Source organism: Nonomuraea sp. JJY05, assembly GCF_043496855.1.
In the GTDB taxonomy this organism is placed as follows: domain Bacteria; phylum Actinomycetota; class Actinomycetes; order Streptosporangiales; family Streptosporangiaceae; genus Nonomuraea.
In genome coordinates, this window is the sequence record NZ_JBIEIS010000016.1 from 55,619 (window position 1) to 109,762 (window position 54,144).

The 54,144-nt window shown below is 70.3% G+C and carries 52 protein-coding genes, 3 tRNA genes and 1 riboswitch (1 of these 56 running past the window's edge); of the genes, 23 read left to right on the forward strand and 32 right to left on the reverse strand.

The window, feature by feature from the left end; all coding sequences use genetic code 11:
• Window positions 1–835: the final stretch of a hypothetical protein gene (locus ACFKCF_RS25730; protein ID WP_394497389.1), read on the forward strand. It extends 878 nt beyond the left edge of the window; only the last 835 of its 1,713 coding nucleotides appear in the window; its start codon lies off the left edge, out of view; it ends in the stop codon at window positions 833–835.
• A gap of 709 nt (window positions 836–1,544) precedes the next feature.
• On the opposite strand, the gene ACFKCF_RS25735 is transcribed toward ACFKCF_RS25730, so the two are convergent.
• The 5 genes from ACFKCF_RS25735 to ACFKCF_RS25755 all read right to left on the reverse strand — a co-directional run bounded on the left by ACFKCF_RS25735 (window position 1,545) and on the right by ACFKCF_RS25755 (window position 4,724).
• Window positions 1,545–1,617, reverse strand: a tRNA-Glu gene (locus ACFKCF_RS25735).
• A gap of 18 nt (window positions 1,618–1,635) precedes the next feature.
• Window positions 1,636–1,711, reverse strand: a tRNA-Glu gene (locus ACFKCF_RS25740).
• An 80-nt stretch (window positions 1,712–1,791) separates the two neighbouring features.
• A complete protein-coding gene (locus tag ACFKCF_RS25745) occupies window positions 1,792–2,373 on the reverse strand; it encodes a hypothetical protein (RefSeq protein WP_394497390.1) in 582 nt (193 codons plus the stop codon).
• A 209-nt stretch (window positions 2,374–2,582) separates the two neighbouring features.
• The gene (locus tag ACFKCF_RS25750) at window positions 2,583–3,197 is read right to left on the reverse strand and encodes a response regulator (RefSeq protein WP_394497391.1); all 615 of its coding nucleotides are present in this window, start codon (window positions 3,195–3,197) and stop codon (window positions 2,583–2,585) included.
• Between the two features lie 258 nt (window positions 3,198–3,455).
• On the reverse strand, window positions 3,456–4,724 hold the full coding sequence (locus tag ACFKCF_RS25755) for a sensor histidine kinase (protein ID WP_394497392.1): 1,269 nt from the start codon (window positions 4,722–4,724) through the stop codon (window positions 3,456–3,458).
• 220 nt (window positions 4,725–4,944) lie between these two features.
• Here ACFKCF_RS25755 and ACFKCF_RS25760 point away from each other — a divergent pair, with 220 nt between their 5' ends.
• Window positions 4,945–5,760, forward strand: a complete 816-nt coding sequence (locus ACFKCF_RS25760) for an alpha/beta hydrolase (RefSeq protein WP_394497393.1) — start codon at window positions 4,945–4,947, stop codon at window positions 5,758–5,760.
• A gap of 5 nt (window positions 5,761–5,765) precedes the next feature.
• Here ACFKCF_RS25760 and ACFKCF_RS25765 read toward each other — a convergent pair.
• Window positions 5,766–5,837 (reverse strand) — tRNA-Gln (locus ACFKCF_RS25765).
• Between the two features lie 165 nt (window positions 5,838–6,002).
• Between ACFKCF_RS25765 and ACFKCF_RS25770 the strand changes: the two genes are divergently transcribed.
• Window positions 6,003–7,970, forward strand: coding sequence for a M3 family metallopeptidase (locus tag ACFKCF_RS25770; RefSeq protein WP_394497394.1), 1,968 nt, complete (start codon window positions 6,003–6,005; stop codon window positions 7,968–7,970).
• Window positions 7,971–8,018: 48 nt separating this feature from the next.
• Here ACFKCF_RS25770 and gltX read toward each other — a convergent pair whose 3' ends face one another.
• Window positions 8,019–9,392: a glutamate--tRNA ligase gene (gene gltX, locus ACFKCF_RS25775; RefSeq protein WP_394497395.1), complete on the reverse strand. Its 1,374-nt coding sequence runs from the start codon at window positions 9,390–9,392 to the stop codon at window positions 8,019–8,021.
• Window positions 9,385–10,161 (reverse strand): fumarylacetoacetate hydrolase family protein, encoded by a 777-nt coding sequence (locus ACFKCF_RS25780; RefSeq protein ID WP_394497396.1) that lies wholly within the window; start codon window positions 10,159–10,161, stop codon window positions 9,385–9,387. Before ACFKCF_RS25780 ends, gltX begins: the two co-directional genes overlap by 8 nt.
• A gap of 126 nt (window positions 10,162–10,287) precedes the next feature.
• On the opposite strand from ACFKCF_RS25780, the gene ACFKCF_RS25785 reads away from it, so the two are divergent.
• Complete coding sequence (locus ACFKCF_RS25785; RefSeq protein WP_394497397.1) at window positions 10,288–10,632, forward strand: antibiotic biosynthesis monooxygenase family protein; 345 nt, start codon at window positions 10,288–10,290, stop codon at window positions 10,630–10,632.
• A gap of 44 nt (window positions 10,633–10,676) precedes the next feature.
• Here ACFKCF_RS25785 and ACFKCF_RS25790 read toward each other — a convergent pair whose 3' ends face one another.
• Window positions 10,677–11,273, reverse strand: a complete 597-nt coding sequence (locus ACFKCF_RS25790) for an HD domain-containing protein (protein ID WP_394497398.1) — start codon at window positions 11,271–11,273, stop codon at window positions 10,677–10,679.
• 150 nt (window positions 11,274–11,423) lie between these two features.
• Between ACFKCF_RS25790 and ACFKCF_RS25795 the strand changes: the two genes are divergently transcribed.
• Window positions 11,424–13,055, forward strand: a complete 1,632-nt coding sequence (locus ACFKCF_RS25795) for a heparinase II/III family protein (protein ID WP_394497399.1) — start codon at window positions 11,424–11,426, stop codon at window positions 13,053–13,055.
• A 228-nt stretch (window positions 13,056–13,283) separates the two neighbouring features.
• Here the strand turns inward: ACFKCF_RS25795 and ACFKCF_RS25800 are convergent, their stop codons facing one another.
• The 3 genes from ACFKCF_RS25800 to ACFKCF_RS25810 all read right to left on the reverse strand — a co-directional run bounded on the left by ACFKCF_RS25800 (window position 13,284) and on the right by ACFKCF_RS25810 (window position 14,777).
• The gene (locus tag ACFKCF_RS25800) at window positions 13,284–13,664 is read right to left on the reverse strand and encodes a nuclear transport factor 2 family protein (protein WP_394497400.1); all 381 of its coding nucleotides are present in this window, start codon (window positions 13,662–13,664) and stop codon (window positions 13,284–13,286) included.
• 166 nt (window positions 13,665–13,830) lie between these two features.
• The gene (locus ACFKCF_RS25805; RefSeq protein WP_394497402.1) at window positions 13,831–14,658 is read right to left on the reverse strand and encodes an SDR family oxidoreductase; all 828 of its coding nucleotides are present in this window, start codon (window positions 14,656–14,658) and stop codon (window positions 13,831–13,833) included.
• A complete protein-coding gene (locus ACFKCF_RS25810) occupies window positions 14,655–14,777 on the reverse strand; it encodes a hypothetical protein (RefSeq protein WP_394497404.1) in 123 nt (40 codons plus the stop codon). Before ACFKCF_RS25810 ends, ACFKCF_RS25805 begins: the two co-directional genes overlap by 4 nt.
• A gap of 54 nt (window positions 14,778–14,831) precedes the next feature.
• Between ACFKCF_RS25810 and ACFKCF_RS25815 the strand changes: the two genes are divergently transcribed.
• A complete protein-coding gene (locus ACFKCF_RS25815) occupies window positions 14,832–15,617 on the forward strand; it encodes a helix-turn-helix domain-containing protein (protein WP_394497405.1) in 786 nt (261 codons plus the stop codon).
• A 334-nt stretch (window positions 15,618–15,951) separates the two neighbouring features.
• A complete protein-coding gene (locus tag ACFKCF_RS25820) occupies window positions 15,952–17,091 on the forward strand; it encodes an acyltransferase family protein (RefSeq protein ID WP_394497406.1) in 1,140 nt (379 codons plus the stop codon).
• 98 nt (window positions 17,092–17,189) lie between these two features.
• Here ACFKCF_RS25820 and cimA read toward each other — a convergent pair whose 3' ends face one another.
• Complete coding sequence (gene cimA, locus ACFKCF_RS25825; RefSeq protein WP_394497408.1) at window positions 17,190–18,767, reverse strand: citramalate synthase; 1,578 nt, start codon at window positions 18,765–18,767, stop codon at window positions 17,190–17,192.
• Between the two features lie 192 nt (window positions 18,768–18,959).
• A complete protein-coding gene (locus ACFKCF_RS25830; protein WP_394497410.1) occupies window positions 18,960–19,616 on the reverse strand; it encodes a DsbA family protein in 657 nt (218 codons plus the stop codon).
• A gap of 36 nt (window positions 19,617–19,652) precedes the next feature.
• Between ACFKCF_RS25830 and ACFKCF_RS25835 the strand changes: the two genes are divergently transcribed.
• Window positions 19,653–20,297, forward strand: a complete 645-nt coding sequence (locus ACFKCF_RS25835) for an O-methyltransferase (RefSeq protein ID WP_394497412.1) — start codon at window positions 19,653–19,655, stop codon at window positions 20,295–20,297.
• A 38-nt stretch (window positions 20,298–20,335) separates the two neighbouring features.
• Here the strand turns inward: ACFKCF_RS25835 and ACFKCF_RS25840 are convergent, their stop codons facing one another.
• Window positions 20,336–21,433 carry a branched-chain amino acid aminotransferase gene (locus ACFKCF_RS25840; protein WP_394497413.1) on the reverse strand — a complete coding sequence of 366 codons (1,098 nt, stop codon included), beginning with the start codon at window positions 21,431–21,433 and terminating at the stop codon, window positions 20,336–20,338.
• Window positions 21,434–21,649: 216 nt separating this feature from the next.
• A complete protein-coding gene (locus ACFKCF_RS25845; protein ID WP_394497415.1) occupies window positions 21,650–22,696 on the reverse strand; it encodes a 3-isopropylmalate dehydrogenase in 1,047 nt (348 codons plus the stop codon).
• A 101-nt stretch (window positions 22,697–22,797) separates the two neighbouring features.
• A riboswitch (cyclic di-AMP (ydaO/yuaA leader) is annotated at window positions 22,798–22,941 on the forward strand.
• A 177-nt stretch (window positions 22,942–23,118) separates the two neighbouring features.
• Here ACFKCF_RS25845 and ACFKCF_RS25850 point away from each other — a divergent pair.
• On the forward strand, window positions 23,119–23,520 hold the full coding sequence (locus ACFKCF_RS25850; protein WP_394497417.1) for a C40 family peptidase: 402 nt from the start codon (window positions 23,119–23,121) through the stop codon (window positions 23,518–23,520).
• Window positions 23,521–23,633: 113 nt separating this feature from the next.
• On the opposite strand, the gene ACFKCF_RS25855 is transcribed toward ACFKCF_RS25850, so the two are convergent.
• Window positions 23,634–24,800, reverse strand: coding sequence for an ROK family transcriptional regulator (locus ACFKCF_RS25855; RefSeq protein WP_394497418.1), 1,167 nt, complete (start codon window positions 24,798–24,800; stop codon window positions 23,634–23,636).
• A gap of 101 nt (window positions 24,801–24,901) precedes the next feature.
• Here ACFKCF_RS25855 and ACFKCF_RS25860 point away from each other — a divergent pair, with 101 nt between their 5' ends.
• The 5 genes from ACFKCF_RS25860 to ACFKCF_RS25880 are packed head-to-tail and all read left to right on the forward strand — an operon-like array spanning window position 24,902 to window position 29,583.
• The gene (locus tag ACFKCF_RS25860; RefSeq protein ID WP_394497420.1) at window positions 24,902–26,005 is read left to right on the forward strand and encodes a sugar ABC transporter substrate-binding protein; all 1,104 of its coding nucleotides are present in this window, start codon (window positions 24,902–24,904) and stop codon (window positions 26,003–26,005) included.
• A complete protein-coding gene (locus ACFKCF_RS25865; protein ID WP_394497422.1) occupies window positions 26,006–26,725 on the forward strand; it encodes an ATP-binding cassette domain-containing protein in 720 nt (239 codons plus the stop codon).
• Window positions 26,722–27,906, forward strand: a complete 1,185-nt coding sequence (locus ACFKCF_RS25870; RefSeq protein ID WP_394497424.1) for a sugar ABC transporter permease — start codon at window positions 26,722–26,724, stop codon at window positions 27,904–27,906. The genes ACFKCF_RS25865 and ACFKCF_RS25870 overlap by 4 nt, the downstream gene beginning before the upstream one ends.
• On the forward strand, window positions 27,903–28,763 hold the full coding sequence (locus ACFKCF_RS25875) for an ROK family protein (protein ID WP_394497425.1): 861 nt from the start codon (window positions 27,903–27,905) through the stop codon (window positions 28,761–28,763). Before ACFKCF_RS25870 ends, ACFKCF_RS25875 begins: the two co-directional genes overlap by 4 nt.
• Window positions 28,764–28,767: 4 nt before the next feature.
• Complete coding sequence (locus ACFKCF_RS25880) at window positions 28,768–29,583, forward strand: class I SAM-dependent methyltransferase (RefSeq protein WP_394497427.1); 816 nt, start codon at window positions 28,768–28,770, stop codon at window positions 29,581–29,583.
• Window positions 29,584–30,005: 422 nt separating this feature from the next.
• On the opposite strand, the gene serA is transcribed toward ACFKCF_RS25880, so the two are convergent.
• Complete coding sequence (gene serA, locus ACFKCF_RS25885; protein WP_394497428.1) at window positions 30,006–31,595, reverse strand: phosphoglycerate dehydrogenase; 1,590 nt, start codon at window positions 31,593–31,595, stop codon at window positions 30,006–30,008.
• Window positions 31,596–31,836: 241 nt separating this feature from the next.
• Between serA and ACFKCF_RS25890 the strand changes: the two genes are divergently transcribed.
• The gene (locus tag ACFKCF_RS25890; protein ID WP_394497429.1) at window positions 31,837–32,691 is read left to right on the forward strand and encodes a hypothetical protein; all 855 of its coding nucleotides are present in this window, start codon (window positions 31,837–31,839) and stop codon (window positions 32,689–32,691) included.
• A 96-nt stretch (window positions 32,692–32,787) separates the two neighbouring features.
• Window positions 32,788–34,149 carry an MFS transporter gene (locus tag ACFKCF_RS25895; RefSeq protein ID WP_394497430.1) on the forward strand — a complete coding sequence of 454 codons (1,362 nt, stop codon included), beginning with the start codon at window positions 32,788–32,790 and terminating at the stop codon, window positions 34,147–34,149.
• Here ACFKCF_RS25895 and ACFKCF_RS25900 read toward each other — a convergent pair.
• Genes ACFKCF_RS25900 through ACFKCF_RS25910 form a run of 3 tightly spaced genes read right to left on the reverse strand, consistent with a single transcriptional unit; the run spans window position 34,109 to window position 37,850 of the window.
• Entirely contained in the window at window positions 34,109–36,655 is a 2,547-nt protein-coding gene (locus ACFKCF_RS25900; protein ID WP_394497431.1) for an FtsX-like permease family protein, read from the reverse strand. The genes ACFKCF_RS25895 and ACFKCF_RS25900 overlap by 41 nt on opposite strands.
• Window positions 36,652–37,332, reverse strand: a complete 681-nt coding sequence (locus ACFKCF_RS25905) for an ABC transporter ATP-binding protein (protein WP_394497433.1) — start codon at window positions 37,330–37,332, stop codon at window positions 36,652–36,654. The genes ACFKCF_RS25900 and ACFKCF_RS25905 overlap by 4 nt, the downstream gene beginning before the upstream one ends.
• The gene (locus tag ACFKCF_RS25910; RefSeq protein ID WP_394497434.1) at window positions 37,329–37,850 is read right to left on the reverse strand and encodes a PadR family transcriptional regulator; all 522 of its coding nucleotides are present in this window, start codon (window positions 37,848–37,850) and stop codon (window positions 37,329–37,331) included. Before ACFKCF_RS25910 ends, ACFKCF_RS25905 begins: the two co-directional genes overlap by 4 nt.
• An 88-nt stretch (window positions 37,851–37,938) precedes the next feature.
• Here ACFKCF_RS25910 and ACFKCF_RS25915 point away from each other — a divergent pair, with 88 nt between their 5' ends.
• From ACFKCF_RS25915 to ACFKCF_RS25925, 3 genes are all read left to right on the forward strand, one after another.
• Window positions 37,939–38,490 carry an FHA domain-containing protein gene (locus ACFKCF_RS25915; protein WP_394497436.1) on the forward strand — a complete coding sequence of 184 codons (552 nt, stop codon included), beginning with the start codon at window positions 37,939–37,941 and terminating at the stop codon, window positions 38,488–38,490.
• A gap of 106 nt (window positions 38,491–38,596) precedes the next feature.
• Window positions 38,597–40,141, forward strand: coding sequence for a D-alanyl-D-alanine carboxypeptidase/D-alanyl-D-alanine-endopeptidase (dacB, locus tag ACFKCF_RS25920; RefSeq protein WP_394497438.1), 1,545 nt, complete (start codon window positions 38,597–38,599; stop codon window positions 40,139–40,141).
• 165 nt (window positions 40,142–40,306) lie between these two features.
• Window positions 40,307–41,092, forward strand: coding sequence for a CAP domain-containing protein (locus ACFKCF_RS25925; RefSeq protein ID WP_394497440.1), 786 nt, complete (start codon window positions 40,307–40,309; stop codon window positions 41,090–41,092).
• Between the two features lie 147 nt (window positions 41,093–41,239).
• Here ACFKCF_RS25925 and ACFKCF_RS25930 read toward each other — a convergent pair whose 3' ends face one another.
• From ACFKCF_RS25930 to ACFKCF_RS25945, 4 genes are read right to left on the reverse strand one after another with little or no spacing between them, the layout of a single operon-like run.
• Window positions 41,240–42,013 (reverse strand): ABC transporter permease subunit, encoded by a 774-nt coding sequence (locus ACFKCF_RS25930; RefSeq protein WP_318787075.1) that lies wholly within the window; start codon window positions 42,011–42,013, stop codon window positions 41,240–41,242.
• Window positions 42,010–42,759 carry an ABC transporter permease gene (locus ACFKCF_RS25935; RefSeq protein ID WP_394497442.1) on the reverse strand — a complete coding sequence of 250 codons (750 nt, stop codon included), beginning with the start codon at window positions 42,757–42,759 and terminating at the stop codon, window positions 42,010–42,012. The genes ACFKCF_RS25930 and ACFKCF_RS25935 overlap by 4 nt, the downstream gene beginning before the upstream one ends.
• On the reverse strand, window positions 42,756–43,508 hold the full coding sequence (locus ACFKCF_RS25940) for an ABC transporter ATP-binding protein (protein ID WP_192787640.1): 753 nt from the start codon (window positions 43,506–43,508) through the stop codon (window positions 42,756–42,758). Before ACFKCF_RS25940 ends, ACFKCF_RS25935 begins: the two co-directional genes overlap by 4 nt.
• The gene (locus tag ACFKCF_RS25945; RefSeq protein WP_394497443.1) at window positions 43,505–44,554 is read right to left on the reverse strand and encodes an ABC transporter substrate-binding protein; all 1,050 of its coding nucleotides are present in this window, start codon (window positions 44,552–44,554) and stop codon (window positions 43,505–43,507) included. Before ACFKCF_RS25945 ends, ACFKCF_RS25940 begins: the two co-directional genes overlap by 4 nt.
• Before the next feature lie 219 nt (window positions 44,555–44,773).
• Here ACFKCF_RS25945 and ACFKCF_RS25950 point away from each other — a divergent pair, with 219 nt between their 5' ends.
• Window positions 44,774–45,967, forward strand: a complete 1,194-nt coding sequence (locus ACFKCF_RS25950; protein ID WP_394497445.1) for an amidohydrolase family protein — start codon at window positions 44,774–44,776, stop codon at window positions 45,965–45,967.
• Here ACFKCF_RS25950 and ACFKCF_RS25955 read toward each other — a convergent pair.
• On the reverse strand, window positions 45,923–47,080 hold the full coding sequence (locus ACFKCF_RS25955) for a PucR family transcriptional regulator (RefSeq protein ID WP_394497446.1): 1,158 nt from the start codon (window positions 47,078–47,080) through the stop codon (window positions 45,923–45,925). The genes ACFKCF_RS25950 and ACFKCF_RS25955 overlap by 45 nt on opposite strands.
• A gap of 175 nt (window positions 47,081–47,255) precedes the next feature.
• Here ACFKCF_RS25955 and ACFKCF_RS25960 point away from each other — a divergent pair, with 175 nt between their 5' ends.
• Window positions 47,256–48,182: an adenosine deaminase gene (locus tag ACFKCF_RS25960; protein WP_394497448.1), complete on the forward strand. Its 927-nt coding sequence runs from the start codon at window positions 47,256–47,258 to the stop codon at window positions 48,180–48,182.
• Window positions 48,183–48,427: 245 nt separating this feature from the next.
• On the opposite strand, the gene ACFKCF_RS25965 is transcribed toward ACFKCF_RS25960, so the two are convergent.
• The 3 genes from ACFKCF_RS25965 to ACFKCF_RS25975 all read right to left on the reverse strand — a co-directional run bounded on the left by ACFKCF_RS25965 (window position 48,428) and on the right by ACFKCF_RS25975 (window position 49,622).
• Window positions 48,428–48,700, reverse strand: coding sequence for a hypothetical protein (locus ACFKCF_RS25965; RefSeq protein ID WP_394497449.1), 273 nt, complete (start codon window positions 48,698–48,700; stop codon window positions 48,428–48,430).
• Window positions 48,701–48,894: 194 nt separating this feature from the next.
• Entirely contained in the window at window positions 48,895–49,161 is a 267-nt protein-coding gene (locus ACFKCF_RS25970) for a hypothetical protein (RefSeq protein ID WP_394497451.1), read from the reverse strand.
• 191 nt (window positions 49,162–49,352) lie between these two features.
• Entirely contained in the window at window positions 49,353–49,622 is a 270-nt protein-coding gene (locus ACFKCF_RS25975) for a hypothetical protein (RefSeq protein WP_394497453.1), read from the reverse strand.
• Between the two features lie 258 nt (window positions 49,623–49,880).
• On the opposite strand from ACFKCF_RS25975, the gene ACFKCF_RS25980 reads away from it, so the two are divergent.
• Entirely contained in the window at window positions 49,881–51,110 is a 1,230-nt protein-coding gene (locus ACFKCF_RS25980; RefSeq protein WP_394497454.1) for an acyltransferase, read from the forward strand.
• Here the strand turns inward: ACFKCF_RS25980 and map are convergent.
• From map to ACFKCF_RS25995, 3 genes are all read right to left on the reverse strand, one after another.
• Window positions 51,097–51,864, reverse strand: a complete 768-nt coding sequence (map, locus tag ACFKCF_RS25985) for a type I methionyl aminopeptidase (RefSeq protein ID WP_394497456.1) — start codon at window positions 51,862–51,864, stop codon at window positions 51,097–51,099. The genes ACFKCF_RS25980 and map overlap by 14 nt on opposite strands.
• A 73-nt stretch (window positions 51,865–51,937) precedes the next feature.
• Window positions 51,938–52,660: a siderophore-interacting protein gene (locus ACFKCF_RS25990; protein ID WP_394497457.1), complete on the reverse strand. Its 723-nt coding sequence runs from the start codon at window positions 52,658–52,660 to the stop codon at window positions 51,938–51,940.
• A complete protein-coding gene (locus ACFKCF_RS25995; protein ID WP_394497458.1) occupies window positions 52,657–53,190 on the reverse strand; it encodes a PadR family transcriptional regulator in 534 nt (177 codons plus the stop codon). Before ACFKCF_RS25995 ends, ACFKCF_RS25990 begins: the two co-directional genes overlap by 4 nt.
• A gap of 400 nt (window positions 53,191–53,590) precedes the next feature.
• Here ACFKCF_RS25995 and ACFKCF_RS26000 point away from each other — a divergent pair, with 400 nt between their 5' ends.
• Window positions 53,591–54,055 (forward strand): hypothetical protein, encoded by a 465-nt coding sequence (locus ACFKCF_RS26000; protein ID WP_394497460.1) that lies wholly within the window; start codon window positions 53,591–53,593, stop codon window positions 54,053–54,055.
• Window positions 54,056–54,144: the final 89 nt, after the last annotated feature.

A 54,144-nucleotide genomic window follows, 5' to 3' on the forward strand; every position in this document is an offset into this window, starting at 1 on the left:
GGCGGGCCTGACCCGGGGCCTGCTGGTCAGGCTGCTGCTGGCGGGCGGCTCGCGCGAGCTCGACGACCTGGCGCAGGACCTGGCCGAGTCGGCCGCCGACCTCGACGAGCTGGGCTCGGACGCGTGGGAGGCGGCAGGCGACCCGCTGGCCCCCGCGATCGACTGGCTCGTCGGGTACGGCATGGTCGAGGTCGACGGCAGCACCCTCCGCCTCACGCCGCTCGGCACCGAGGGCGTCGTCCACTTGGTGGACGACGCCGACATCGAAGTGGACGCGCGGCCCGCGATCGAGTCCATGAGCGCCCACGAGCTGCTGGCGCTCAGCGCCGAGCTGCCCGAGGACGAGGCCGACGCGGAGTTCGCGGCCTGGATGCAGCTCCGGGAGCCGGGCAAGGCGGCCGAGGAGCTGCTGGAGGCGGCGGCCGAGGACGAGAGCGACGCGCTGATCAGGGTGCAGGCCGCCAGCGTGGTCGGCACCCTGGGTGAGGCCGCCGTCCCTGCCTGGCAGGCGGCCCTCAAACAGCCCTCGCTCCGGCCCTACGCGGCCACGCACCTGAGCCAGCTGGAGGTCGAAGGCGCGCCCGAGCCCACCCAGGACGACACCCACTGGCTGATCCTGGACATGTGGACGATCTCGGCCGGGCTGGGGCGTTCCGAGTTCGTGAGCAGCCTGCGGGACATCGGGCCGGAGATGGTCAACAACCTGCTCGAGGTGATCTGGCGGATTCCGCACGCGCACGTGGAGGAGCTGCTGGACCTGATCTCCCAGGTCCACCCGGACAAGCAGGTCGCCAAGGCGGCCCGCCGGGCCCTCTTCAAGGCCCGCTCCGTGTGACCACCGCTCCCTGAAGGCCCTCGCCGCCCGGCGGGGGCCTTTCCGCTTCACGAACACGCACGCGGCCCCCTGGGACCCTGCACCCCTCGGGCGAGCAACCCAGCACACATGGCCTGTCTTCCGGGTTCCGCACGCTCGCGATGAGCAGCCTACGCAGCACGCAAAGCTGGACACCCAAGCCGACAACCCCCCGCACACGGCCGCACACCTCAGGCGCCCACCCCGCCGCACGAGGCCGCACGCTCAGGCGCCCACCCCGCCGCACGAGGCCGCACACCTCAGGCGCCCACCCCGCCGCACGAGGCCGCACGCTCAGGCGCCCACCCCGCCGCACGAGGCCGCACGCTCAGGCGCCCACCCCGCCGCACGAGGCCGCACGCCTCAGGCGCCCACCCTGCCGCACGAGGCCGCACGCCTCAGGCCGGGCCCCGCCGCACACGGCCAGGCTCCGTCGGCCTTGCACGCCCTAGTGAGCACCCACCGCACAGGGCCGGGCGCCTCAGGGCGGCCACCACGCCACACGAGGCCGCACACCTCCGGCCGGGGCGCCCCGCCGCACGTGGCTGGGCTCTGTCGAGGGGACGGTCGTGTGAAGTGCGGGGTTCGGGCGCTGGGGCGCGGGGTCGGTTGCCGTGGCGAGCGTGCGCTTGGGGGACCGGAAAACAGAAACGCTCCGGGCCTGTGGGCGCCGGAGCGAGTGTGGTAGACGTAGTCCCGACCGGATTCGAACCGGCGCTACCGCCTTGAGAGGGCGGCGTCCTGGGCCACTAGACGACGGGACCTTCGCGGGCTTGTGACAGTGGTAGTCCCGACCGGATTCGAACCGGCGCTACCGCCTTGAGAGGGCGGCGTCCTGGGCCACTAGACGACGGGACCCTGTCCACAAGCTGCTGGTGCCGGGATCTCCCCGGCAACGCAGGTAACTCTACCGCACCCCGGAGACCACACCAAACCGCTTAACGGCCCATCAGGTCGGGCCTGTGGCGGCGTACCCAGTCCCCCATCGCCCCGCCTTCCCACAGCGGGTCGAACTCCCCCAGCGGGATCGCCACCTCCGGCCGGCCGGAGACCGGGTCCACGGGAACCCGGGCCAGCCGCTCGCGCATCCAGCCCGGCACGCGAGGCGGCACCGTCCGCTCGCCCCACCCGACGAGCCCCACCGAACGCAGCGGCTCCACCCGTACCCGCACTCCGCCCGGACGGCCGATGCGCCTGGGACTGGCCGGCTGGGTGTCCACGACGTCGATCCTGGTGATGTCGGGCCAGCGGAGGCGGACGCGGAAGCCGTACGAGTCGGTCAGCTCCACGCCGTCGGCGGAGAAGCGGACGACGGTGCCGGCGGTCAGGCGGCGGTGCTTGACCACGAGCACGGCCAGAAGGGCAGCGGTGGCCAGCGCCCCGACAGCGGCGCCCAGCTGGGTGCTGCCGGTGAAGATGGCGCCGAGGAGGAGGCAGACGGCGAAGAAGAGGGCGAGCGGAGCGACGAACGGGGCGACGAAGCGCGGGAAGTTGCCCGCGCGAATACGAAACTCATCCATAAGCCGGGCGGACTCTACCCAAACCACTGGCGTGGCTCCACCCCCCTCGCCATCTCAGGCCCCTCGGCCACCGAATATCGGTCAGCAGGTCAACCCCTGGCCCCTCGCCACCGGATATCGACCGGCAGGTCAACCCCTGGCCCCTCGCCACCGGCTATCGGTCAGCGGGTCAACTCCTGGCGGGGAGGCGCTCATCCACGTCTTCGCCGTCAGTCGGTGAGGAGGCCTTGGCGGAAGGCCTCGGCCACGGCGGATGCGCGGTCCCGGACGTCGAGCTTGGCGTAGATGTGCAGGAGGTGAGTCTTGACGCTGGCCTCGCTGATGAACAGGCTCGCCGCCGCCACCTTGTTCGTCGCTCCGCCCGCCACCAGGCGCAGCACCTCCAGCTCCCGTTTGCTGAGCCTCCCCCTGGTGGGCTTGCGCAGGGCCGCTGCGAGCCGGCCGGCCACGGCGGGGGCGAGGACGGTCTCGCCCCGGTGGGTGGCGCGGACGGCGCGTACCAGCTCCTCCGGAGGGGCGTCCTTCAGCAGGTAGCCGGTGGCGCCCGCTTCGAGGGCGGGCAGGACGTCGGTGTCGAACGTGGTCAGGACCAGCACCCGCGGGCCCGTGCCGCTGAGGCGGCGGATGGCGGTGACGCCGTCCATCCCCGGCATGCGCAGGTCCATGAGGACGATGTCGGGCTCGAGCTCGGCGGCCAGGCGTATGGCCGTCTCGCCGTCGGCCGCCTCGCCGACGATCTCCAGGTCGGGCTCACCGCCGAGTGCCGCGCGCAGGCCGTCGCGCACGATGGGGTGATCGTCCGCTATCAACAGCCTCAGCCGCATCTCTCCCCTTCCGGCCAGGACTCGTCCTTCGTCAGGGTCTCATCCATCGCCTCTCCAGGGGTCGATCGGCCACATGTCCGCCGAGCAGGACGCGGCGGGGCGCCTCAGGGCGCACACGATTTTCTGCCGGGACGGCCCGTGGGTGGCGGCCTTCGGGGAAGGCATGGAGGAGGCGCGGGGCGGGACCGGCGGGCGTTGGGGACGGTGAGGTGAGCGCGGGGCGCGTCTTGTGGGTGATCGCCGTGGCTGTGGCGCGGATCATGGGCGGTCGTCCTCGGCGGGGATGGCAGGGATGGCCGCGGCTACGGCGGTGCCCTGGCCCGGGGTGGACTCGAGGTGGAGGGTGCCGCCGACGGCGCGGACGCGCTGGCGCATCCCGTCGAGGCCGAAGCCGTCAGTGGGCTTCTGCGGGGCGAAACCTGCGCCGTCGTCGCGAATGTCGAGGAGGACGGTTTCGTCCGTGTACGACAGAGTCAGGCCCGTCCTGGCGGCTCTGGCGTGCTTGGCGACGTTGGCCAGAGCCTCCTGGGCCACGCGGAACAGGGTGTCCTCGATGGGGGCGGCCAGGGCGACCGGGGTGCCGGTGATCTCGACGGTCAGGTCGACCCCGGCCGACCGCGACCACGACTCGGCCAGGTCGGTGATGGCGTCCGGGAGCCTCGAGGTCTCCAGCGGCTCCGGGCGCAGGGCGCGTACGGACCGGCGGGCCTCGGAGAGGCTGCGGCGGGCGAGCTCGGCGGCCTGGTCGAGGTGGCGGCGGGACTCGGCCTGGGAGGTGCGGTCGGCGGCGTTGAGCTGGCCGATCAGGGCGACGAGGTCCTGGGCGACCGTGTCGTGGATCTCGCCCGCCACGCGGTGCCGCTCGTCGAGCATGCCCGCCCGCCTGGCCTGGGCGAGGAGCCGGGCGTTGAGGGAGGCGTTCTCGGCCATGGCGGCGCGCAGGCGCTCGACCAGGCGGCGGCGCTTGTCGTGCTCGCCGGAGACGTACCAGCCGGCCAGGACCAGCGGCAGCGCCACGCCCGCGATCACGGTGAGCAGGGCGCCCCGGGCGCCCGGCCCCGCCTGGGCCGTCACGATGACGATGGCGGTGAGCGTCACGCCCGCCATGATCAGCCGGGCCGGGAGCAGGGCGCTGGCCAGCGGGTAGCCGATCGAGGCGAACACGATGAAGGCGGGGCTCGCGGCCGCCAGCGCGGCGGCGAGGGCGATCAGCACGAGGAAGTGGCCCACGACGAGCGCGCGGCGCGTGTCGCGGCGGGGGTGGAGCCATCCGATCGGCGCCACCCACACCGCGGCGGCCGGCGCGACCGCCGGCCACCACGGCGCGAGGCCGCTTGTGGTCGCCCATCCCGGGCCTGCCGTCTCGGCGAGCCAGGCCGGCAAGGGCCCCGCCAGCCAGCGGAGGAGGGGCCAGGGCGCGCCGGCGGACGACGCGTCCGCGAGGGCGGCCGCGGTCGAGGAGATCCCCAGCAGTCCGTAGGCGAGGCACAGGAAGGCCCCGCGCTCGCGCCCGTCGAGCCAGCTCATGAGGTCAAGCCTGGCACGGCGTCAACCGATCGGTGGATGCCGGACGTCCACCGCACGACGAGCCGGCCAGGCGATGCGCACCCGCCCTGAACTGGGCGAACATCGGGTCATGAACTTTCCGACCCGTAGGGACATGTTTCAGGACGCCGCCTTCGCGGGCGCGGGCGCCGTGGGCGCCCAGGCCGCCAGGCCGAGGCGGGAGGTGACCACTTACGTCTTCGTGACCGGCGCGAACGGCATGGCCGGCGACGACGCCGAGCTGACGCTGCGCGGCCACCGCACCGTGGGCGTGAACCTGCCGGGGCACGGCCCCGAGGAACAGTTTCACCTCGCCTACCAGACCCCGCAGGACCTGGAGACGCTGGCCACGCTGCCGTCGCCGGTGGCGGGGGTCACGCTGGACGACTATGTCGAGGCCACGGTGGACGCCGTGCGCCGGGTCTCCGGCTACGGCCCGGTGATCCTGGTGGGCGGCAGCCTGGGCGGCGCGATCATCACGAAGGCGGCCGACGCGGTGTCCGACCTGGTCGACCTGCTCGTCTACGACACCGCGTTCTGCTGCACGAAGCTGAGCTCGCCCAACGATTATCTGGCGACGCCGGAAGGCAAGGAGAGCCTGGCGGCCAGTGTGGCGGCGGGCGTCATCGCCGACCCGAGGGTGATCGGCGCGATCCGCGTGAACTGGCGCACGAACGACAGGAAGTTTCTGGACGCGGTCAAGGCGGCGTTCATGGCGGAGGCGAGCGAGGGCGAGTTCCTGGCCATGCTGAACACGTTGCTGCCGGATGAGAGTCTCCAAGTGATGAGCGCCGACGCTCGGGGCCGCAAGGAGGCGTGGGGACGGGTGCCGCGCGTCTACATCAGGCACACGCGGGACAAGGTGATCCCGCTCGCGCTGCAGGATCGGATGATCAAGGAAGCGGATGCGGCCACGCCAGGCAACAAGTTCAAGATTTACTCGGTGGAGGCTTCGCATGCGCCGACAGCGAGGACGTACCGGCTGATTACCGAAATCCTGCACAAACTGGCGAAATGATAATGCTGGGGTACCAGGACTCGAACCTAGACTAACTGAACCAGAATCAGTCGTGCTGCCAATTACACCATACCCCACCGCTCGCGAACCTCTGTGAGGCGCGCTCGGCGACGTCCGAAAGAATAGCCCAGCTCCGGGGCTAAGACCAAAACGAATAGCCAACGAACCCTCCGTCGCCCACACCACGGGCCCTCACGTGCCAAGCTGAAGGGGACAAAACACCACGTGGAGGAGCCCAACCGTTGGCCGGTAACCCGTTCTTCACCTCTAGCGACCTGCCGTACGAACTGCCGCCCTTCGCCGACGTCCGCGAGGAGCACTACCTGCCCGCGTTCGAGCGCGGCATGGCGGAGCAGCTGGCGGAGGTCGACGCGATCGCAGGCAGCGCCGAGGCGCCGACGTTCGACAACACGATCGCCGCGCTCGAGCGGTCGGGACGGATTCTCGACCGCACGGCCACGGTCTTCTTCAGCATCGCCGCCTCCAACACCACCGACGGCGTCATGGAGATCGAGAAGGAGATCTCTCCCCAGCTGACCAGGCACGGCGACGCCATCCTGCTCAACCGGGCGCTGTGGGCGCGCATCAAGCAGGTGTCCACGGAGGATCCCGAGGAGGCCTGGCTGCTGGAGAAGTACCGGGACGACTTCATCAGGGCCGGCGCGGACCTGTCGGAGCCGGACCAGGACCGGCTCCGGCAGCTCAACGAGGAGCTGTCGAAGCTCTCGACGGAGTTCGCGCAGACGCTGCTGAAGGCCTCGACGGAGTCGGCGCTGGTGGTCGAGGACCCCAAGGAGCTCGACGGCTTCGAGCAGGCCAAGATCGAGTCGCTGCGCAAGGACGGCAAGTACGTCCTGCCGCTGCTCAACTTCACCGCCCAGCCGGGCCTGGCCCAGCTCACCGACCGCGACGTGCGCCGCAGGCTGTACGAGCTGAGCGTCGGCCGGGCGCCGGGCAACTTCGAGCTGGCGGCCAGGATGGCGGCCCTGCGGGCCGAGCGGGCGGCGCTGCTGGGATTCCCCAGCCACGCGGCGTACGTGGTGGCCGACCAGACGGCCAAGACCGTCGAGGCGGTCGAGGAGATGCTCGGCCAGCTCGTGGCCCCCGCCGTGCGCAACGCGCGGAAGGAGGCCGAGGCGCTGTCGGAGCAGGCCGGGTTCGAGATCGAGCCGTGGGACTGGTCGTACTACTCCGAGAAGGTGCGCCAGGCCCGCTACGACTTCGACGCCGCCGAGATGCGGCCGTACTTCGAGCTCGACCGCGTCTACCGCGACGGCATCTTCTTCGCGGCCGGCAAGCTGTACGGCCTCACCTTCACCGAGCGGCCCGACCTGGGCGGATATCACCCCGACGTGACGGTGTACGAGGTGTTCAACGAGGACGGGAGCCGGCTGGGGCTGTTCGTGCTCGACCCGTACGCGAGGGAGACCAAGCGCGGCGGCGCGTGGATGAACAACCTGGTCGACCAGTCGTTCCTGTTCGGGCAGCTGCCGGTGGTCATGAACAACCTCAACGTCACCAAGCCGGCCTCGGGGCCGACGCTGCTGACGTACGACGAGGTCAACACGGCCTTCCACGAGTTCGGGCACGCGCTGCACGGGCTGTTCTCCCAGGTGCGCTTCCCGCGCGTGTCGGGCACCCGCGTGCCGCGCGACTTCGTCGAGTATCCGTCACAGGTCAACGAGATGTGGGTGACCTGGCCCGAGGTGCTGGCCAACTACGCCAGGCACCACGAGACGGGCGAGCCGATGCCGGCCGAGCTGGTGGAGAAGCTGCAGGCGGCGGAGAAGTTCAACCAGGGCTTCAAGACCGTCGAATATCTCGCCGCGACCCTGCTCGACTGGGCCTGGCACAAGCTGGCGCCCGGGGAGACGGTGGCCGACCCCGAGGCGTTCGAGTCCGCGGCCCTGGAGGCCGCCCAGATCGCCCTGCCGCAGGTCCGGCCGCGCTACAGGACCAACTACTTCGCCCACATCTTCTCCGGCGGCTACAGCGCCGGCTACTACTCCTACATCTGGAGCGAGGTGCTCGACGCGGAGAGCGTGGAGTGGTTCAAGGAGAACGGCGGGCTCACCAGGGCCAACGGCGACCACTTCCGCCGCGAGCTGCTCTCCCGCGGGGGCAGCCTCGACCCGCTGACCGCGTTCCGCAATTTCCGCGGGCGCGAGCCCAGCATCCAGCCGCTGCTCGTCCGCCGCGGCCTCGACTGAGCCCGCACGCCCCGGCGGCCCGCGTGCCGGGCCGTCAGATCAGTCAGATCAGCCGCGCAGGCGGGCCAGCGCGGCGCGCAGGCGCTCCTGCGCCCGCGCGCGGCCGAGCACCTCGATCGACTCGAACAGCGGCAGGCCCACCGTCCGGCCGGTGATCGCCACGCGGACCGGCGCCTGGGCCTTGCCGAGCTTGAGCCCGTACGCGGTCCCGACCTCCTCCAGCGCCTCCTTGAGCGACTCGGGGTCCCAGCTGACCGTCTCCAGCCGCGACAGGTAGTCGGTGAGGATCTCCACCGGGGAGTTCTTCATCGCCTTGTCCCAGGACGCCTGGTCGAAGACCGGCTCGTCGAGGAAGAGGAAGTCGACGTTGTGCCGGATCTCCGACAGCACCGCGATGCGGGTCTGGGCCAGCGCCGCGACCTTGCTGAACAGCTCGCGGTCCCAGGACAGGTCGAGGTAGGGCGCGCAGCGCTCCTCGAACGTCTCCAGCGGCAGCGCCCGGATGTACTCGCCGTTGAACGCGCGCAGCTTCTTCTCGTCGAAGAACGCGCTGGCGGAGTTGACGTCCTCCAGCCTGAACAGCGGCACCATCTCGGACCACGGCATGATCTCGCGGTCCTCGCCCGGCCCCCAGCCCAGCAGCATCAGGTAGTTGACCGTGGCCTCCGCGAGGTAGCCCTCCGCGCGGTAGTCCTCCAGGGCCACCTTGTCGCGGCGCTTGGACAGCTTCTTGCGCTGCTCGTTGACGATCACCGGCAGGTGCGCCCAGACCGGCGGCGTGGCCCCCAGGGCCGGCCACAGCAGCATCTGCTTGGCCGCGTTGCCCAGGTGCTCCTCGCCGCGGACGACGTGGGTGATGTTCTGGGTGATGTCGTCGACCGCGTTGGCCAGCACGTAGAGCGGCGAGCCGTCGGTGCGGGCGATGACGAAGTCCTCCTGCGCCTCGTTGGGGAACTCCACGTTGCCCCGGATGAGGTCCTCGACGACCGTGACGCCGTCGTCGGGGGTGCGGAAGCGGACCGCGCCCTCGGTCAGGCCGCGCTCGCGGCAGTGGCCGTCGTAGCCCCGGTGCTCGGAGCCGGTGCGGGCGACCAGCGCCTCACGCGTGCAGTCGCAGTAGTAGGCCTTGCCGTCGGCCAGCAGCTTCGCCACCGCCTCGCGGTGCTGGGCCTCGTACGCCGACTGGAAGTAGGGGCCCTCGAACGCCGGGTTTCCGCCGTTGATGCCGATCCAGTCGAGGGCGGAGATGATGCCCTCCGTCCACTCCGGACGGTTTCGCGACGCGTCGGTGTCTTCGATGCGCAGCACGAAGTGGCCGCCGGACTGCTCGGCCAGCGCCCAGTTGAACAGCGCCGTGCGGGCGCCGCCCACATGAAACATGCCGGTTGGGGACGGGGCGAACCGCACCCGTACTTCAGTCACGGGAGACCACCTTGTTCGTGAGTGTGCCGATGCCTTCGATGCCGACGCTGACCTCGTCGCCGATCTCGAGCGGGCCGACGCCCGCGGGCGTGCCGGTCAGGATGACGTCGCCGGGGATCAGGGTCATGACCGCGCTGACGTAGGCCACCAGCGCGGGGATGTCGTTGATGAGCTGGCTGGTGCGGCCGCTCTGCCGGATCTCGCCGTTGACCGTGGTCGTCAGCGCCAGGTCGCTCGCGTCGAGGTCGGTCTGGATCCACGGCCCCAGCGGGCAGAACGTGTCGAACCCCTTGGCCCGGGTGAACTGCACGTCCTTCTTCTGGAGATCGCGGGCGGTGACGTCGTTGGCGCAGGTGTAGCCGAAGATGACGTCCTTGACCCGCTCGACCGGCACCTCGCGGCACAGCCTGCCGATCACCACGGCCAGCTCGCCCTCGTAGTCGACGCGGTCGGACAGCGTCGTGGGGTATGCGATGTTCTCGCCGTGGCCGATCACCGACGTGGACGGCTTCATGAAGATCAGCGGTTCCTCGGGCACCTCGTTGCCGAACTCGGCCGCGTGCTCGGCGTAGTTTCTGCCGATGGCGACCACTTTGCTCGGCAGCATCGGGGCCAGCAGTTTCACCTGGGACAGCGGGTGCCGCTCCCCGGTGAACTGCACCTGGCCGAACGGGTGACCGGCGACCGTGGAGACGACCTCCTCGCCCGGGCCGCCCTCGACCACGCCGAACGACACGCCTTCGCCTGTGGAGAACCTCGCTATACGCACCTGACAAGGCTATCGCCGCCACCGCCAGGCTCCGCCCAACGCGCACCTCGTGCCGCGCCGGACCAGGAGCGGGACCCTGAGGCCGCCCGCGTTAGCCTGGTGGTGTCGCTGACGAGAGGGGTCCCGTTGTCCGTCGTGAAGATCAATGTCCTGAACGTGCCCGCCGACATGCGCGAGGAGCTCGAACGGCGCTTCGCCAACCGCGCGGGGATGGTGGAGTCGGCCGACGGGTTCGAGTGGTTCGAGCTGCTCAGGCCGGTGGAGGGCACGGATCGGTACCTCGTCTACACGCGCTGGCGCAGCGAGGAGGACTTCCAGAACTGGCAGCAGGGTGAGGCCTTCCGGCGCGGGCACGCCCAGGCGGCGCAGGCCGCCCAGGGGCAGGGGCACGGCCACGGGCAGGGGCCCGCGGCGACCGGCTCGGAGGTGTGGACCTTCGAGGTCGCCGAGAGCACCGGCCCCAAGTCGTAGCGGATCCGCCCTCCAGGGCCCGGCCGCCCGGGCCCTTTTCGGCGTCAGGCGTCCAGCGGGTTGCGGGCGATGCGCTCCACGATGCCGGCGCGGACGAACTGGCCGGCGAGGCTGGACGGCTTGCGCGCGCCCTGCTCCGAGATGCACGCCCCGAACTCTTTGGCGATCTCCAGCCTCGGGTAGCGCTCCAGTACCTCCCGCCTGACCTCCTCGGGGATCTCCTCCGTACGGCGGCCCGAGATGTCCATGCCGGTCGAGAGCTCCAGCAGGTGGCCCTCCGGGTCCTCCTCCAGCGGCACCTCGTCCCACATGTGCCGGATGATCACCTCGCGGGCGCGTACCCTCCGCTCGGGCGACCAACCGGCGCCGGCGCAGAAGACCCAGGCCACGTCGCCGCCCGCCTCCTCGAACGGCACCGAGTGGCTGTCGAACTCGGCCGCCAGCCCCAGGTCGTGCAGCATGGCCGACACGTAGAGCAGCTCCGCGTCGAACGCGATGCCGTGCTCGCGCGCGTAGGCGGCCGCCCACAGGTAGGCGCGGATCGAGTGGTTGAGCAGCGAGGGCGTGTGGTAGCGGGTGGCCACCTCCAGCGCCCCGCGGCAGGCGGGTGTGTCCGGGATCACGAGGTCGTCGAATGTCACCGCACCAGCATGTCCTGCCAGGTACGGCTACGCCATCCGGGACACCGGGGGCGCATCGAGCATCTAACGAATCCGCCACTCAACTTGACCCATTGATCGCGATTCGGAAAGCATGTCCCACCTTCACTTTTTGTCCCGAAAGGAACTGGCGTGCGCCGGCTCGCGATACCTCTTGCCCTTTTGCTGGCGCTCGGCGGGTTAGGCAGCCCCGCGCATGCCGACAAGGTGACCCGGACCGCGGAGTGCCAGGGTGACTGGCTGCCCGGCACGCCCACGGCCGACGACGTCATGAAGGGCGAGATCTCGCTGGTCGGGCTGCCCGCGTACAAGCTCGGCAAGAAGATCAACTGGAGCGCGAGCCCGTACCGGAACCGTTCGTGGGAGTTCGTGTTCCAGTCGCTGCGCTGGATGGGCACGCTGGTCGTCGCGTACGAGAACAGCGGTGAGCGCGGCTACCTGGATCGCGCCACGGAGATCACCAAGGACTGGGTCGCGAACAACAAGCCAGGGGCGCGCGGCACCATGCCGTACACCTGGAAGGACCACCCCGTCTCGCTGCGCACGCAGCCGCTGCTCTGCCTGAGCATGCACGTCAAGGAGAGCTGGCTGAAGGCCAGCCTCGCCGACCACGCCAAGCTCCTGTCGAACGCGCGGCTCTACAAGAAGGGCCACAACCACGGCATCGACCAGGACATCGCGCTCATGGGCATCGGCTGCAGGTACGGTCGCAAGGGCTGGTCGGACCTGGCCTCCCGCCGGCTGACCGGCACGGTGAAGCTCGACGTCGACTCGCAGGGCGCGCTCATGGAGCAGGCCCCGCGCTATGCGGTGTACGTCTACAGCCGGCTGCAGGTCGCGATGACCAACATGAAGGCGTGCGGCAGGAAGGTGCCCGGCGAGATCGCCAAGCGGGCCGAGGCGATGAAGGACTTCATCGCCCACGCCACCATGCCGACCGGCTACATGGTGCCCATCGGCGACGGCACCGCCGAGACCGAGCCGAAGATGGAGACGGGGACGCCGAAGCAGGAGGTCAAGGCGTACCGGGCGGGCTACGTCTTCGGCCGCACGGCCTGGGGCAAGCCGGACTCGGCGTACTACTCGATCAGGTTCGGACCCGGGCTGAAGTTCCACGGCCACGAGGACCACCTGGGCGTCACGTACTACGCGCATGGCCGCAACCTCCTCGTGGACGGGGGCTTCCACTCCTACGAGAAGAGCGCCTACCGCTACTGGACGCTCTCCCCCGAGGCCCACAACGTGCCCACGGTGGTCGGGGCCCGCTTCAGGCCGCGGACGTCCTCGAAGCTCGTGGCGTCGAAGTACGGCAAGGACCGGCAGTCGTTCAAGCTGACCGACAAGGCGTACGGGGTGAGCCGCACCCGGTCCGTCCTGGTGAACCACGGCGAGGACCTGATGGCGGTGCTGGACACGGCCTCGGGCGGCAGGAAGATCAGCAACCTCTGGCGGTTCGACCCGTCGCTCAAGCTGCTGTCCAACGGCGGGGGCAAGGTCGTGCTCGGGGACGGCAAGTTCAAGGTCACCTTGCTGCAGTTCTCGTCGTCGTGCGACCGGGTCGGCGGGCAGAAGGTGCAGCGAGGGGGGAAGGTGGGCTGGGTCTCGCCCACGTACCTGTCGAAGCTGCCGACCAATGTGGTGGTGTCGCCGGCGGCTAAGTCGCTGCTGACGGTGATCGTGCCCGGGACGGACTCGCCCAAGGTGTCGTGCTCGGGCGGGAAGATCAAGGTGGACGGCACCTCGTTCTCCTCCAAGGCGTTCTAGCCCTGGGTGGACGGGCACCGTCCACCAACCGCCTCCATCCGTCATGATCGAGCAGCCGGTGACGAAGGAGGCGTCCGGTCCGGCCAGGACGACGGCGGCGGCGGGGTCGCGGATGTCGCAGGTCAGCGGGATCGCCGCCGCGCCGAGGCGCTCGATCTCGCCGGCCGTCCCGGCCGCGGCCTCGCCGTTGAGGTCGACGACGGCTTGTCCGACACCTGTCGGCCGCCTTCAGAACATCCCGTTCGGGATCTCATCAGGGTCGGGCACCGGCTGCACCACGTCCCAGTGCTCGACGATCTGCCCGTCCACCATCCGCCAAATGTCCACGACCGCGATCCCGCGCTCTTCCCCTGGCGGGAGCAGGTGATAGTGCATCACCACGTGGTCGCCCTCGGCGATGACCCGCTTCAGGTCGAGCTTCGCCTTGGCGACCGGGGCGCTCGCGATGAACTCGATGAACGCGTCCCTGCCCGAGGGATTTCCGGGGCTGTGCTCGACGAAGTCCTCCCGGAGCAGGCCGCGAAGTATCTCCACGTTCCCCGCCGCGAACTCCGCGAAGCCCCGGAGGGCGATTTCCTTGTTGCGTTCGGCGATGCCGTTCTCACTCATGCGCACCACCATGCGGTACTCCGGCTCGGCCCGTCGATTACATCCCATGTAATGGACAATCCCTGGCGAGGGGTGCTCCGGCACGTCCGCGCCTACCGTCGAAAAGCCCCCTTCGCGGCCGACGCCGGCTATGCTGACCGGTCCCGGGACATCCTGGCGGGCACCACTACTGGGCGGTCATGAACTCCCGCGCACCGCGCAGCCTGGTCCGCAGCCGCCGCTGAGTCAGGGAGCAGTCCAACCGCACCTCGATCGGCCCGGGCAGGTCGGTGTCGGCGCGCCGGCCGGACGGCAGCCGGGCCGGATCCAACCCGTCACGCTGCGCGATGAGGCATCCGAGCTCATATCGGCTCACCGCATCCGCCCCGGCCACGTGGTGGATCCCGGCGCGACCGGAGTTCGCGAGCTCCAGGAGGGCTGCTGCCAGATCACGGACGTGCACCGGGCAGCGCACGTCGTCGGTGAACAACACCCCGTGCCTCCCGCCCGCGGCCAGCGCGTGCACGAAGCCTTCATGGGGAGAGCCGCCGTCACCGATGATCAGGGACGTCCGTACGACCACCGCCGTAGGGTCGATCGCCTGCACGGCCACCTCTGCGGCCGCCTTCGCCGCTCCGTACGGATTGACCGGATCGGGCGCACAGTCCTCGGCATAGCTGATCGCCTTGCCCGAAAAGACGGCATCGCTGGACACGTGCACCAGGCGTGCGCCGTTCCCGGAGGCCGCGATGGCCAGGTGGGCGGGGCCCATGGCCGTCGACACCCAGTCCGATTGGCGGTAGGCCGCGTTGATGACGACGTCAGGGCCGAACGCGCCGATCAGGCCGGCCACGGCCGTGCGGTCGCGAACATCGAGTGGCCGCCAGTCGGCCCCCGCCGCCGTTCCCGGCCGCGTCAGGTAAGTCGCGGCCACGACCTGGCCGGCGGTCGTCGCGGTCTGCCGCACGAGTTCGCCGCCGAGGAAGCCGCTGCCGCCCACGATGAGGACTCTCATGGTCGAGCCACGTACGCCGTCTTGGCGTCGGCCGCGAACCGGCGGGCTGCGTAGAAGGCGTGATACAGCGCCGGTGAGCTCATCTGCTCGAAGGCGTCAGGCCGGGCCTCGCGGGACATGCCAAGAGCGTACCGACGCACCGAGCCTTTCTGATCGCCCGATAGAACTGGGGGATGCATCGCGATCGCACGGTCGGCGAGCTGCTGCGGGAGTGGCGGCGTCGTCGCCGCCTGAGCCAGCTCGACCTGGCCGTACAGGCGGACGTGTCCAGCCGGCACATCAGCTTCGTCGAGACAGGGCGTACGATCCCCAGCCGCCGGATGCTCCTGCACCTGGCCCAGCACCTGGACGTCCCCCTGCGCGAACGCAACCGGCTCCTGGTCGCCGCCGGGTACGCCCCCGCCTACGAGCGGCGCCCGCTGGAGGACCCGGAGCTGGCCCAGGCGTACGAGGCCATCCAGAGCGTGCTGCGCGGGCACGAGCCGTTCCCGGCCGTCGCCGTGGACCACCACTGGAACGTGCTGCTCAGCAATTCGGCCATGGAGATCTTCCTGGACGGGGTCGACCCGGAGCTCCTCAAATCGCCGGTCAACATGATGCGGCTGGGCCTGGACCCGCGCGGGTTCGCGCCCCGGCTGCAGAATCCGGGGCAGGTACGGGCGTACCTGCTGCCTCGGCTCGCCCGCCAGGCCGCTCGCACGGGAGACCCCGGACTGAGCGCGCTGTACGAGGAGCTCCGGTCCTACGGCACCGAGGACGACCCGCCCACCGCCGGGCCCGCCGACATCGCCATGCCCATCCGGCTCCGGCACGACGGGGTCGAATTGAGCTTCTTCAGCACGATCACGACGTTCGGCGCGGTCTTCGACATCACCCTCGAAGAGATCGCCATCGAAACCCTCTTCCCCGCCGACGCCACGACCACCGCCTACCTGCGGCGCTCGGCGACGAACAGGTAGTTGCGCCCGCGTGCCCCGGTCGCCCGCCGCCGGCCTCCAGGATCCGGTACGGCACCGGCAACGCCTCCGGCCGACAGTCCTCTGGATACGCGGTCCTGCGGCACGGTGATGGCGATCCCGACCGCGAACGTGACGGCGACGGTATGAAGAAGCCGATGCACATGATCGCGAGGACTGGCCATGGACGCGGCGGGTTCCCGGGTCTCGAAGAACCCAGGTACAGGGCCGAAGGTGGGTCTGGCTCCACCCCCCTGTACGTCCTGCCCCATACCGCGCCCCTCGCCCGCTTCCTAACGTCGACACCACGATCGACGACGTGAAGGAAGAGCGAGACATGGCAACCACCGATCACCCGATCTCGGCCGCGCCGACCGGCCGGAGCACCGCGTCACCGCCGCGGCTGTGGTTCGCGGACAATCTGCGGATCCTGCTGACCTCGCTGGTGGTCCTGCACCACGTCGCGATCATGTACAGCGGCCTCCCGCTCTGGTACTACACCGAGAAGCCGACCAGCGCGGCCGCGGGGCTCGGCCTGTCGGTCTTCCTGCTGGTCAACCAGGCCTGGTTCATGGGCGCGTTCTTCCTGCTGTCCGGTCACTTCACGCCCGGGTCGTACGACCGCAAGGGCCCGCGCGCCTTCCTCCGCGACCGGCTGATCCGATTGGGGATCCCGCTGGCGGTGTTCTATTTCGTGCTCAACCCCGTCCTGGGCCTCGCCTCCTACCAGGGTGGCCCGCCGCTCGACACCTACCTGGACACCATCGGGACCGGGCCGTTGTGGTTCGTGCTCGCGCTCCTCGTCTTCGACGCGACCTACGCCGCGTGGCGCCTCGCGACCGCGAAACGCCGGCCGCGTGGCCGGACCCCCCGGCCGCCCGCGTTCCCGGCGGTGATCGGGTTCGTCCTGGTGCTGGCCCTGGCGACGTACGCCCTGCGGATCGTGATCCCGCAAGGCTTCTGGGTGCCGGTCGTCGACTTCCCGAGCAGTGCCTACCTGCCGCAGTACGTCAGCTTCTTCGTCCTGGGGACGGTGGCGTACCGGCGCGGCTGGTTCCACGGCATCCCCGCTCGGACGGGCTGGGCCGGGCTCGGCCTGGCCGTCGGCGCCACCGTGGTCTTCCTCCCGCTCGCGCTGGCCGGCGGGGCCGACGCGTGGATGGGGCACGGAACCCTGAGCTCGCTGTTCTACGCGCTGTGGGACTCCGCCTTCGCGGTCGGCGCCGTTCTCGCGCTGCTCACCTTCTTCCGCCGCCGGTTCGGCGTCCAGGGGCCACTGCGCCGGTACCTGTCCGGTCACGCGTTCACCGTGTACGTGATCCACGCGTTCGTGGTGACGGCGGCGGGCTACGCCCTCAGCGTGCCGGCCCTGCCGACGCCGGCGAAGTTCGCGATCGCGGCTGTCGTGGTGCTCCCGGCCTGTTTCGCACTCGCCGGCCCGATCCGGCGGCTCCCCGGCGTCCGCCGCGTGCTCTGAGCTCCGGCGACGACCACGACGCGGCCTGACCGCCGGAACGGGCGGGGACGGAACCCCTGGGGGGCGCCGCACGCAGCGCCCCACTCTTGGGGAGCCCCTCAGGTGGTTTTGTGGCCGGCGCGGAGGAGGCCGTAGGTGACTGCCTGCTCCAGGGCCTGCCACGACGCGTCGATGATGTTCTCCGCCACCCCGACCGTCGCCCACTCGGACGTGTCGTCGCTGGAGGTGATCAGGACGCGGGTGATGGCGCCCGTTCCGTGGGTGCCCTCGAGTATGCGGACCTTGTAGTCCACCAGCTCCAGCTTCGCCAGTTCGGGGTACATCTGCTCCAGCCCCAGCCGCACGGCCTTGTCCAGGGCGTTGACGGGGCCGTTGCCCTCGCCCGTGGCGACGATGCGCTCGCCCTTGGCGTGGAGCTTGACGGTGGCCTCGCTGACCAGCTCGCCGCCCTTCGTGCGCTCCACGATCACGCGCCACGACTCGACCTCGAAGTGGCGCTTGCGCTCGCCGTCCACGGTGTCGCGCAGCAGCAGCTCGAACGACGCGTCCGCGGCCTCGAAGGTGAATCCGCGCGACTCCAGGTCCTTGACCCGCTCGACCAGGGTCTTGGTGTGTTCGGGGGTGAGGTCGTAGCCGAGCTCGCGGCCCTTGAGCTCGACCGAGGCGCGGCCGGCCATGTCGGAGACGAGCATGCGCATGTCGTTGCCGACGGCGGCGGGGTCGATGTGCTGGTAGAGGTTGGGGTCGACCTTGATGGCGCTGGCGTGCAGGCCGGCCTTGTGGGCGAAGGCGGAGGTGCCGACGTAAGGGGCGTGGGAGTTGGGGGTGACGTTGGTGACCTCGGTGATCGCGTGGGCGATGCGGGTCATGTCGGCGAGGGCGGCCGTCGGGACGAGGTCGAAGCCGCGCTTGAGCTGGAGGTTCGCCACGACCGTGAAGAGGTTGGCGTTGCCGGAGCGCTCGCCGTAGCCGTTCGCGCAGCCCTGTACGTGCGTGGCCCCGGCCTTGACGGCGGCCAGGGTGTTGGCCACGGCGCAGCCGGTGTCGTCGTGGCAGTGGATGCCGACGCGGGCGCTGGTCTGGACGGCCTCGTGGACGATCTCGGCCAGCTCGTCGGGGAGCATGCCGCCGTTGGTGTCACACAGGGCGATGACGTCGGCCCCGGCTTCGGCGGCGGTCCTGAGGACTTCGAGCGCGTAGGCTGGATTGGACTTGTAACCGTCGAAGAAGTGCTCGGCGTCGAGGAAGACTCGCTGCCCCTCCGCACGAAGGTGAGAGACCGTGTCGCGGATCATCGCGAGGTTCTCCTGGAGAGTCGTGCGGAGGGCCAGCTCCACGTGCCGGTCGTGGCTCTTGGCGACAAGGGTCACGACCGGCGCGCCGGATTCGCGCAATGCGGCCACCAATGGGTCGTCGGCTGCCTTCACACCGGCCCGGCGGGTCGCACCGAACGCGGCGAGCTGCGCGTGCTTCAGGTCCAGCTCTGTTTGAGCACGCCTGAAGAACTCTGTGTCCTTGGGGTTGGCGCCCGGCCAGCCCCCCTCGATGAAGCCGACGCCCAGACCGTCCAGGTGGCGCGCGACAGCGAGCTTGTCGGCGACGGTGAGGTTGAGCCCCTCCTGCTGGGCGCCGTCACGCAGTGTCGTGTCGTATACGTGGAAGCGGTCGTCGGCCATGAGTCTCTCTTCTCTGGAAGCCTCTGGAAAGCAAAAAGACCCCTCACGGACGTGAGAGGTCTGCGCGCTGGCGGTGTCCTTTGTCAGCCAGCGCGCCTGCTGATAATGAGCAGACCGTAGAACATGGTGCCGCCCAGTTTGCCACACGCATTCAGCATCTGGCACATCGATCTCAGCTTCTGGGACAAGCCTTTACACGGTGACGCCGCCACCACCTGTGATGACGCGCTCGAGCGCGGCCGGGTCGAACGCCTCGTTGCCCAGCAGCTGCCCGTTGAGCAGCACCGTGGGCGTGCCCTGGAGGCGCACCTTCGCCGTCTCCGCGAGATGGGCCTGCGCGTACGACTGCGACCTGACGCACTCGTCCACCGACGCCCCCGCCTGCCTGGCGGCCTTGACCAGGTCCTCGACGGCGAATCCGGACGCCTCGCCGTGCGGCGCGGGCTGCATGGCGTACAGCTCGTCCCTGAAGGTGAGCCAGCTCTCCTCGGGGACGCAGCGGGCGGCAGCGGCGGCGCGGATGGAGTTGGAGCGCATGGGCTCCTCCTGGAAGATCGTCACCGGGTGGAAGATGACCTTGACCTTGCCCTCCATGGCGAGTTTCCTGATGGTGGCGTCCACCTTGGCGTGCATGTCCCTGCAGATCGGGCAGTCGAAGTCCTCGTACACGTCCAGCACGGGAGCGTTCCCGCCCCGGTCGGCCAGCACCATCGAACCGTCCACCTGCCGGGTCAGCCGCACCCCGCCGGATGACCGGCCCGACTCCGAGAACGACAGCACCCCGAGTACGGCGATGGCCACACACGCGAGCGCCACCACCAGCAACCGCTTCATCATCCGCCCACTCATCGCGCAGACCCTACCCGATGCCGGGAGAATGGACATATGAAGGCATACCTCCTCGATCCCGCCGTAGCACAGTACGTCTTGGCCCACACCACGCCGCCCGATCCCCTGCTGGACGAGCTGGCGAAGGAGACGCTCCGCGTCACCGGGGACGCCGCCGGCATGCAGATCTCCCCTGACCAGGGCACCTTCCTGACCATGATCACCCAACTCGTGGCGCCCCAGGTCGTCGTCGAGGTGGGCACGTTCACCGGCTACTCGTCCGTGTGCATCGCCAGGGGCCTGTCCGGCGGGCGGCTGCACTGCTTCGACGTGAGCGACGAGTGGACCTCCATCGCCCGCCGCTACTGGCACGAGGCCGGGGTGGAGGACCGCGTGACGCTCACGCTCGGGCCCGCGCTGGAGACGCTCGCCGCTTTCGACCAGACCGTCGACCTGGCCTTCCTCGACGCCGACAAGGGCAACTACCCGGGCTACTACGAGCTGCTCATGGAGCGCCTGCGGCCCGGCGGGTTGATCGTGGCGGACAACACCCTGCGCAGGGGCCACGTGGCGGACCCGGCGCACGAGGAGCAGACCACCGTGGAGATCCGCCAGTTCAACGACCTGGTGATGGAGGATCCGCGGGTGACCGTCCTCATGCTGCCGGTCGCGGACGGGATGACCCTGATCAGGAAGAACTAGGCGCGGCGGCCGGGCCCTCGCGGACCCGGCCGTCCCAACTAGGCGATCTTGTGGATCCAGTTGTGGGTGTCGGGGCGGGCGCCGTACTGGATGCCCACCAGCTCCTCACGCACCCGCATCGTCACCGGGCCGGGGTTGCCGTCGGCGACGCTCCAGGAGCGGTCGGCGCCCTTCACCGTGCCCACCGGCGTGACCACGGCCGCCGTCCCGCACGCGAACACCTCGGTGAGCTCCCCGGACTCGCACCCGGCCTGCCACTCGTCGATCGAGATGAGGCGCTCCTCGGTCTCCAGGCCGAGGTCGCCGGCCAGCTCCAGGATGGAGTCCCTGGTGATGCCGGGCAGCAGGGTGCCGGTCAGCGCGGGGGTGACGAGCTTGTCGCCGAAGACGAAGAACAGGTTCATCCCGCCCATCTCCTCGACGTACTTGTGCTCGTGGGAGTCCAGCCACACCACCTGGTCGCAGCCGTTCTCCACGGCCTGCCGCTGCGCGACGAACGCCGCCGCGTAGTTCCCGCCGCACTTCGCGAAGCCCGTGCCGCCGGGGGCGGCGCGCGTGTACTCGGTGGACAGCCAGACGGAGACGGGCTTGAGCCCGCCCGTGAAGTACGAGGCCGCCGGGGAGGCGATGACCATGTACTTGTACGACTTCGACGGGTAGTTGACCCCGAGCCCCGCCTGCGTGGCGATCATGAAGGGGCGCAGGTAGAGGCTGTGGCCCTCGGTCGTGGGCACCCACTCCTTGTCGGTCTCGACGAGGAGCTCCAGCGACTCCACGAACGCCTCCTCCGGCAGCTCAGGCATGGCCATCCGGAGCGCGGAGCGGTTGAAGCGGCCGGCGTTCGCGTACGGGCGGAACGCGACGATCGAGCCGTTGATCTGGCGGTAGGCCTTGAGCCCCTCGAACAGCTCCTGCGCGTAGTGGAAGACCGAGGTGGCCGGGTCGAGCGAGAGGGGGCCGTACGGCAGGAGCTTGGCGTCGTGCCAGCCCTGCCCCTCGGTGTAGTCGATCGAGATCATGTGATCCGTGAAGGTCTGCCCGAAGCCGGGGTTCGCCAGTACCTGCTCCCGCTCGGCCGCGGTGCGAGCGTGGTCGGATAGCTGCACGTCGAAGCTGAGCTTCTGAGCGATGGTCATGACGGAGGTCCTTCTCTCTGCGAATTCTGCCCAAATCTACAGAAATCTGCGGATCGGTGCTGGTGGGCGGGTGCTGCCCGGAAGACAGCCCCGTACTTCCTATTGTCTCGCTATATGGGATGGCAAGCGGCCAATGGGGCGATCAGCCCTTTTGGACGCAAAAAAGCGCCTGGCGGCCCTCTTCGGACCACCAGGCGCGTTGGAGGCTAGGCGGTCCTAGCCGGATACTCGCGCGGTGATGTCGTCACCGATCTCGTGAGTGGTGCGACCCGCCCAGCCGGCCAGCCGCTCGAGGATGTCGTCGGCGACCGCCTGCTCGACCTTGGCCGCCTCGGCGTGCAGGCCGAGGTGGTCGAGGAGCATGGCGACGGACAGGATGGTCGCGGTGGGGTCGGCCTTGCCCTGGCCGGCGATGTCGGGGGCGCTGCCGTGCACCGGCTCGAACATGCTCGGCGCGGACCGCTCGGGGTTGATGTTGCCGCTGGCGGCCAGGCCGATGCCGCCGGCGATGGCGGCGCCGAGGTCGGTGATGATGTCGCCGAACAGGTTGTCGGTGACGACCACGTCGAACCGCTCCGGCTGGGTCACGAAGAACATCGAGGCCGCGTCGATGTGGCAGTAGTCGGTCGTGACCTCGGGGTATTCCTGCGCCAGGCGGTTGACCGTGCGCTGCCACAGGTCACCGGCGAAGGTGAGGACGTTGGTCTTGTGGACGAGCGTCAGCTTCTTGCGCGGCCGCGTGACGGCCTTCTCGAACGCGTAGCGCACCACGCGCTCGACACCGTAGGCGGTGTTGAGCGACTCCTGGGTGGCGATCTCGTGCGGGGTGCCGCGCCGCATGGCGCCACCGGTGCCCGCGTAGAGACCCTCGGTGCCCTCGCGGACGACGATCATGTCGATGTTCTCGGCGGGCGTGTCGGCCAGCGGGGTCGCCACGCCGGGGAACAGCTTGACCGGGCGCAGGTTGACGTAGTGGTCGAACTCGAAGCGGAGCCGGAGCAGCAGATCGCGCTCGAGGATGCCCGGCGGCACGCTGGGGTCGCCCACGGCGCCGAGCAGGATCGCGTCGTAGCCGCGCAGCTCTTCGAGCACGGCGTCGGGCAGCGTCTCACCGGTACGGTGATAGCGTGCGGCTCCCAGGTCGTAGTGAGTGGGCTCGATCTTCGTGCCGACTGCCTCCAGGACCTTGAGCCCCTCGGCCACGACCTCGGTGCCGATCCCATCGCCGGGGATGACGGCCAGACGGATGTTACGCGACTCCATGGGCCGTACCTTACCGCGTCGTCTCGACTGACGAACACTTCATCTCATTTTTCGGACGCCCCGTTTGTCCGGTATTGCGGTTCTTTGACCGTTTCGTTAAAGTCACCGACCAGCCTAATCCGCGCAGCCGTTGCGTGGAGTCGGGGACCCACTTCCCCCTGGGGCGAGTCGGCATCCCCATGCCGTAGGGCTACTTCCAGGCCCGAGCCCGTCAGCTAACCCGGCCGGCCGTATGGAAGGACAGACCCCTGTCTCGAATCGCCATTGTCCTGGCGGCGGGCGCCGCCGGGCTCATCCTGGCCTCCCCAGCCCACGCCTCGACCAAGGTCGAGGACCCCACCACTCTGACCGGCACCCAGATCAAGGAAATCCAGGAGAAACAGGTTCCGAAGCCCGCCTGGAAGATCGCCCTCAAGTTCGCCATGAGCAAACGCGGCACACCGTACGTGTGGGGCGGCGCCAGCCCGAGCGGATACGACTGCTCCGGACTCATGCTCAGGGCGTACGAGCACGCCGGAATCGAACTCCCCCGCACCGCGGCCGAACAGTACGGCGCGTTCGGCAGAAAGATCGCCTGGGAGGACCTCAAACCCGGTGATCTGGTCTTCTTCCACGGCCTCGGGCATGTCGGGATGATCTCCCGGCCCGGCTACATGGTCCACTCCCCGCACACGGGCGACGTGGTCAAGGAAGAGCGCCTGACCTCCTGGCGCAGAGACTCCTTCGTGGGTGGCGTCCGCCCCGACCCCAAGGGCGTGCGGCTCTGGTTCAAGCTCAAGAAGGAGCGCGACGAAACGCCCACCACTCTCACGGCCACCCTGTAGGAGGCTTGCGCGCCCGCCTCCCCGCGTGCGGTCACCTGTAGGAGGCTTGCGCGGGCGCCGACCCGCGTGCGGTCACCTGTACGAGGCTTCCGCGCCCGCCTCCCCGCGTGCGGTCAGGGGAGGCGGGCGTCGAAGATGAGGTCCCACGCGCGGGTCCTGGCGCGGGCCACCGCGCCCAGCAGGACACCGCTGTCCCCCAGCGTGCTGGCCACCACAGACGGCCGCAGCGGGCCGAGCTCGGCGATGCGACCCTCGATGGCCTCGCCCAGCAGGTCCAGGTTGCGGCCCACGCCACCGCTGAGCACGATCACCTCCGGATCGAGCACGGCCGCCACCGCCACCAGCAGGCCGCCGATGCGGCGCCCCTCGGCCTCCACCACCGAGCGCGCGACGCCGTCGCCGGAGGCCGCCGCGGCGAAGATCTTCTTGGCCGTCTCCAGGCTCAGTCCGGCGGCGCGGGCCGCGCGGACCACCCCGGGGGCGGCGGTCACCGCCTCCGTGGCTCCGTGGGCCAGGGCGTCGCCGGCCGGCGGCGGGGGGTCTTCGGCCGTGGGCACGTACGAGACCTCCCCCGCCGCTCCCCGGGCGCCCACGTACAGCTCGCCGTTGATCACGATGCCCATCCCGACGCCGGTCCCGATGGACACCAGCGCGAAGTTGGACTTGCCCCGTCCCGCCCCATGCACGTGCTCCCCGACGGCGGCCAGGTTGATGTCGTTCTCGATGACGAGGTCGACCTCCAGCGCGGCGCGCAGGCGCTCGGCCAGGTCGGAGCCGGGCAGGTTGGGGGCGAACTCCAGGCGTCCGAGCGCCGGGTCGTACACGCCGGGCGATCCGACGACGGCGCAGGCGAGGGCGGGCCAGTCGACGTCGGCCTCGCGGGCGGCGGCCCGGCACAGCTGCCCGACCAGGACGGCCAGCTCGGCGGAGGTCTGGGCGGTGTTGCGCCCGTCTCTGCGGCCGGCGAAGGCGCCGCGCAGGTCGGCGATGCCGACCCTGATCCAGTCGCGCCCGATGTCGACGCCGGCGACGTGGGTGGCGGCGGCGTTGAGGTCGTACAGGGACGTGACCGGCCCCGGGCGGCCGGACACCTCGCCGACGACGTGGACGAGCCCGTCCTCCTCCAGCCCGGCCAGCGCCGCGGACACCGTGGGCTTGGACAGGCCGGTGATCTTGGCGAGGTCGGCGCGCGAGGTGGGACCGTGCTCCTGAAGATTGTCGAGCAGGCGGCGCTCGTTCAGCACGCGCAGCAGCCGCGGATTACCCAGGTCCCCCCGCATCTCACCCTCCTTTGAGGCAACAGAGCCTAGCCAACTCGCCTGATAGTAAATTACCTTTCTTACCAAACACAGGGGCGGCACATCCGGAAGGACGAAGTGCGATGCACCGAGCATGGCGATCAATCCCTGTCGCGGCGGTCCTCCTGGCCGCCGCCTGCGGAAACGCCGGAAACGGCAACGGAGACGGCACCGGCGCCACCACCACGACCACGCAGGGCCAGGGCGGTAAGACGATCGCGCTGTTCCTGCCCGAGTCCAAGACCACCCGGTACGAGGCGTTCGACCGCCCGCTGTTCGAGGCGAAGGTCAAGTCGCTCTGCCCCGACTGCAAGATCCTCTACAGCAACGCCGAGCAGGACGCCCCCAAGCAGCAGCAACAGGTCGAGGCCGCGCTCACCCAGCAGGCCGACGTGCTCGTGCTCGACGCCGTGGACGCCAACGCCGTGGCCCCCCTGGTGAACCAGGCCAAGCAGAAGAAGGTCCCGGTCATCGCCTACGACCGGCTGATCTCGGGCATCGACTACGCGTACTACGTCTCGTTCAACAACGTGCGGGTGGGCGAGATGCAGGGTCAGGCCCTGCTCGACGCCATGACCGCGAGGGGCACGGCGGCGAAGGGCCAGATCGTGATGATCCACGGCTCCCCCACCGACCCCAGCTCGGCCGACTACAAGAAGGGCGCCAAGAGCGTGCTGGACGGGAAGGTGAAGGTCGGCAGGGAGTTCGACACGCCGGACTGGAGCCCCGACAAGGCGCAGCAGGAGATGGAGCAGGCCATCACCGCCCTGGGCAAGGACACCATCACCGGCGTGCTGTCCGCGAACGACGGCATGGCGGGCGGCGCGATCGCGGCCATGAAGCGCGCGGGCTACCAGCAGCTCCCGCCGATCACCGGCCAGGACGCCGAGCTGGCCGCCGTCCAGCGCATCCTCACCGGCGAGCAGTACATGACCATATATCTAGACATCAGGGCGGAGGCGGAGAAGTCCGCCGAGCTCGCCGTCGCCCTCGCCAAGGGCGAGCAGCCCGCCGCCCCCGCCAAGGTCAACAACGGCGCGGCCGACATCCCCGCGTTCCTCCTCGACCCCATCCCCGTCACGGCCGACAAGGTCAAGGACACGATCGTGAAGGACGGCTTCTACACCGCCGCCCAGCTCTGCACGGGCGAGGTCAAGGCCGCCTGCGAGAAGCAGGGCATCAAGTAGATGCTCTCGGCGACAGGCATCTCCAAACGGTACGGGGCGGTCCAGGCGCTCGACGGGGCCCGCCTGGACCTGCGCCCCGGCGAGGTCGTGGCCCTCATGGGCGACAACGGCGCGGGCAAGTCCACGCTGGTCAAGGCCATCTCGGGGGTCGTGACGCCGGACGCCGGCACGATCACCGTGGACGGCTCGCCGGTCAGGATCGCCAACCCGCACGACGCGCAGGCCCTCGGCGTCTCGACCGTCTACCAGGACCTCGCGCTCTGCGAGAACCTCGACGTCGTGGCCAACCTCTTCCTGGGCGCCGAGCGCCGCCGCGGCTCGCTGCTGCGCCACATCGCCATGGAACGCGCGACGCGCGACCTCCTCGGCCAGCTCGACGTGCGCATCAGGGACATCAGGGTGCCGGTCGCCATGCTGTCGGGCGGCCAGCGGCAGTCGGTGGCGATCGCCAGGGCGCTCATCGGCGAGCCGCGGCTGGTCATCCTCGACGAGCCCACGGCGGCCCTGGGGGTCGAGCAGACGGCGCAGGTGCTGGCGCTGATCGGGCGGCTGCGCGAGCGCGGGCTCGCGGTGCTGGTCATCTCGCACAACCTCGCCGACGTGCGCGCGGTGAGCGACCGCGTGGTGGTGCTGCGGCTGGGCCGCAACGCCGGCGAGTTCACCACGGCCGCCGCCTCCCAGGAGGAGATCGTGGCCGCGATCACGGGAGCGGGGTCATGACCGACACGCTGGTACGCAGGCCGTACACGCCGAAGGTCGCCGTCGAGCGGCTGCGCCAGGGGGACGTCGGCGCGTGGCCGGTGGTCGGCGGGCTGATCGCGATCGCGATCGTGTTCAGCACGCTCAACGACCGCTTCCTGTCCCCCGAGAACCTCACCAACCTCGTGCTCCAGATGGCCGCCACCGGCACGATCGCTCTCGGCATCATCATGGTGCTGCTGCTCGGCGAGATCGACCTGTCGGCGGGCTCGGTCAGCGGCCTGTGCGCCACGATCATGACGATCGTCCACGTCAAGCAGGGCTGGAACCCGCTGCTCGCCATCCTCCTGGCACTCGCGGTCGGCGCGGCGATCGGGTTCCTGCACGGCGTGATGCTGACCAAGCTGCGGATGCCGTCGTTCGTCGTGACGCTGGCCGGGCTGATGGGCTGGCTCGGCCTGCTGCTCTACCTGCTGCGGCAAGGCGGGACGATCAACTTGCCGTTCACCGGGTTCATCTCGAAGCTGAGCGACACCTGGCTGCCGGGCTGGCTCGCGTGGACCGTCGCGGCGGGCCTGGTGGCCGTGTCGGCGGGCGCGTCGCTCGTGGTCAGGAGGCTGCGGCTGGCGGCCGGGCTGCCGGTGACGCCGCTGTGGTGGTCACTGGCCAAGGCGGGCGGGCTGGCGGTGCTGCTCGCCGCGGCGGCGCTGGTCATGTCGGCGGACCGCGGCGTGCCGCTCCTGCTGATCATCTTCGGGGCGCTGGTGGTGCTGCTCGACCTCATGCTGAGGCACACCACGTTCGGGCGGCACCTGTACGCCGTCGGCGGCAACGCCGAGGCCGCCAGGCGCGCCGGCATCAACGTCACCAGGATCAGGATCCTCGCGTTCATGCTGGCCTCCACGCTGGCGGCGGCCGGGGGCATCCTCGCCGCCAGCCGCCTGTCGGCCGTCAACCAGGGCTCGGGCGGCAGCGACATCCTCCTCATGGCGATCGCCACGGCGGTCATCGGGGGCACCTCGCTGTTCGGCGGGCGCGGCCGGGCCTACGACGCGCTGCTCGGCGTCCTGGTCATCCAGGCCATCTCCAACGGCATGTACCTGCTCAGCGTGGACTCCTCGGTGCGGTTCATGGTGACCGCCGCGGTGCTGGCGCTGGCCGTGGCCATCGACTCGCTCGCCCGCAGGGGCGCCGCCCGGTGACCCGGGTCCTGGGCATCGACGTCGGCGGGACGAAGGTGGCCATCGGGGTGTCCGCCGCCGACGGCCCCGCCCTGTCCGCCCACGTCCGCCTGGACACCGGGCCTGACACGCTCGCGCGGGCGCTCGCGGCGGCCCGGGCCCTGGACGGCGCGCCCGCCGCGGTGGGCTTCTCCACGTGCGGGGTGATCCGCGATGGCGCGGTACGGCTCGCCCCGAACGTCCCCGGCTGGGAGGGCCTCGAGCTACCGAGGCTGCTCCAGGAGGCGTACGGCGCCACTCCGGTGGCCATCGACAACGACGTGAACGCGGCGGCCGCCGCGGAGCTGCGCTGGGGCGCCCTGCGCGGGGTCTCCACGGGCGTCTACCTGAACCTGGGCACCGGCCTGGCGGCGGCCCTGGTGGTGGACGGCCGGGTGGTGCCGGGCGCCCACGGCGCGGCAGGGGAGATCGGCTACCTGCAGGTGACGCCGGGCGAGCCCGCCTTCGCCGACGGCCGGGTGCCCCTGGAGGAGCGCGTCTCGGGCGGCGCGCTGGCCGCCCGCGGCGCCGCCCTGCTGGGCCGCCCCGTCACGACGGCGGAGCTCCTGGGCGGGCTCCTCGGGGATCGCGCGCGGGAGCTGGTGGACGAGGCGCTGCGGACGCTGGCCATGAACGTGGCGAACCTGTGCGTGGTCCTCGATCCCGAGCGCCTGGTGGTCGGTGGCGGCATGATGGGCGCGTCGGAGCTGATCCTGCCGAGGCTGGCGGCCGAGATCGGCCGGGCGGTGCCGTTCCCGCCGGAGGTGCGCCCGGCGCGGTTCGCGGACGAGGCACCGCTGCTGGGCGCGCTTGCGCTGGCCCGCGCGGCGGTAGCGTAGGGGTATGGCACCGGAGAAGGTGCATCTCACCGGGGAGAGGGCCACGCTGCTCGCCACCCTGTACGGGCGGGCGCTGGACGCGCGGTCCCCGCGTCCGATCCTCGGCGACGACCTGGCCGCCGAGACGGTCGAGCGCATCGACCACGACTTCAGCAAGACCGGGATGAACGCCGGCCTGGCCGTCTCGGTCGCGCTCAGGGCACGGTTCATCGACCGGTGGGCGGCCGAGTTCCTGGCCGCCCATCCCGAGACCACGGTGCTCCACCTGGGCTGCGGCCTCGACACCCGCGTCCACCGGCTGGACCCGCCGCCCACGGTCCGCTGGTACGACGTGGACTATCCCGACGTGATCGAGCTGCGCCGGCGCCTGTTCCCCGAGCGGCCCGGCCACCGCCTGATCGGCTCGTCGGTCACCGAGCCGGGGTGGCTGGAGCAGGTGCCGGACCACGCCCCTGTGCTGGTCGTGGCCGAGGGCCTGCTCTACTATCTCGACCCCGGCCAGGGCCGGGCCCTCATCAGGGCGATCGTCGACCGCTTCCCGGCCGGCCGGTTCGTCTTCGACGCGGTGAGCCCGCTCGGGCTCAGGACGCAGAGGTTCAACAGGCCGGTGCGCAAGGCCGACGCCCGGCTGGTCTGGGGCATCGACGGCCCCGGCGAGCTGCTGGCGATCCATCCGAAGCTGCGCTGCCTGAGCGCGGTGAGCGTGTTCGACATCGAGGGGTTCGACCGCCTGCCGACGCCGCACCGCGTCGCGGCCCGGATCGCCGGGCTGCTGCCGGGGGTGAAACGGGCGGCGGTGTTCTACCGGCTCGGGTTCTGAGGGGCGCCGCCGTTGTCCCTGCGGTCCAGGGCGGTCTGCAGGGCCTGCGCGGCCTCGTCCTCATGCTCCTCGGCACGGTTCCAGGCATACATCTCGTACATGTGACTCATCTCATTTCGCGAGCGCGTTCCATAAGAGGGGCCGGATCCCGGTCACGGACCCAACCGGGCCTGTCTCTCGTGGGGTCCGGATCACGGACCGGACGAATGGGACTTATTGGCCGACACACCACGACGCTCCGCGGCGAGTCGTCGACCTGCCCTAACAGGCCCCGCCGCGGCAGGTAATAAGTACGAGCACCTGGCGCATTACCAGAAACAGTACCCCAGCAATCTCATTGGATGTCCTACTATCTTGCATGCTGAGACAGCAAAGGCCGCCACCCGGGATCCGGGCGGCGGCCTTCAGGCCGGGAAGGAGGCTCAGGCCTCCAGGTCCACGGAGCGGCCGCTCTCGGCGCCGATCTCGCTCATGATCTGGTCGATCACGTCGGCCGGGATCGCCGAGTCGACGGTCAGCGCGATGAGCGCGTTGCCGCCCTTGGTGGAGCGGGCCACCTGCATCGAGGCGATGTTGACGCCGTGCTCGCCGAGGAGGCGGCCCACCACGCCGACGATGCCGGGACGGTCGGTGTAGGTGAAGAACGCCAGGTGGGCCGTCGGCTCGATCTCCATCTCGTAGCCGTTGACCTCGACGATCTTCGTGATCTGGCGCGGGCCGGAGAGCGTGCCGGACACCGAGACCTGGCGGCCGTCGGCGAGCACGCCGCGCACGGTCACCACGTTGCGCCAGTCGGGGCTCTCCGAGCTGGTCACCAGCTCCACGGTGAGCCCGCGGTCCTTGGCCAGCAGCGGCGCGTTGACGTACGTGACCTGCTCCTCGATCACGTCGGTGAACACGCCCTTGAGGGCGGCCAGCTCGATCACCCGCACGTCCTCGGAGGCGATCTCGCCGCGCACCTCGATGTCGAGCTTGGTGGCCACCTCGCCGGCCAGGGCGGTGAACACCCGGCCGAGCTTCTCGGCCAGCGGCAGGCCCGGCTTGACGTCCTCGGCCACCACGCCGCCCTGGACGTTGACCGCGTCCGGCACGAACTCGCCCGCGAGCGCCAGCTTCACGCTCCGCGCGACCTGGGTGCCGGCCTTCTCCTGGGCCTCGTGCGTGGAGGCGCCCAGGTGCGGCGTGACGACGACCTGGTCGAGCTCGAACAGCGGGCTGTCGGTGCACGGCTCCTTGGAGAACACGTCGAGACCCGCACCCGCGACGCGCCCCTCCTTGATCGCCGAGTAGAGGGCGCTCTCGTCGACGATGCCGCCGCGGGCGACGTTGATGATGCGCACCGACGGCTTGACCTGGTGCAGTTCCCTGTCGCCGATGAGACCAACGGTCTCCTTGGACTTGGGCAGGTGGACGGTGATGAAGTCGGCCTGCTTGAGCACCTCTTCGAGGCTGAGGAGCTTGACGCCCATCTGCGCGGCGCGGGCCGGCGGCAGGTAGGGGTCGTAGGCGATCAGCTCGACGCCGAACGGCTGCAGCCGCTGGGCCACGAGCTGGCCGATCTTGCCCAGACCGAGGATGCCGATGACCTTCTCGTCGAGCTCGACACCGGTGTACTTGGAGCGCTTCCACTCACCGTTCTTCAGCGCGGCGTGGGCCTGGGCCGTGTTGCGCGCGCTGGCCAGGATGAGCGCGAGGGTCTGCTCGGCGGCGCTGGTGATGTTGGAGGTCGGCGCGTTGACGACCATGACACCGGCCTTGGTGGCGGCTTCGACGTCGACGTTGTCGAGGCCGACGCCGGCACGGGCGACCACGCGCAGCTTCGGCGCGGCGGCGATGGCCTCGGCGTCGACCTGCGTGGCGGAGCGCACGATCAGGGCGTCCACCTCGGCGAGAGCGGGCAGCAGCTGGGAACGGTCGGCGCCGTCGGTGTGGCGGACCTCGAAATCAGCGCCGAGTACGGCGAGGCCAGCCTCGGACAGCTCCTCTGCGACCAGAACGACGGGCTTGTTCACTGGTGTGGATCCTTAACGGCACGGCGGGCATTCAGGGGACACGTCCACGGATCCCCCGACGGTCCCACAGAGTCTATCCGGCGCTTGTGAACGCGTTCACGAGGCACCCACGATGTGAGACAAGCTCCGCCGTACCCCCTGGGGAAGAAACTCATCCACTCCGCTCACATCTTTGTCTTGATCGGGAGATTTATTCGCCATTAGCCTGATAAGCCGTGGCCGAGTACCTAGGGTTCGTCTTATGAGCATCGGGAATCCTGCGCTTGCCGACGTGCTCGCTCAGCATGGCACCCCGCACCGCCTGCTGAGCGCTCTCGCCGACGGTGGAGTCCTGGTGGCAGTGCGGCCAGACCGCTCGGTCGTCCTCGGGACGACCCAGGCCGGAGACCGGGTGTTGCTCGGTTACACCGGCCCTGCCACCTATGCCAGGCACCGCGGCAGTCATTCCCTATCGGCGTGCGACGCCGACACCATCCTGGACATCCAGCGCGTCACCGGCGTGCGGGAGATCGTGATCGACGCGGCCGGACCAGCCGCCGCGGCCGTGCCCATCGACGACCTCCAGCGCTTCATGTCCTCGACGCGCACGGGGCCGACGCCCGTCCTCTCGGGGGCGGTGCCGGCCGCGTACGCGACGGGGGCGATGGCGACCGTGTCACGCGGTGCCGCGCTGGCCCAGGTGGCACCTCCGACTCCGCAGGCGCCCACGCTGCCGTGGGTGCCCGCGCCCCGGCCGCACCTGTCGGGGCCCATGCAGCAGGTGGACCCCGGCTACCGGCGGTGCACCCACCCGATCCTGCCCGCGCTGCGGCAGGCCATCGGGCTGCTGCTCATGGACTTCCCGCTCGTGCACCACGTCTGGATCTCCGAGGCGCGCACGGCGTCCGGGGTTCCGGGGATCATGCTGCACGTGAAGGTGCACATGTCCGCGGCCGAGGACGTCGTACGCGACCTGCACCGCCTGGTACGCGCCCGGCTGCCGCAGTTCGCGGCCTCCGGGGCGCCGATCCTCATGGCGAGGGTGGCGGACGCGCGCAGCGAGCAACGGATGATCGAGATCGGCGCGCACGTGGTGTGCGCCAACGTCATCGACTGACGCGACCCAAGAGCCGCGGGGGCCGGGCGACCGGGCCCCGCGGCATGGGAAAAGTGGGCCCTCCCGAACAAGCTCTCGCTCGGCTTCAATGAGGGAATGATCACACCGGCGGTCAGCGCGTCCACCGTCTCCAAGGGCGTTCGCCTCGGCTACGGCGTGGGCTCCTTCTGCACGGCCACGGTCACCGCCGTGCCCGGCCTGCTCCTGCTGTACTACATGACCAATTTCCTGGCCGTGCCCGCCTGGCTGGCCGGGGTGGTGGTGACCGCGCCCAAGGTCTGGGACCTGGTCGTCAACCCGCTGATCGGCCGCTGGTCGGACCGGACCCGGTCGCGGCTGGGCCCGCGGCGTCCCTGGCTGCTGGCGGGCGCCTGCACGCTGCCGATCGCGTTCTTCCTGGTGTTCGCGGGGCCGCCGCTGACGGGTGTGCCCGCCGCCCTTTACGTGGGGGTGTGCTTCCTCGCGACGGCGACGGCGTACGCGCTGTTCGAGGTGCCGTACAAGGCGATGCCCGGCGAGATGACCCACGACTACCACGAGCGCACCGCGCTGCTGCAGTGGCGCATGGTCTTCATCGGCGCGGCCACCGCGATCAGCGGCGTGCTCGCCCCGGCCATCGTCACCAGCCAGGGCGAGCACGGCACGCTGGACAGCTACCGGCTGATGGCCACGGTGATCGCGGTCATCCTGCTCCTCGCCATGCTGGGCTCCTTCTTCGGCACGGCCCGCGCGCCCATGACCGGCGCGCCGGAGGCGGACCGGGGAGGGTGGCGCGAGCAGTTCGCCGCGATCAAGGGCAACCGGCCGTTCCTGTGGCTGACCATGCTGGCCTGCACGCAGATGCTCGCCGTGAGCATGATGCTGGCCGCCGCGCCGTACTTCGCCGCGTACACGCTCGGCTCGCCGAAGGCCACGCAGACGCTCTTCGCCGCGCTGGTCGGCCCGATCCTGCTGACGATGCCGCTGTGGGTGCGGCTGGCCAGGCGCTTCGACAAGCGGGGCGCGATGATCCTGGCGGCGCTCCTGTACGCGGGCGGCACGACGGCGGCCATGGCCACGCCGGTCTTCGGCCTCGTGTGGGCGCACGTGACGATCCTGGTGGTCGGCGTCGGCTACGCGGGGGTGCAGCTGCTGCAGTTCTCGATGCTGGCGGACGTGATCGCGGCGGACGCCGCCGAGACCGGCAAGCGGCGGGCAGGCGTGCTGACCGGGCTGTGGACGGCCATCGAGAGCGGCGTCAGCGCGTTCGGCGCGCTGATCTTCGGGGTGATCCTGTCGATCGGCGGCTTCATCGAATCGGAGCCGAGCAGGCCGGTCGAGCAGCCGGACAGCGCCGTGACCGCGGTCCTGATCGGGCAGACCGCGGTCCCGGCGCTGATCATCTTCCTGTCGGCGCTGATGACGCTGAAGTACCGGCTCACGCCACCCGGCGCGCCAGCACCAGACGCGTCCGCGTGAACAACCCGGCCGTCAGCGTGGCCAGCAGGGGCAACCCCACCACGACCCCGGCCAGGAAGAGCCAGGGGACGGCGATCGTCGTGGCTCCCGGGTCGAAGAGCTCCGTGGTCCCGTAATCCCTCCGGGTCAGCGGCCAGGTCAGCGCCATGCCGCTGACGGTGCCCGCCACCAGGCCCACCAGGACGCCGAGGCCGGAGATGTAGGCCGCCTGCGCCGCCACCACGAGCCTGCGGACCCGCGCCGTCCCGCCGACGGCGGACAGGGTGTCGAGGTCCTGGCGCATGTCGGCGGCGGCCAGCCCCGTGGCCGCGAACGTGCCGCCCAGCACCAGGACCAGCGCGGCCGCGAGCAGGATCAGCAGGGTCACGAAACGGCTCTCGGCGTTGCCCCGCTCCACGAAGGCGTAGGCCTGCTCGCCGACGAGGACCTTGATCTCCGTCGTCAGACGGAGATCGTCGACATCCGTGTGCGTCGCGTAGAAGGTCCGCTGCAGCACCTTGAGCCCCGCCTGCGCCGGCACGGACGGCGGGATCAGCACGCCTGCCTGCCCAGCCTCGGCCGGTGCCGCCGTCACAGCGGGAACCCGGAGGGTCGTGACCGGCTTGTTGTCCCAGTCCTCGACCTGGATCGTGATCATGCCGTCGCGCACCGCGCCGGGGCTGAAGGCCACGGCCTTGCCCGCCGCCAGCGCGGCCGCCGCCTGCGGATCCCTGCGTTTCTGGAGGAAGGCGAGCACCTCCTCGTCGGCCACCTCCACGGAGCCGACGCCAGGGTCGCACCTGATCCCGCAGTCCTTCGGCCAGACGACGTTCAGGCCGAGGGGCTCGCCCTGGGCGTCCTTCACGTCCAGCCCGTTGACCAGGCTCACCCCCGGCAGCTTCTGCTGCAGGAGCGCCCGCACCCGCGCCCATCCCTGATCGTCGACCTTCCAGGCACGGACCGTCATGGTGTCCGCGGGGACGATCGAGTTGCGTCTCGCCTCCTGGTCGACATAGTCGCTGTTGAGGGCGATGCCCAGCGTGACGGCCCCCATCGTGGCCGCCATGACCGCGGCGGTGGCGGAGGCCGTACGGACGCGGTGGCGGGAGGCGTCGCGCACGGACAGGCGCAGCGGGAGCGGCAGCCGCCCGGCGAGCCGTCCCGTGGCCTGGACCAGCCACGGCATCAGCGCGACCAGCCCGAACACCACCAGCGTCGAGGCCAGCGCGACCGACAGCGTGCCCCGGTGCAGGGCGAACCCCGTCGCGGCCAGGCCGAGCAGCACCAGCACGGCCCCGAGCACGGGACGGCCCGCGCGGCCGGGCGTGTCCACGGCGGCGCGCCCGGCCAGCACGTGTACGGGGCTCTGCCGGCTCGCCTGGATCGCCGGCACGATCGCCGCGGTCAGCGCGCTCACCACGCCCAACGCGGCCACGCCGAGCACCGGCGCCCATGGCACGTCCGCCGGACCGTGCGTCCAGTCCAGCCAGCGGGCCGCGAACCACTCCCCCACCAGCCCGGCGCCGATGCCCAGAGCGGCGCCGAGCAAGGCCGCCGCGCCGCCGAGCACCAGGCCGTCGGCCAGCACGATGGTCTTGAGGTGCCGCCCGGAGCCGCCCTGAGCGGCGATCACGGCCAGCTCCCTGCGCCTGCGACGCAGCCCGACCGCGAAGGCGGGGCCCGCGAGCAGGACGGTCTCGGTCACGACGAGCACGACGGCGACACCCAGCTCGACCAGCCCGTGCAGATCACGGGGCCCGGAGCTATCGGTGTCGGAGCGCTCGATCATGACCCGGGACTTGACGGCCAGGCCCACCTTGTTGAGCCTCTGCGCGTCCGGCCACTGGACGGGGGCGGCGGTGTCGATGAGCCAGCCGCTGTCGTTGCCGTCGTTCTGGTGCGGGAGCAGCCCTTCCGGCAGGGCGAGCAGCTCGCGCAGGCCGGGCCGGTTCGGGTGCTCGGCGACCCCGACCACCCGCACGGTGCGGTCCGGCCGCCACGTCTTGATCGTGTCGCCGATCCGGACGCCGCTGTCGATCAGCGCAGGGGACACGGCGACCTCGCCGGGCGCGGCGGCGAACCGGCCCTCGACCAGGCGGCGCATCCCCCTGGTCAAGGGGTCGCGCAGATCGGCCTCGAACACGTCGACCCGGTTGTAGCCGTCCGCCAGGCGGACATGCACGATGCTCGCCTGGTAGCGGAGCAGGCGGCCCTGGAGCAGCGTGCCGATCTCGGCGGGCGTCCACGGCTGCTCGGGACGCTGCGATTCGCGCCGATTGGTGATCTCCCCGTCCGCTCTCTGCTCGACCGGGGTGCGGAACGGACTCGTGACGATGCGGGCGTCGGCCGCCCCCAACGTCGCGTCCAGCTTGTCGCGGCTGGTGATGCTCGTGGTGGCCGCGCCGGTGAGCACCGCCGTGATGACCAGGACGGGCAGGCCGATCATCACCATGATCAGCGCGGTGCGGCCCTTGAAGCGCAGGGCGTCCCTGCGGGAGATGCGCAGCGCTGCGCGGAAGGCGCTCATCGGGCGCTCTCCAGCCGCACGGCACTGGACTCCACGATCGCGCCGTCACGCAGGTAGACCACCCGGTCGGCCCAGCCCGCGTACCGCGGTTCGTGGGTGACCAGCAGGACCGCCGCGCCCTGGTCGCAACGGGTGCGCAGCAGCTGCAGGATCTCGTCCCCGGTGGCGGTGTCGAGCGCGCCGGTCGGCTCGTCGGCCAGCAGCAGCCGCCGCTCGCCGGCCAGCGCCCTGGCGATGGCCACGCGCTGGCGCTGCCCGCCGGACAACTCCTCGGGGAAACGGCCGGCGACCTCCGCGGCCCCCAGCTCGGCGAGCACGGCCAGCGCCTCCTCGCGGGCGGTCCCCGAGCGCACGCCGTCGAGCTCCCTCGGCAGCATCACGTTCTCGGCGGCCGTCAGGGACGGGATCAGGTTCAGGTCCTGGAAGACGTACCCGACGCTGGTGCGCCTGAGCGCGGCCAGGTCCTTGACCCTGGCCAGGTCCTCACCCTCGATCGTCACGGTCCCCGAGGTGGGCCGGTCGAGACCGCCCGCCACGTTGAGCAACGTCGACTTGCCCGAGCCCGACGGGCCCATGACCGCGACCAACTCCCCCGCCGCCACCTCCAGGCTCACACCCTTCAGGGCCTGCACCTGGCCGTGCTCGCGGGTGACGTCCCGCAAACTCACCACAGTCATCGTTCTTGCTCCTTGGACATCTGCCTGGAAACGGCCTCGCAGTGGTCCAGCCAGCGCTGCTCCGCCTCGGCCTTGAAGATCAGCGAGTCGAGGACCAGCCGCTGTGCGAACCCGCCTGCCGCGGCCCGCTTGGCCCGGGTCAGCTCCTGCAGCCCGCGCATGGTGGCCATGCGCTGGGTCTGGATGACCTCGGCCACGTCCAGGCCGCCGGCCACGGCCATCGCGATCTTGATGGCCAGCTCGTCCCGAGGCCGGTCGGCATGGGCGACGGGGGTGCTGAACCATCGCTCCAGTTCCTCCCGACCGGCCTCGGTGATCGTGTAGACCGCGCGGCCCTGCTCGTCGGCTCCCCCTGGCGTCACCAGGCCATCGCGCTCAAGCCGGGAGAGCGTCGTGTAGACCTGGCCGATGTTCAACGGCCAGGTCGCCCCCGTGGACGCCTCGAACTCCACCCTGAGCTGATAGCCGTAACGCGGTCCGCTGCTCAGCAACGCGAGCAGTCCGTGTCGTATCGACATGGATACTGAGTATGCATACTGAGTATGCCCGCCGCAAGCGATCCGTGTTTTCTGGACAGCGAGCGCCCTTCGGTCCGATACTCGCTACATGAGCTCGACGCAGCCGCCTTTTCGCGCATCAGACGGGGAACGCGACCGCGCGATCGACGAGCTCAGGGACCAGGCCGTGGAGGGCCGGATCTCCCACGACACGTTCGTGGGCCGGGTTGACCAGGCGCTGCGCGCGCAGAGCCGGCACGAGCTCGACAAGCTGGTCGCGGACCTGCCGCGCAAGCCGACGATCAGGCAGCGGCTGACCGACGCCGTCGCGTCGGTCTCCGAGTTCACCACCCGGGTGCAGTCCGCGTGGCGGCGGCCCCGGCTGCCCAAGCTGGCACTGCCCGACGACGACCGGCTGCGTTACGTGGTGGGGCGCGGGTCGGCGTGCGACCTCGTCCTGTCGGACTTAACCGTCTCCCGGGTCCACGCCGAGCTGCGCCGCGAGGACGACGGCGAGTGGATGCTGGTGGACCTCGGCTCGCTCAACGGCACCCGGCTCAACGGGTGGCGGCTGGTGGGGCCGGCGCGGGTGCGGTCGGGTGACGAGATCTCGTTCGGCGACTGCGGTTTCATGGTGACCTCGGGCCAGCCGTCCTTCTGACGCGTCCGCCCAGAACCGCCCGACAAATACGGATATTTGCGGATTACAGCTGGCTTGTGCTGATCCATGCTGGCAGGGCGATTCCCCATTCATCTGGAGACCCCCCATGCGGCGCACCTCAGCATCCCTCGTCGCGGGCGCGCTCGTCGCGGCCCTCGCGTGGGCGTCCAGCCCCTCCTCCCCAGCCGTCGCCCTGGAGCCCTCCGTGGGCGTGGCGGACCTCACCCAGGACATCAACAAGATCCTCAGCGACTCCCGGCTCACGATCGCCAGAGCGGGCGTGGTCGTCAAGAGCGCCGCCACCGGCGAGGAGCTGTACGCCACGGACGCGGGCAAGCTCCTGACCCCCGCCTCCAACACCAAGCTGTTCACCTCCGCGGCGGCCGCCGAGACCCTCGGGCTCGACTACCGATTCCCCACCACCGTGCTCTCCTCGGGCCGCAAGGCCGGGTCGGTGCTGGCCGGCGACCTGGTGCTGCGCGGGACCGGCGACCCGACCATGCTGGCCGAGGACTACGACGCGCTGGCCGCCAAGGTCGCCGCCGCGGGCGTCAAGGTCGTGACGGGCAAGCTGGTGACCGACGACACCTGGTTCGACTCGCAGCGGCTCGGCAACGACTGGTCGTGGGACGACGAGACCGCCTACTACGCGGCGCCCATCTCCGCGCTGACCGCCTCGCCCGACAGGGACTACGACGCCGGCTCGGTGATCGTCTCCGTGGCCGCCGACGGCGACAAGGTCAAGGTGTCCACCACCCCGGAGACCGGCTACCTGAAGATCGTCAACAAGGCCACGGTCGGCTCCGAGACCGACGTGCTCATCGAGCGGCAGCACAGCAGCCGCACCGTCGTGATCACCGGCACGGTCAAGGACCCGTACCAGGAGTGGGTGGCCGTGGACGACCCCACGGCATACGTCGCGTCGCTGTTCCGCGCGTCGCTGAACAAGCACGGCGTCAAGGTGCTCGGACCTACCGCCACGGGCGCGGCCTCTGCCGAGGCCAAGGAACTGGCCAGGCACGAGTCGATGACGCTGGGCGAGCTGCTGGTCCCGTTCATGAAGCTGAGCAACAACATCCACGCCGAGATCCTCACCAAGGCCATGGGCCGCAAGGTCGCGAACCAGGGCACGTGGTCGGCCGGGCTCAAGGTCAGCACCGACTTCGCCAAGGCGAACGGGGTCCAGGTGATCAACATGCGGGACGGCTCCGGCCTGTCGCGCCGCGACGGCTTCTCGCCGGGCTCGATCGTGCAGTTGCTGACGGCGGTGCGGAGCAAGCCGTGGTTCAACACCTGGTACGAGTCCCTGCCCATCGCGGGCAACGCCGAGCGCTTCGCGGGCGGCACGCTGCGCAGCCGGATGCGCAACACGCCGGCCGCGAACAACGTCCACGCCAAGACGGGCTCGCTGACCGGGGTGACCTCGCTGTCCGGGTACGTCACGAGCGCCGAGGGCGAGCCGCTGATCTTCTCGATCATGCTGAACCAGTACCTGTCCGGCTCTCCCAAGGACATCGAGGACAAGATCGCCATCCGGCTCGCCCAGTTCACGCGCGCCGGCGCGACCGCCGACGCCACGCAGCTCCGCGCCACGGAGCAGGGGGAGGCGGGCGACCTCGAATGCTCCTGGCTGAAGCCCGTGCAGTGCTAGCCATCGCCTGAAACCGCGCGGCCCCCTGACGCCCAGGGGGCCGCTGTGGTTTACCGGGATCGGCTTGGAGCTCCAGGTTAGGTCTGAAATTTCCGTACATAGCCGACCGGGGAGCGCCAGAATGCGGGTTCGACGCAATGTCGAGCCCTGCACCGGAGGAAAGAAATGCGCGGACAGCTCCAGGCACTCATCTGCCTCGGGAGTCTGGCGGCGTCGAGTTTCCCCGCGACCGCCGCGCACGCCGCTGCGCCGGCCGCCGCGCCGGCCGCCACTGGGCAGGCGTGCCGCGTGATCGCGGCCAAGCCGGTCGTGACCAAGGGCGTGGTCCGGGGCACCGCCACCAGGACGGGCTGCACCGACCAGGCCCGGCTCAGGGTACGCATCCAGGTCGTCACGTCGGGCCCCGACCGGGTCCTCAAGAGCGGCTCGAAGACGGTCGGCACCGGGCGGATCACCGCGGGCGTGCGGTGCTCCCCCACCCCGCGCAGCTACTACGTGGTCGCAGTCGACTCGGAGGGGCGCGGCAGCCGGTCGCGCCCGGTGAGGCTGTCGTGCGCGTCGGGCGGCGGCTTCGCGTCCTCGATCGAGACGGAGGTCGTCAAGCTCTCCAACCAGGCCAGGGCGAAGAAGGGCTGCCGGCCCCTCGTCCACGACCCCAGGCTGCACCTCGCCGCCGAACGCCACTCGGCGGACATGGCGGCCAGCGGCCGCTTCACGCACGACTCCAGCAACGGCCGCACGTTCGACCAGCGCATCAAGGCCGCCGGTTTCTCCTTCAGCTCAGCCGCCGAGAACATCGCCACGGGCCAGCCCACCGCGGCCGCCGTGATGAGGGACTGGCTCAAGAGCTCGGGACACCGGGCCAACATCCTCAACTGCTCCTTCACCCACATCGGTGTCGGGCACAACGCCAAGGGACCGTCCTGGACCCAGGACTTCGCCGCCCATTGAGCCGAACCCACCGAGCCAAGGGAGCGTCGGGCCTCCACCGGCCACACCCGCCGGTATCCCACCGCACGCCCACGCGCTCCCTTCCGAGCGGGCCCGGCCGCGCCTCCCCCGCACACAGGACCGCGGCCGGGCCCGCAAACTCCCCGCTTACGAGCGGTCGGAGAAGCGGGCCAGGACCAACGACTCGACCACGCCGACGACCGCGTACGCCAGGATCGACACGGCGGTGACCACCACGATGTCCGCCCACACCTCGTCGTAGCGGAAGCCGCCGATCGCCCGCAGGATCTCGGCGCCGATCCCCCGGCCCGTGGCCAGCCACTCCGCGATGAGCGCCCCGATGATCGAGGCGGGCACGGAGATCCGGGCCGAGGCGAAGACGGAGGGCATCGCCGTCGGCACGGCCACCTTGCGCAGCACGGTCAGGCGCGTCCCGCCGTACGCCATGATCAGGTCGGTGGCCTGCGGCGAGGCGGAGCGCAGCCCGAAGGCGATGTTCACCAGCGCGGGGAAGAAGACCACGATGCCGCCGATCACGGCCACGCCCAGCAGGTCACGGCCGAAGATCAAGGTGATCAGCGGCGTCATCACCACGAGCGGCACCGACCGCAGCAGCATCGCGACCGGCATGAACGTCTGCTCGACGGTCCTGAACAGCACGAACGCGACCGCCACGACCATGGCGGCGATCATTCCGCTGGCGAACCCGATGGCCGCGTCCCTGATCGTGATGCCCAGCGCGCCGAACACGGCCTCGCGGTGGGCGGCCGACGAGGTCAGGTACTCCCAGACCTGCGGCGGGCGCTTGCCGACGAGCGGGCTGATCCCGAACGCCTCCAGGGCCACCCACCACGCGGCCACGACGATGACCACCGAAGGAACCAGCGGCCCGACGATCCTCAGCACGGTGCGGCCGATCACTGTGACTCGCCTCTCGACCAGGGGGTGACCACGCGGGCGACGAGGGCGACGATCGCGTACCCGAGCCCGGCGATCAGCCCGGACACGAGCGCGAGCCCCCACGTGCGCGGCACCTGGAACTGCTGCTGGGAGATCATCAGGGAGACGCCCAGCCCGGCGTCGTTGCTGCCGAGGTACTCGCCGATGATCGCGCCCAGCAGCGCGGAGGGCGCGGAGATCTTCAGGCCCGCGAACGTGCTGGGCAGGGCGGAGATGATCTGCACGTAGCGGAGCCTGGCCAGCCGGCCGCCGCCGTACACGGTGACGACGTCCAGGCTCGCCCGGTCGGCGGAGCGCAGCCCGAGCAGGGCGCCGATGAGCGTGGTGAAGAAGACGGAGATGGCGGCGAGGAAGACCACGGTGGCGTCGCCGCCGAAGACCACCAGCACGATGGGCCCGATGGCGAGCAGCGGGATGCAGTAGCTGATGACGGCGAGCTGGGTGGCGACGGCCTCCAGCCGGGGCACGAGCAGCACCAGCAGGGCCACGCCGATGGCCAGCCCGTTGCCCCACAGGAAGCCCCGGACCGCCGCGCCGAGCGTGGCCGAGACGTTGGGGCCGTAGAAGGCCCAGCCGTCGGCGCCCATGGCGGCCAGCACCGCCCAGGGGGTGGGCACCGCGCCGCCGCCCGCGAACACGGTCGCGGCGAGCAGCCACCACAGCGCGACGAGCGCGACGACGCCGATCAGCCCCTGGACGCGCCTCATGCGCCGTGCCCGAACAGCAGGTCGCTGAGGTGGTCGTGGATCGCGTGGAACTCGGGCGTACGCATCATCTCGGGGGTGCGGGGCCGGGGCAGGCCGATCTCCACCATCTCGATGACCCGTCCCGGGCGCGGGCTCATGACGGCGACCACGTCCGAGAGGAAGACGGCCTCGCCGATGCCATGGGTGACCATGAGCGTCGTGGCGGGCTTCTCGGTCCAGATGCGCAGCAGCTCCAGGTTGAGCCGCTGCCTGGTCATGTCGTCCAGCGCGCCGAACGGCTCGTCGAGCAGCAGCACGCTGGGCTTGACCACCAGCGCGCGGGCGATGGACACGCGCTGCCGCATGCCGCCGGACAGCTCGGCGGGCCGGGCCTTCTCGAACCCCTCCAGCCCGACCAGCTTGATCAGGTCCTCGATCACGCCGGGCTCCGGCTTGAGCCCGGCGACCTCCAGCGGCAGCCGGATGTTGGCCGCGACGCTGCGCCAGGGCAGCAGCGCGGAGTCCTGGAAGGCGATGCCGAGGTGGTGACTCCTGCGCAGCTCCTCGGGGGTCTCGCCGTTCACCCGGATCTCGCCCGACGTGGGCTCCTCAAGTCCCGCGAGGATGCGCAGCACCGTGGACTTGCCGCAGCCGGAGGGGCCGAGCAGCGACAGGAACGAGCCCTTCGGCGTCTGGATGTCGACTCCCTGGAGCGCGGTCACTCCCTTGCCGAAGGACTTGCTCAGCCCCGCGATGCTGATCCCCGTCATGACAGCTTCAGGCTCGGGTCGGCCTTGTAGATCTCGTCCAGGATCGTCAGGTCGAAGAGCTGCTCGGCCTTGATGTTCAGGCCGGCCTTGGCGAGCGAGGCGATGTTCTGCTCGATCAGCTCCGGCGTCATCGTGAACAGGCCGTTGGCCTTGACGTCGGGGGTGACCACGAGCTCGTTCTGCATCTTGGCCTCCTCGGTCTGCTCCTTGACGTCGAGGTTCTGGTCCTTGCCGTAGACGGTGGCGGCCAGCTCGGCGGACTTGGCCGGGTCGGCGACGGCGTCCCTCCAGCCCTTGATCTCGGCGGTCAGGAACGCCTTGAGCTTGTCGCGCTCCTTGTCGATGGTCTCCTGCGTCACCGTGAACGTCTCGGCGACCAGCGGCAGGCCGGCGTCGGCGAACAGCAGGTAGGCGGGGTCGTGGCCCTGCATCCGCAGGCGTACGGGACCGCTGGTGACGTAGCCGACGTAGCCGTCGAGCTGACCGGAGGTGAGCATCGAGGGGTCCGACTGGAACGGCACGCGGGTCACGCTCGACGGGTCGAGGTTGTTGGCCTTGAGCAGCGCGTTCCAGACCAGCTCGTTGGAGTCCTGGACGCCGATCTTCTTGCCGGCGAGGTCCTTGGCCTCCTTGATCGGGTTCTTGTTGAGCGAGACGATCGCGAACGGGTTCTTCTGGAAGGTCGCGCCGACGATCTTCAGCTGGGCGCCCTGCAGGACGGCCGGCGCGGTGATCGTGGGCGCGGACAGGCCCGCCCAGCAGCGGCCCGTGGCCAGGCCCGACTCGACCGAGGTGCCGGAGCCGCCGCCCGACAGCAGCTCGACCTGCGAGAATCCGGCGGCCTTGAAGTAGCCCTTGGTGTCCGCGAAGTACTCGCCGGCGAACTCGACGTTCTTCTTCCAGGAGAGCTGGAGCTTGACCGAGCCCAGCCCGCTCGCTCCGCCGCCGGGGGCGGCCGTGGTCTCGCCGCAGGCGGCCAGGCCGAGCGCCAGACCGGCCAGACCTGTTGTCCGCAGAAACGCGCGGCGGTCGAGGGAAATAGCCATAATTCATCCTTGAGCGGCGGTGAACGGGCAGGTCAGGACGGTATCCATTGATTATTACCATCGTGTGACGGTGGTTTTGGACGCCCGCGCACTGGAAGCCGTCACGCAGGGAGAATGCGGGAAAACCGCTGGCGAGCCCTGTAGGTCCCTACGAGAGGGCCACCCGAGGACCGTAGATCCCTCCAGCCACCCGGCGGCTCCGGTAGCGTCGGGCCTGAAATGAGACTCGACGGAATCCCCCTTTGGGACGGTACCGAATATCGCGGCCCAGTCGATCTGAGCTGGGAGCCGGACCGGATCATCAGCGTGCAGCCGGACGCCGAGCCGGGGCATAGCGGTCTGTGCGTGCTCCCGGGTCTGGTGGACACGCACGTCCACCTGGTCGGCTACGCGGGATCCGGCGACCCGCCGGACTTCGCGACCTGGCCGCTGGTGACCACCCGGGACGAGCAGGTGCTGCACGGTGTCGCCCACGCCCAGCGGGCGATGCGGCACGGCGTGACGACCCTGCGCGACCTGGCGGGCGACGAGGCTCAGATCGCGCTGCGCCGGGTGTTCGACGCCGGGGTGCTGCCCGGGCCGCGCATCCAGGTGCACGGCGTGGTGGGGATGACCGCCGGGCACAACGACCTGTTCGTGCCGCCCGCGTTCCCCGTGCGCAAGCCCACGGCGGACGGCCCCGACGAGTGCCGCAAGCTCGTACGCACCTGGGCCCGCGCCGGCATGGACGGCATCAAGCTCACGACCAGCGGCGGCGTGCTGTCGATCGGCGACAAGAACGCCTGGCGCAACTACACCCGCGACGAGATCAGGGCAGTCGTGGACGAGGCGCACGCGCTCGGCATGCTGGTGGCCTCGCACGCCCACTCCGAGGACGGCATCCGCGTGGCCGTCGAGGAGGGCGTCGACTCGATCGAGCACGGCACGCTCATGGCCAAGGACCTGGCCGAGACGCTCGCCGCCCGGGGCACTCCGGTCGCGCCCACGCTGCTGATCAACGAGGCCATCGCCCAGGGCCGCGTCCCCGTCACGCCCGAGGCCAGCGCCAAGGCCGCCGAGCTGATCGCCCGACGTGACGTGCTGCTGGCCCAGGCCGCGGCGCTGGGCGTGCGGTTCGTGCTCGGCACCGACGCCAACGGCCACCACGTGCAGTTCGGCGACCAGTTCGCCGAGGTCGTCCACATGACGCGGGTGCTCGGCATGGACGCCGAGTCCGCGCTGCGCGCGGCCACCTCCGACGCGGCCGACTCGATCGGCATGCCCGTGGGGCGGATCGCGCCGGGGCTGGGCGCCGACTTCATCGTGCTGCGCGGCCGCCCGTGGGAGCGGATCGAGGACCTGGCCACGGAGAACATCGTGGCCGTGGTCTCACGGGGCCGCGTCGTCGCGGGCCGCCTGCCCGTCTCTCCCTGACCGCAGCGCCAGGTAGAGGTCGGTACGGTCGCGCATCGACGACATGCGCCGCCCGGTCAGCTCCTCGATCCGCTGCATCCGGTAGCGCAACGTGTTGACGTGCACGTACAGCTCGTCGGCGGTGCGCTGCCAGGAGCCGCACGTCTCCAGGAAGATGTCGAGCGTGCGCAGCAGCTCGGAACCGTGCCGCGCGTCGTACTCCTCCACCGGCCCCAGCAGGTGATCGCGGAAGGACCTGCGCACGCTGGCCGGCAGCGCGGCCATCAGCAGGTCGAAGCTGTCGATGTCGGCGACCGACATGATCGACACCGGCCCCGGCCCGCCCCGCGCGGACACCATGCCCCGCCTGGCCGTCTCCAGCGCCTCGCCGAGCTGCGACACGCTGGCCGCCATCTCGCTGATGCCGGCGGCGATGCTCAGCCCGGGGCGCTCCGCCACCAGGCCGCGCAGCTCGTCGGCCAGGCTCTTGCGCGACGCCCGGCCGTTGACCAGCACGATCGCCTCGTGCGGGGTACCGCCGACGATCAGGTGCCGGCCCCTCCTGGCCAGGCCCTCGTGCAGGACCTCGGGCAGGTCGTACTCGCCATTCGCCGGTCCGGTCCGCGTGACCACCATGGCGGCGGTCGGCAGGCCCGGGTCGGCGCCGAGCAGCCGCAGGTGCGCGGAGACCTCACCCGGCGGGATGTGGCCCAGCACGTCGAGCAGCGTCTGCGCCCTCAGCCGTTCGGCCCTGCGCTGCTCGGCCGCGAACCCCTCGGCGGTCACGACCTGGGTTATCGCGCCGAACGACTGGTCGGGCGCGGCGAGGAGCAGCGGCAGCCGGCGCCGTTCGCACGCCTTGACCAGCTCCTCCGGCAGCTCCCCCAGCACGATCAGCCCCACGACCAGGCCGGCGACGTCGGTGGCCCACAGCGCCTCGGCGAACCGCTCGCAGTCGGCCGGCTCGCCGTACCAGACGCCGCTGGTGAGCACGAGGTCGCCGGACTGCAGGTAGCGTCGGGGGTCGGGCAGGTCCGTCGGGTACGCGCGCCGGACCTCCCGCTCGACCTCCTCGTGACCCGTCACGAGCGTCAGCCGCAGGTCGTCGCGCGCGAGCAGGTCCGACAGCCTCATGAGCTCCGATGTTATGCCAGACGATGAGAAACCTCCGAGGCGGACTGCCGCTACGGTCGCACCCCGGCGGGGCGTGGAGCGGCACTCTGATTAGGAGGTTTCTCATCGGAAACGCCCGCGAGTTCAGAGGTTCGCACGATACTCCCACCTCGCGGGGTCGGGTTTACTCGTTGCCATGCGTCCCAAAGCAGAGCTCCATCTGCACATCGAAGGCACCCTCGAGCCCGAGCTCGTCGTCGAGCTGGCCAGGCGTAACCGGATCGACCTGCCGACCTTCGACGTGGACGCCATCCGCTCCCGCTACTCCTTCACCGACCTGCAGTCGTTCCTGGACCTCTACTACGAGCACATGGCCGTCCTGCGCACCGAGGAGGACTTCTACGACCTCGCCGCCGCCTACCTGCGGCGGGCCAAGGAGCAGGGGGTGCGGCACGCGGAGATCTTCTTCGACCCGCAGGCGCACCTGAGCCGGGGCGTGCCGCTGGAGGTGGTGTTCGGCGGGCTGTCGGCGGCCTTGAAGGACGGCGACGTGTCGGCCGCGCTGATCCTGTGCTTCCTGCGCGACCGGGGGGCGGACGAGGCCGAGCAGGTGCTGCGGGCGGCGCTGCCGTACCGGGAGTCGTTCATCGGGGTGGGGCTGGACTCGGCGGAGGTGGGCTACCCGCCCTCGCTGTTCAGGCGGGTCTTCGAGATCGCGGTCGCCGAAGGGCTGCACCGCGTGGCGCACGCGGGCGAGGAGGGCGGGCCCGACTACGTCTGGGAGGCGCTGGACATCCTGCGCGTCGAGCGGGTGGACCACGGGATCAGGGCCATGGAGGACCCGCAGCTCGTGGCCAGGCTCCGGGACGAGCGGATCCCGCTGACGGTGTGCCCGCTGTCGAACGTGCGACTGCGCGCCGTGCCGTCCCTGCGTGACCACATCCTGCCCGCGATGCTGGACGAAGGGCTCGTCGTGACCGTCAACTCGGACGACCCCGCGTACTTCGGCGGTTACGTCGAGGACAACTACGCGGCGCTCCAGCGAGAGCTGGGAATGACGGGCGAGCAGCTCGACCGGATCGCCCGCAACTCCTTCGACGCGTCGTTCGCGTACGAAGGCTGAGCCTGCGGGACCTGCCCCTCGGCATCGGCCGCCGAGGAGCAGGCCCGGTAGCGGCATCGCTGTTTCTGGCGAGGTGTTCGAGAACGCCGCCTCCGAGGGGCCCTGCGTAGGGTGGCGGACGCGGATTCGAAGTGCGGGCCGACCACCTGCGCGAGGCCTCTCTCACAGACGAGATTGGGCGAGACCGTGAGGCCCGACCCTGCAGGTGGGCCCCTTGGTCACGTTTCTCAGCCGCTGAGGAGATCTCAGGCGAGCGTGCACTTCCGGTTGTCGTTCTCGCTGTGGCTGCCGAGGATGAGGTTGCTGAGGATGTCGCCGGTCTCGACGTTCAGCAGGCTGTTCTCGTTGTTGTTGATGTCGCCGCCGGCGATGTAGTTGTCGTCGCCACAGACGAACAGGATCTTCCGGTTGTCGTCCTTGTCCTTCGGCCAGCCGGTGGTGGTGGCCGCGAACGCGGAGCCGCCGAACACAGCCATCCCGGCGACGAGGCCGGCCAGAACGAGCCCGTGTCTATACATGTCGATTCCTCTCGGTTACAGACCAACTACTATCCGTAGCTGTCGAGAGGAATGTCCCCGGCCCTCAACTTCGACAAACACCCACACTTTTCACTTTTGGTCCGCATCTCACAGGAGAAATTGAGCGAGCCACGGGGCCCGACCTTTCCAGGCGGGCCCCGTGGTTACGTTTCTCAACCGCCGAGGAGACTGCTTCAGACGAGCGTGCACTTCCGGTTGTCGTCCTCGCCGTGCCGGCCGAGGATGTTGCTCAGGATGTCGCCGGTCTCGACGTTCAGCAGGCGGTTCTCGTTCTTGTTGATGTCGCCGCCGGCGATGTAGTTGTCGTCGCCACAGACGAACAGGATCTTCCTGTTGTCGTCCTTGTCCTTCGGCATGGTGGCGGTGGCCGCGAACGCGGAGCCGCCGAACACCGCCATCCCGGCGACGAGGCCGGCCAGAACGAGCCCGTGTCTATACATATCGATTCCTCTCAGTTACAGAACAACTACCCTACGTAGCCGTCGGGAGCAATGTCCCCGGCCGTCAACTTCGACAAACACCCGCACTTTTCACTTTTGACTCGCATCTCAACAGGCGAAATTGAGCGAGCCACGGGGCCCGACCTTTCCAGGCGGGCCCCGTGGTTACGTTTCTCAGCTGCTGAGGAGATTCAGGCGAGCGTGCACTTCCGGTTGTCGTCCTCGCTGTGGCTGCCGAGGATGTTGCTCAGGATGTCGCCGGTCTCGACGTTCAGCAGGCGGTTCTCGTTCTTGTTGATGTCGCCGCCGGCGATGTAGTTGTCGTCGCCACAGACGAAGAGGATCTTCCTGTTGTCGTCCTTGTCCTTCGGCCAGCCGGTGGTGGTAGCCGCGAACGCGGAGCCGCCGAACACAGCCATCCCGGCGACGAGGCCGGCCAGAACGAGCCCATGTCTGTACATATCGATTCCTCTCTGGTACATGTCCACTACTCTCCGTAGCTGCCGAGGTGAGATGTCCCCGGCCCTCAACTTCGACAAACGCCCACAATTTTGCTCTTGACCTGGCGAAATGCCCTGCATGGTGGAACCGGTGAACAGTTCGACGATCTTGACGTTGCGGTGTTCCCCTACGGGAACTCCTATACCTTTTCCAACCTCGCCACAGACCATGGCGCGGGCGCATCTGGGGGCTCAGACTGGTACGTACGGGAGGTGATCATGACCATGCGTGACGATCCGGCCATTCAGGCGGCTCCCGAACGGCGGTCCGAGCTCGACGCCATGCGTGCCCTCGTGGTGGTCGGGCTGGTGTTCTTCCACGCGTCGCTGGTGTTCGACTCTCAGGACGACTTCTACGTCAAGAACGCGGAGACGACCGAGATCACGTTCGTCATCGCGGCACTCTGCGTGATCTGGGCCATGCCGCTGCTCTTCCTCATCGCGGGGCTGGGGGCGTGGCACTCGATGCGCCGCCGCGGGCCCGGCGGGTTCGCCGTGGAGCGGTTGCTGCGGCTGGGGGTGCCGCTGGTGTTCGCCACCGCCACGATCATCCCGGTGCCGCAGTGGTTACGGTTACGCGCAGACCCGGCGTACCACGAGTCCTACCTGGCGTTCCTGCCGAAGTTCTACTCCGTGCGGCTGGACCTGAGCGACTTCCCCTTCATCCTGAGGGGGCCGTACTTCGAGACCGGCCACCTGTGGTTCGTGGTGCTGCTGCTCACGTTCTCGCTGCTGCTCGCGCCGCTGGCGCGTTACGTGCCGCAGGGGCCCGCCCGCCGGATCCGCGAGCGGCTCGCCGCGGTCGCCCGCCCGCGTTGCGGGCTGCTGCTGCTCGGCGTGCCCGTCGGGGTGGTCTGCGCCCTGGTGGGGCTGGAGGAGGCATTCGGCGGGTGGAGCCGCTGGGCGTACCTGGTGTTCTTCCTGTACGGGTTCCTGTTCGTGACCGACCCGGCCTTCCGCGCGGCGATGCGGCGGGACCGGGTCCCGGCGGCGGTGCTGGGGGCCGCGCTGATGGCGGTGGGAGTCCCGGGCTTCATGATCGCGGGCGACCTGCCGGGCGCCGATCCCTTCACCGATCCGACGCCGCTCGCGATCGGCGTGCGGGCGCTGTACGGCCTGGCCGGATGGTGCTGGCTGGTCGCGATACTCGGCGCCCTCGACCGCCGGCGCCCCGAGCGGGGACGGCCGCCCGGTCCGGGGCGGGAGCGGCCGCCGCGCCGGGTGAGCGCGTATCTCGCGGCCGCGGTGCTCCCGCTCTACGTGCTCCACCAGCCGATCGTCGTGGCGGTGGCCTATTTCGTGGTGGGATGGCAGGCGCCGATCCTGGTCGAGTATCCGGTGATCGTGGCGCTGTCGCTCGTGCTGACCGTGGCGGCCTACGACGTGCTGGTGCGGCGCACCAGGGTGACCAGGTTCCTGTTCGGGATGCGGGAGCCTACGGCAAGGTGAGGATGACCGGGCCGTCCGCGGTGATGGCGACCGTGTGCTCGACGTGCACGCTCCTGCTGTCGTCGCCCGAGCACACCGACCAGCCGTCCTCGGCCATGTAGTAGTCGTCGTCGCCCCCGGCCATCAGGCTCGGCTCGATCGCGATCACCAGGCCGGGACGCAGCCGCATCCCTCGTCCGGCGCGGGCCTCGTTGGGCACGAACGGCGACTCGTGCATGGCCCGCCCGATGCCGTGGCCGCCGAAGTCGTTCTGCATGCCGTATCCCGCGCCGCGCCCGACCGTGGACATGGCGTGGCCGATGTCTCCCATCCGGCCGCCGGGCACGGCCGCCTCGATGCCGGCGGCCAGCGTCTCCTCGGCAACCCTGATGAGCTTGAGGTCCTCCGCGCGTGGCTCGCCGACCGCGAAGCTGACCGTGCCGTCGGCGTGCCACCCGTCCACGAACGCGCCGCAGTCGACGCTGATCAGGTCGCCGTCACGCAGCCGGTACGGGGTCGGCAGGCCGTGCAGCATGACCCCGTTCACGGACGTGCAGATCACCCCCGGGTACGGGGTCGCGCCGAACGACGGGTGATACCCGAGGAACGACGCTCCGGCCTTCGCGTCCGCGATGACCGTCCGGGCCACCTCGTCGAGCGCCTTCAGCGAGACGCCGACGGCGGCCCGCTCGCGCACCGCGGCGTGGACGGCGGCGACGACCCGCCCGGCCTCCCGCATCGCGTCGATCTCCCCGGCACTCTTCAGCTCGATCACAGCCCCTCCTCACGTGCGACACCAATAACTATACCGGTATTACTATCACGCGGTGAGGGGTGGGCGCATCGCTCTAGTCGAGCCCCTTTCTGCCGGGTGTCCAGAAGGGCTTCGTCCGGACGTCCCTGCGCTGCCAGCCACGCTCGTCGACCAGGTGGGCCCGGATGGCCTGGATCGTGCGCGCCTCCCCGGCCAGGTAGGCCACGCCGGGCTCGTCCGGCAGGTCTAGCTCCCTGACGGCGTCGACCAGAACCTCGGACCTGGCCGCCGGCTTGCCTCCCCGGCACACCTTGACCAGCTCCTTGGGCAGCTCCAGATGGTCTCCGGGCCCCTCGGCCTCCACCGCGCCATATGCCGTCGCGCCTTCCGGGAGCGCCCGCAACATCGCGCCGAACGCCACCGAGGCCGTCTCCTCACCCGCGAACACGTGATAGCGGGCTTCCCTCGTGACGAAACCGCCGTCCGGCCTGGTGAAGGAGATCTCCATGCCGGGCCGGGCGTTCCTGATCCAGGAGGCGCCCGGCGAGTCGCCGCCGTGGTCGTAGCCGATCAGGTCGAGGGCCTCCCAGGTGGGGTCGTGCCGCCAGATCGAGTAGGTGCGCAGGACGCCGCCCAGCAGGCCGCCGCCGTCGCCGACGAAGAGGCGTACGTGCTGGCCGGGGGTCCATTCCAGACCGGCGAGCGCCTCTCCCCCGATCCTGACCCGCCGCATGCGGGCGGCCACCTCCTCGACCTCGACCACCTCACCCGTGAGGAACATCCGGTCGAGTAACCGTCGTGCGACGCTCCGCCTCATGGCGACTCCTTCCAAGGCCGTCTCCTGGTGTCCAGCTCCTCGATCCTGCGGCGGGCCTCCACGAAGACCTCCTGGATGCGCTCGACCACGGCAGGGTCGCCGTGCGCGTGGGCGAGCGCCTTCACGGCCGCCTTGACCAGGCGCAACGCCGGGCCGACGATCTCGGCGGCCTCGGGCTCGCGGAACATCCCCCACTCGCCCCTGCTGGCCGCCCGCCCCCACAGCCGCTCGATCCCGTCGGCCTGCTCCTCGGCCGCCCGCCTGCCGTCCTCGGTGACGTGGTAGACCTTGCGGCCGTCGGTCTGCTCGACGCGTACGAGCCCTTCGTCCTCCAGCAGCTGGAGGGTGGGGTAGATGGAGCCGGCGCTGGGCTCGTAGGTGCCGTTGAAGCGGTCGGCGAGGCGCCCCATGACCTCGTAACCGTGGCCGGGCCGCTCGACGATCAGGGCCAGGATGGCCAGGCGAAGCTCGCCAGGACCGAAGAAGCGCCCGGTGGGGCCCCGCTCGGGGCCGCGACGCGCGTTCATCATGACTCGGATGCTATATCGAACGATATAGCTAAACAAGTATCGATCGTTCCCATCTCGGCTCGGCCACCGGGCAAAGTCGCAGGACAGGGCTCTTCTTCGGAGGCGATGGCAGCGGTTGGTGATGCCGCTGGCGGGGGTATGGAGGCTTACGGTGCTGTTGTGGAGGGTGTGGGTTGCTGTTGCCGGAGGGTGGGTGCACCGTACGGCCCGCTTCCGCCCAACGCTCGCTATGACGGACGTCTGACAACAAGGCTACGACCTGTCTATGCCCGGCTCCTCGGCGAACATGGCAAAAGCCACCGAACGCGTCTTCGCTTCGTCACAGAGCGTGACCGTCGTGGCGCTGTACTCATCCAAGGTCCGGGGCACGCGGGCGAGCCATCCAACACAGGGGGGATTGATGAGTACACGGGGGAACGGCAGGCGGCTGCGGATCAGAGGTCTGCGCGCGCACGGCGTGCGGGCGCTGGCCGTGGGAGGGACGCTGGCCGCCTCGCTGCTGGCCGTCGCCGGGCCGGCGCACGCCACGACCGACGTGAGCGTGTCCGGTTCGGAACTGCACGTCTATGGAGGGGACGCGTCCGACAACATCGACTTGTCCTTGTCCGGCCGCTGGGTGATCGTTTCGAACTCCGGCGACGCGATCGACGCGTCCGCGCCGTGCAAGCGGCAGAGCGCCAACCGGGTGGCCTGCCCGGCCGACCAGATCGAGTCGATCGTGGCGATCACCGGGCCGGGTGACGACACGCTGCGCAACCGTACGCGCCTGCCGATGCGGGCGAACCTGGCGCCAGGGCGGGACAACCTCATCTCGGGTGACGGAGTCGCCACCATCGGCGGCTCCGGCAACGTGATCGAGATGTAATCGGGCGACGACGTGCTTTCCGGTAAAGCGGGCACCGACCTGGCCGTCGGCGACGATGGCACGGCAGGTGCGACGCCGAGGCCGGGAAG

What these genes read in the sequence shown, in the direction of transcription:
- ACFKCF_RS25745 (WP_394497390.1), bottom strand. Translation starts at nt 2,373, where the DNA reads ATGGATGAGTTTCGTATTCGCGCGGGCAACTTCCCGCGCTTCGTCGCC.
- ACFKCF_RS25750 (WP_394497391.1), bottom strand. Translation starts at nt 3,197, where the DNA reads ATGCGGCTGAGGCTGTTGATAGCGGACGATCACCCCATCGTGCGCGAC.
- ACFKCF_RS25755 (WP_394497392.1), bottom strand. Translation starts at nt 4,724, where the DNA reads ATGAGCTGGCTCGACGGGCGCGAGCGCGGGGCCTTCCTGTGCCTCGCC.
- ACFKCF_RS25800 (WP_394497400.1), bottom strand. Translation starts at nt 13,664, where the DNA reads ATGAGTGAGAACGGCATCGCCGAACGCAACAAGGAAATCGCCCTCCGG.
- ACFKCF_RS25805 (WP_394497402.1), bottom strand. Translation starts at nt 14,658, where the DNA reads ATGAGAGTCCTCATCGTGGGCGGCAGCGGCTTCCTCGGCGGCGAACTC.
- ACFKCF_RS25810 (WP_394497404.1), bottom strand. Translation starts at nt 14,777, where the DNA reads ATGTCCCGCGAGGCCCGGCCTGACGCCTTCGAGCAGATGAGCTCACCG.
- ACFKCF_RS25815 (WP_394497405.1), top strand. Translation starts at nt 14,832, where the DNA reads ATGCATCGCGATCGCACGGTCGGCGAGCTGCTGCGGGAGTGGCGGCGT.
- ACFKCF_RS25820 (WP_394497406.1), top strand. Translation starts at nt 15,952, where the DNA reads ATGGCAACCACCGATCACCCGATCTCGGCCGCGCCGACCGGCCGGAGC.
- cimA (WP_394497408.1), bottom strand. Translation starts at nt 18,767, where the DNA reads ATGGCCGACGACCGCTTCCACGTATACGACACGACACTGCGTGACGGC.
- ACFKCF_RS25830 (WP_394497410.1), bottom strand. Translation starts at nt 19,616, where the DNA reads ATGAGTGGGCGGATGATGAAGCGGTTGCTGGTGGTGGCGCTCGCGTGT.
- ACFKCF_RS25835 (WP_394497412.1), top strand. Translation starts at nt 19,653, where the DNA reads ATGAAGGCATACCTCCTCGATCCCGCCGTAGCACAGTACGTCTTGGCC.
- ACFKCF_RS25840 (WP_394497413.1), bottom strand. Translation starts at nt 21,433, where the DNA reads ATGACCATCGCTCAGAAGCTCAGCTTCGACGTGCAGCTATCCGACCAC.
- ACFKCF_RS25845 (WP_394497415.1), bottom strand. Translation starts at nt 22,696, where the DNA reads ATGGAGTCGCGTAACATCCGTCTGGCCGTCATCCCCGGCGATGGGATC.
- ACFKCF_RS25850 (WP_394497417.1), top strand. Translation starts at nt 23,119, where the DNA reads ATGAGCAAACGCGGCACACCGTACGTGTGGGGCGGCGCCAGCCCGAGC.
- ACFKCF_RS25855 (WP_394497418.1), bottom strand. Translation starts at nt 24,800, where the DNA reads ATGCGGGGGGACCTGGGTAATCCGCGGCTGCTGCGCGTGCTGAACGAG.
- ACFKCF_RS25860 (WP_394497420.1), top strand. Translation starts at nt 24,902, where the DNA reads ATGCACCGAGCATGGCGATCAATCCCTGTCGCGGCGGTCCTCCTGGCC.
- ACFKCF_RS25865 (WP_394497422.1), top strand. Translation starts at nt 26,006, where the DNA reads ATGCTCTCGGCGACAGGCATCTCCAAACGGTACGGGGCGGTCCAGGCG.
- ACFKCF_RS25870 (WP_394497424.1), top strand. Translation starts at nt 26,722, where the DNA reads ATGACCGACACGCTGGTACGCAGGCCGTACACGCCGAAGGTCGCCGTC.
- ACFKCF_RS25880 (WP_394497427.1), top strand. Translation starts at nt 28,768, where the DNA reads ATGGCACCGGAGAAGGTGCATCTCACCGGGGAGAGGGCCACGCTGCTC.
- ACFKCF_RS25890 (WP_394497429.1), top strand. Translation starts at nt 31,837, where the DNA reads ATGAGCATCGGGAATCCTGCGCTTGCCGACGTGCTCGCTCAGCATGGC.
- ACFKCF_RS25895 (WP_394497430.1), top strand. Translation starts at nt 32,788, where the DNA reads ATGATCACACCGGCGGTCAGCGCGTCCACCGTCTCCAAGGGCGTTCGC.
- ACFKCF_RS25900 (WP_394497431.1), bottom strand. Translation starts at nt 36,655, where the DNA reads ATGAGCGCCTTCCGCGCAGCGCTGCGCATCTCCCGCAGGGACGCCCTG.
- ACFKCF_RS25905 (WP_394497433.1), bottom strand. Translation starts at nt 37,332, where the DNA reads ATGACTGTGGTGAGTTTGCGGGACGTCACCCGCGAGCACGGCCAGGTG.
- ACFKCF_RS25910 (WP_394497434.1), bottom strand. Translation starts at nt 37,850, where the DNA reads ATGTCGATACGACACGGACTGCTCGCGTTGCTGAGCAGCGGACCGCGT.
- ACFKCF_RS25915 (WP_394497436.1), top strand. Translation starts at nt 37,939, where the DNA reads ATGAGCTCGACGCAGCCGCCTTTTCGCGCATCAGACGGGGAACGCGAC.
- dacB (WP_394497438.1), top strand. Translation starts at nt 38,597, where the DNA reads ATGCGGCGCACCTCAGCATCCCTCGTCGCGGGCGCGCTCGTCGCGGCC.
- ACFKCF_RS25925 (WP_394497440.1), top strand. Translation starts at nt 40,307, where the DNA reads ATGCGCGGACAGCTCCAGGCACTCATCTGCCTCGGGAGTCTGGCGGCG.
- ACFKCF_RS25935 (WP_394497442.1), bottom strand. Translation starts at nt 42,759, where the DNA reads ATGAGGCGCGTCCAGGGGCTGATCGGCGTCGTCGCGCTCGTCGCGCTG.
- ACFKCF_RS25940 (WP_192787640.1), bottom strand. Translation starts at nt 43,508, where the DNA reads ATGACGGGGATCAGCATCGCGGGGCTGAGCAAGTCCTTCGGCAAGGGA.
- ACFKCF_RS25945 (WP_394497443.1), bottom strand. Translation starts at nt 44,554, where the DNA reads ATGGCTATTTCCCTCGACCGCCGCGCGTTTCTGCGGACAACAGGTCTG.
- ACFKCF_RS25950 (WP_394497445.1), top strand. Translation starts at nt 44,774, where the DNA reads ATGAGACTCGACGGAATCCCCCTTTGGGACGGTACCGAATATCGCGGC.
- ACFKCF_RS25955 (WP_394497446.1), bottom strand. Translation starts at nt 47,080, where the DNA reads ATGAGGCTGTCGGACCTGCTCGCGCGCGACGACCTGCGGCTGACGCTC.
- ACFKCF_RS25960 (WP_394497448.1), top strand. Translation starts at nt 47,256, where the DNA reads ATGCGTCCCAAAGCAGAGCTCCATCTGCACATCGAAGGCACCCTCGAG.
- ACFKCF_RS25965 (WP_394497449.1), bottom strand. Translation starts at nt 48,700, where the DNA reads ATGTATAGACACGGGCTCGTTCTGGCCGGCCTCGTCGCCGGGATGGCT.
- ACFKCF_RS25970 (WP_394497451.1), bottom strand. Translation starts at nt 49,161, where the DNA reads ATGTATAGACACGGGCTCGTTCTGGCCGGCCTCGTCGCCGGGATGGCG.
- ACFKCF_RS25975 (WP_394497453.1), bottom strand. Translation starts at nt 49,622, where the DNA reads ATGTACAGACATGGGCTCGTTCTGGCCGGCCTCGTCGCCGGGATGGCT.
- ACFKCF_RS25980 (WP_394497454.1), top strand. Translation starts at nt 49,881, where the DNA reads ATGACCATGCGTGACGATCCGGCCATTCAGGCGGCTCCCGAACGGCGG.
- ACFKCF_RS25990 (WP_394497457.1), bottom strand. Translation starts at nt 52,660, where the DNA reads ATGAGGCGGAGCGTCGCACGACGGTTACTCGACCGGATGTTCCTCACG.
- ACFKCF_RS25995 (WP_394497458.1), bottom strand. Translation starts at nt 53,190, where the DNA reads ATGATGAACGCGCGTCGCGGCCCCGAGCGGGGCCCCACCGGGCGCTTC.
- ACFKCF_RS26000 (WP_394497460.1), top strand. Translation starts at nt 53,591, where the DNA reads ATGAGTACACGGGGGAACGGCAGGCGGCTGCGGATCAGAGGTCTGCGC.